General features: G+C 59.2%; 50 protein-coding genes and 1 pseudogene (1 of these 51 running past the window's edge). 20 read left to right on the forward strand and 31 right to left on the reverse strand.

The genetic code is table 11. The annotated features are described in order from the left end of the window. Positions 1–330 precede the first annotated feature (330 nt). From ABLV52_RS22295 to ABLV52_RS22305, 3 genes are read right to left on the reverse strand one after another with little or no spacing between them, the layout of a single operon-like run. On the reverse strand, positions 331–1296 hold the full coding sequence (locus ABLV52_RS22295) for a lysylphosphatidylglycerol synthase domain-containing protein (RefSeq protein ID WP_023288925.1): 966 nt from the start codon (positions 1294–1296) through the stop codon (positions 331–333). Beyond that, the gene (clsB, locus tag ABLV52_RS22300; RefSeq protein ID WP_023288926.1) at positions 1293–2537 is read right to left on the reverse strand and encodes a cardiolipin synthase ClsB; all 1245 of its coding nucleotides are present in this window, start codon (positions 2535–2537) and stop codon (positions 1293–1295) included. The genes ABLV52_RS22295 and clsB overlap by 4 nt, the downstream gene beginning before the upstream one ends. Next, complete coding sequence (locus ABLV52_RS22305; protein WP_023288927.1) at positions 2534–3295, reverse strand: endonuclease/exonuclease/phosphatase family protein; 762 nt, start codon at positions 3293–3295, stop codon at positions 2534–2536. Before ABLV52_RS22305 ends, clsB begins: the two co-directional genes overlap by 4 nt. A 131-nt stretch (positions 3296–3426) precedes the next feature. Here ABLV52_RS22305 and ABLV52_RS22310 point away from each other — a divergent pair, with 131 nt between their 5' ends. After that, positions 3427–3837, forward strand: a complete 411-nt coding sequence (locus ABLV52_RS22310) for a YbhQ family protein (RefSeq protein ID WP_012542390.1) — start codon at positions 3427–3429, stop codon at positions 3835–3837. Here the strand turns inward: ABLV52_RS22310 and ABLV52_RS22315 are convergent. The 6 genes from ABLV52_RS22315 to ABLV52_RS22340 form a co-directional block, all read right to left on the reverse strand. Then, positions 3799–4905, reverse strand: a complete 1107-nt coding sequence (locus ABLV52_RS22315) for an ABC transporter permease (RefSeq protein WP_023288928.1) — start codon at positions 4903–4905, stop codon at positions 3799–3801. The genes ABLV52_RS22310 and ABLV52_RS22315 overlap by 39 nt on opposite strands. A gap of 129 nt (positions 4906–5034) precedes the next feature. Beyond that, on the reverse strand, positions 5035–6168 hold the full coding sequence (locus ABLV52_RS22320; RefSeq protein WP_072421341.1) for an ABC transporter permease: 1134 nt from the start codon (positions 6166–6168) through the stop codon (positions 5035–5037). Continuing rightward, positions 6158–7897 (reverse strand): ATP-binding cassette domain-containing protein, encoded by a 1740-nt coding sequence (locus ABLV52_RS22325; protein ID WP_023288930.1) that lies wholly within the window; start codon positions 7895–7897, stop codon positions 6158–6160. The genes ABLV52_RS22320 and ABLV52_RS22325 overlap by 11 nt, the downstream gene beginning before the upstream one ends. Beyond that, a complete protein-coding gene (gene hlyD / locus ABLV52_RS22330) occupies positions 7890–8885 on the reverse strand; it encodes a secretion protein HlyD (protein ID WP_023288931.1) in 996 nt (331 codons plus the stop codon). The genes ABLV52_RS22325 and hlyD overlap by 8 nt, the downstream gene beginning before the upstream one ends. Next, positions 8885–9544, reverse strand: coding sequence for a transcriptional regulator CecR (gene cecR / locus ABLV52_RS22335; protein ID WP_023288932.1), 660 nt, complete (start codon positions 9542–9544; stop codon positions 8885–8887). The genes hlyD and cecR overlap by 1 nt, the downstream gene beginning before the upstream one ends. 73 nt (positions 9545–9617) lie before the next feature. After that, on the reverse strand, positions 9618–10541 hold the full coding sequence (locus tag ABLV52_RS22340) for a LysR substrate-binding domain-containing protein (protein ID WP_044521808.1): 924 nt from the start codon (positions 10539–10541) through the stop codon (positions 9618–9620). On the opposite strand from ABLV52_RS22340, the gene ABLV52_RS22345 reads away from it, so the two are divergent. The 8 genes from ABLV52_RS22345 (at position 10533) to ybiB (ending at position 19862) form a co-directional block, all read left to right on the forward strand. After that, positions 10533–10688, forward strand: a complete 156-nt coding sequence (locus ABLV52_RS22345) for a hypothetical protein (RefSeq protein WP_348890940.1) — start codon at positions 10533–10535, stop codon at positions 10686–10688. The genes ABLV52_RS22340 and ABLV52_RS22345 overlap by 9 nt on opposite strands. A gap of 270 nt (positions 10689–10958) precedes the next feature. Continuing rightward, positions 10959–12293, forward strand: a complete 1335-nt coding sequence (locus tag ABLV52_RS22350) for an MFS transporter (RefSeq protein ID WP_048297113.1) — start codon at positions 10959–10961, stop codon at positions 12291–12293. Between the two features lie 50 nt (positions 12294–12343). Continuing rightward, positions 12344–13093 (forward strand): glucose 1-dehydrogenase, encoded by a 750-nt coding sequence (locus ABLV52_RS22355; RefSeq protein ID WP_072421942.1) that lies wholly within the window; start codon positions 12344–12346, stop codon positions 13091–13093. A 13-nt stretch (positions 13094–13106) separates the two neighbouring features. Further along, positions 13107–13952 (forward strand): transketolase, encoded by an 846-nt coding sequence (locus ABLV52_RS22360; protein ID WP_085550619.1) that lies wholly within the window; start codon positions 13107–13109, stop codon positions 13950–13952. Further along, entirely contained in the window at positions 13952–14944 is a 993-nt protein-coding gene (locus ABLV52_RS22365) for a transketolase family protein (RefSeq protein WP_080901307.1), read from the forward strand. Before ABLV52_RS22360 ends, ABLV52_RS22365 begins: the two co-directional genes overlap by 1 nt. A gap of 215 nt (positions 14945–15159) precedes the next feature. Further along, a complete protein-coding gene (gene rhlE / locus ABLV52_RS22370) occupies positions 15160–16515 on the forward strand; it encodes an ATP-dependent RNA helicase RhlE (protein WP_044521817.1) in 1356 nt (451 codons plus the stop codon). Between the two features lie 192 nt (positions 16516–16707). After that, the gene (dinG, locus tag ABLV52_RS22375; RefSeq protein ID WP_048334490.1) at positions 16708–18864 is read left to right on the forward strand and encodes an ATP-dependent DNA helicase DinG; all 2157 of its coding nucleotides are present in this window, start codon (positions 16708–16710) and stop codon (positions 18862–18864) included. 29 nt (positions 18865–18893) lie between these two features. Next, positions 18894–19862, forward strand: a complete 969-nt coding sequence (gene ybiB / locus ABLV52_RS22380; protein ID WP_032455217.1) for a DNA-binding protein YbiB — start codon at positions 18894–18896, stop codon at positions 19860–19862. A gap of 109 nt (positions 19863–19971) precedes the next feature. On the opposite strand, the gene ybiJ is transcribed toward ybiB, so the two are convergent. From ybiJ to ABLV52_RS22400, 4 genes are all read right to left on the reverse strand, one after another. Next, positions 19972–20232, reverse strand: coding sequence for a DUF1471 family protein YbiJ (ybiJ, locus tag ABLV52_RS22385; RefSeq protein WP_004176772.1), 261 nt, complete (start codon positions 20230–20232; stop codon positions 19972–19974). A gap of 285 nt (positions 20233–20517) precedes the next feature. Continuing rightward, positions 20518–20784 (reverse strand): DksA/TraR family C4-type zinc finger protein, encoded by a 267-nt coding sequence (locus ABLV52_RS22390; protein WP_023288941.1) that lies wholly within the window; start codon positions 20782–20784, stop codon positions 20518–20520. A 21-nt stretch (positions 20785–20805) separates the two neighbouring features. Continuing rightward, a complete protein-coding gene (locus tag ABLV52_RS22395; protein ID WP_032455234.1) occupies positions 20806–21066 on the reverse strand; it encodes a DUF1471 domain-containing protein in 261 nt (86 codons plus the stop codon). Between the two features lie 141 nt (positions 21067–21207). After that, positions 21208–21822, reverse strand: coding sequence for a flavin reductase family protein (locus ABLV52_RS22400; RefSeq protein WP_348890941.1), 615 nt, complete (start codon positions 21820–21822; stop codon positions 21208–21210). 96 nt (positions 21823–21918) lie between these two features. Between ABLV52_RS22400 and rlmF the strand changes: the two genes are divergently transcribed. Further along, entirely contained in the window at positions 21919–22833 is a 915-nt protein-coding gene (rlmF, locus tag ABLV52_RS22405; RefSeq protein ID WP_348890942.1) for a 23S rRNA (adenine(1618)-N(6))-methyltransferase RlmF, read from the forward strand. Here rlmF and ybiO read toward each other — a convergent pair whose 3' ends face one another. From ybiO to rhtA, 6 genes are all read right to left on the reverse strand, one after another. Continuing rightward, positions 22834–25029 carry a mechanosensitive channel protein gene (gene ybiO, locus ABLV52_RS22410; protein ID WP_348890943.1) on the reverse strand — a complete coding sequence of 732 codons (2196 nt, stop codon included), beginning with the start codon at positions 25027–25029 and terminating at the stop codon, positions 22834–22836. A gap of 110 nt (positions 25030–25139) precedes the next feature. Then, positions 25140–25862, reverse strand: a complete 723-nt coding sequence (gene glnQ, locus ABLV52_RS22415; RefSeq protein ID WP_004212183.1) for a glutamine ABC transporter ATP-binding protein GlnQ — start codon at positions 25860–25862, stop codon at positions 25140–25142. After that, positions 25859–26518, reverse strand: coding sequence for a glutamine ABC transporter permease GlnP (gene glnP / locus ABLV52_RS22420; protein WP_002895837.1), 660 nt, complete (start codon positions 26516–26518; stop codon positions 25859–25861). Before glnP ends, glnQ begins: the two co-directional genes overlap by 4 nt. A 125-nt stretch (positions 26519–26643) precedes the next feature. Beyond that, entirely contained in the window at positions 26644–27390 is a 747-nt protein-coding gene (gene glnH, locus ABLV52_RS22425; RefSeq protein ID WP_004886198.1) for a glutamine ABC transporter substrate-binding protein GlnH, read from the reverse strand. A gap of 416 nt (positions 27391–27806) precedes the next feature. Further along, positions 27807–28310, reverse strand: coding sequence for a DNA starvation/stationary phase protection protein Dps (gene dps, locus ABLV52_RS22430; protein ID WP_004886200.1), 504 nt, complete (start codon positions 28308–28310; stop codon positions 27807–27809). Positions 28311–28547: 237 nt separating this feature from the next. After that, positions 28548–29435: a threonine/homoserine exporter RhtA gene (gene rhtA / locus ABLV52_RS22435; protein WP_023288946.1), complete on the reverse strand. Its 888-nt coding sequence runs from the start codon at positions 29433–29435 to the stop codon at positions 28548–28550. A gap of 351 nt (positions 29436–29786) precedes the next feature. Between rhtA and ompX the strand changes: the two genes are divergently transcribed. After that, positions 29787–30299, forward strand: a complete 513-nt coding sequence (ompX, locus tag ABLV52_RS22440; RefSeq protein ID WP_004886207.1) for an outer membrane protein OmpX — start codon at positions 29787–29789, stop codon at positions 30297–30299. Between the two features lie 96 nt (positions 30300–30395). Here the strand turns inward: ompX and ABLV52_RS22445 are convergent, their stop codons facing one another. Together ABLV52_RS22445 and mntS are read right to left on the reverse strand one after the other, a co-directional pair. After that, a complete protein-coding gene (locus ABLV52_RS22445; protein ID WP_309319689.1) occupies positions 30396–31976 on the reverse strand; it encodes a phosphoethanolamine transferase in 1581 nt (526 codons plus the stop codon). A 268-nt stretch (positions 31977–32244) separates the two neighbouring features. Further along, positions 32245–32370: a manganase accumulation protein MntS gene (gene mntS / locus ABLV52_RS22450; protein ID WP_023288948.1), complete on the reverse strand. Its 126-nt coding sequence runs from the start codon at positions 32368–32370 to the stop codon at positions 32245–32247. 185 nt (positions 32371–32555) lie between these two features. Between mntS and mntR the strand changes: the two genes are divergently transcribed. The 4 genes from mntR (at position 32556) to ABLV52_RS22470 (ending at position 36470) form a co-directional block, all read left to right on the forward strand. Beyond that, a complete protein-coding gene (gene mntR, locus ABLV52_RS22455) occupies positions 32556–33029 on the forward strand; it encodes a manganese-binding transcriptional regulator MntR (RefSeq protein ID WP_004886216.1) in 474 nt (157 codons plus the stop codon). Then, positions 33026–34138 (forward strand): anion transporter, encoded by a 1113-nt coding sequence (locus ABLV52_RS22460; protein ID WP_032455222.1) that lies wholly within the window; start codon positions 33026–33028, stop codon positions 34136–34138. Before mntR ends, ABLV52_RS22460 begins: the two co-directional genes overlap by 4 nt. 170 nt (positions 34139–34308) lie before the next feature. After that, positions 34309–35685 carry a glycoside hydrolase family 1 protein gene (locus tag ABLV52_RS22465; RefSeq protein ID WP_348890944.1) on the forward strand — a complete coding sequence of 459 codons (1377 nt, stop codon included), beginning with the start codon at positions 34309–34311 and terminating at the stop codon, positions 35683–35685. Positions 35686–35753: 68 nt separating this feature from the next. Further along, entirely contained in the window at positions 35754–36470 is a 717-nt protein-coding gene (locus tag ABLV52_RS22470; RefSeq protein WP_044521840.1) for a GntR family transcriptional regulator, read from the forward strand. A gap of 148 nt (positions 36471–36618) precedes the next feature. Here the strand turns inward: ABLV52_RS22470 and ldtB are convergent, their stop codons facing one another. Then, positions 36619–37533: a L,D-transpeptidase gene (ldtB, locus tag ABLV52_RS22475; RefSeq protein ID WP_032428696.1), complete on the reverse strand. Its 915-nt coding sequence runs from the start codon at positions 37531–37533 to the stop codon at positions 36619–36621. A 177-nt stretch (positions 37534–37710) separates the two neighbouring features. After that, positions 37711–38626, reverse strand: a pseudogene (locus ABLV52_RS22480) (tyrosine-protein phosphatase). A gap of 48 nt (positions 38627–38674) precedes the next feature. Between ABLV52_RS22480 and ABLV52_RS22485 the strand changes: the two are divergent. After that, on the forward strand, positions 38675–40267 hold the full coding sequence (locus ABLV52_RS22485; RefSeq protein ID WP_023288955.1) for an ABC-F family ATPase: 1593 nt from the start codon (positions 38675–38677) through the stop codon (positions 40265–40267). A gap of 375 nt (positions 40268–40642) precedes the next feature. Here ABLV52_RS22485 and ABLV52_RS22490 read toward each other — a convergent pair whose 3' ends face one another. After that, positions 40643–43006: a glycoside hydrolase family 31 protein gene (locus tag ABLV52_RS22490; protein ID WP_086075810.1), complete on the reverse strand. Its 2364-nt coding sequence runs from the start codon at positions 43004–43006 to the stop codon at positions 40643–40645. Between the two features lie 15 nt (positions 43007–43021). Beyond that, entirely contained in the window at positions 43022–44323 is a 1302-nt protein-coding gene (locus ABLV52_RS22495) for an MFS transporter (protein WP_004886240.1), read from the reverse strand. 300 nt (positions 44324–44623) lie between these two features. Here ABLV52_RS22495 and ABLV52_RS22500 point away from each other — a divergent pair, with 300 nt between their 5' ends. Continuing rightward, positions 44624–45697 (forward strand): LacI family DNA-binding transcriptional regulator, encoded by a 1074-nt coding sequence (locus ABLV52_RS22500; protein ID WP_032429114.1) that lies wholly within the window; start codon positions 44624–44626, stop codon positions 45695–45697. Here ABLV52_RS22500 and ABLV52_RS22505 read toward each other — a convergent pair. The 6 genes from ABLV52_RS22505 to moeA form a co-directional block, all read right to left on the reverse strand. Next, positions 45694–46959, reverse strand: a complete 1266-nt coding sequence (locus ABLV52_RS22505; protein WP_044521849.1) for a DUF1479 domain-containing protein — start codon at positions 46957–46959, stop codon at positions 45694–45696. The genes ABLV52_RS22500 and ABLV52_RS22505 overlap by 4 nt on opposite strands. A gap of 140 nt (positions 46960–47099) precedes the next feature. After that, complete coding sequence (locus ABLV52_RS22510; protein ID WP_023288961.1) at positions 47100–47915, reverse strand: Cof-type HAD-IIB family hydrolase; 816 nt, start codon at positions 47913–47915, stop codon at positions 47100–47102. Positions 47916–48094: 179 nt separating this feature from the next. Next, on the reverse strand, positions 48095–50527 hold the full coding sequence (locus tag ABLV52_RS22515; RefSeq protein ID WP_348890945.1) for a formate C-acetyltransferase/glycerol dehydratase family glycyl radical enzyme: 2433 nt from the start codon (positions 50525–50527) through the stop codon (positions 48095–48097). A gap of 5 nt (positions 50528–50532) precedes the next feature. Continuing rightward, complete coding sequence (locus tag ABLV52_RS22520) at positions 50533–51432, reverse strand: glycyl-radical enzyme activating protein (protein ID WP_032455231.1); 900 nt, start codon at positions 51430–51432, stop codon at positions 50533–50535. Positions 51433–51588: 156 nt separating this feature from the next. Continuing rightward, on the reverse strand, positions 51589–52344 hold the full coding sequence (gene moeB / locus ABLV52_RS22525; protein WP_348890946.1) for a molybdopterin-synthase adenylyltransferase MoeB: 756 nt from the start codon (positions 52342–52344) through the stop codon (positions 51589–51591). Next, positions 52344–53579: a molybdopterin molybdotransferase MoeA gene (gene moeA, locus ABLV52_RS22530; protein WP_050532939.1), complete on the reverse strand. Its 1236-nt coding sequence runs from the start codon at positions 53577–53579 to the stop codon at positions 52344–52346. The genes moeB and moeA overlap by 1 nt, the downstream gene beginning before the upstream one ends. A 235-nt stretch (positions 53580–53814) precedes the next feature. Between moeA and iaaA the strand changes: the two genes are divergently transcribed. The 3 genes in view from iaaA to gsiB are tightly spaced (at most 32 nt apart) and all read left to right on the forward strand, a layout consistent with a single transcriptional unit that may run on beyond the window. Then, the gene (iaaA, locus tag ABLV52_RS22535; RefSeq protein ID WP_023288966.1) at positions 53815–54756 is read left to right on the forward strand and encodes a beta-aspartyl-peptidase; all 942 of its coding nucleotides are present in this window, start codon (positions 53815–53817) and stop codon (positions 54754–54756) included. Between the two features lie 16 nt (positions 54757–54772). Then, entirely contained in the window at positions 54773–56632 is a 1860-nt protein-coding gene (gene gsiA, locus ABLV52_RS22540; protein ID WP_348890947.1) for a glutathione ABC transporter ATP-binding protein GsiA, read from the forward strand. A gap of 32 nt (positions 56633–56664) precedes the next feature. Further along, positions 56665–57404, forward strand: the beginning of a protein-coding gene (gene gsiB, locus ABLV52_RS22545; RefSeq protein WP_023288968.1) for a glutathione ABC transporter substrate-binding protein GsiB. Its footprint extends 802 nt past the window's final position; only the first 740 of its 1542 coding nucleotides appear in the window; the start codon lies at positions 56665–56667; the stop codon falls past the right edge of the window.

A 57404-nucleotide genomic window follows, 5' to 3' on the forward strand; every position in this document is an offset into this window, starting at 1 on the left:
CCGGAGCCCGGGGGTACAGGGGGCGGCGGCGACTGGCCGCCCCCTGTGCGCTCCCCGCGCCGTAAGATACATAACGCAGAAGACTAGCCGGGAGCGCAAACTACGCTGAAGCCACAGATAACATAAACAACCCCACGGCAGTGCTTCCACTCTCCCGGAAACAGTCCGGCTGGCGTTCAGGCCCATGCAAGCGCAGCGCCGCCGGGCGAGACGCCAGGCGCGGTACCCGTGATGTTTCCGGGTGACGGCTGCGCCTTACCCGGCCTGGAGGACCCCCCTCACAGGCTCACACCCCGTAGGCCCGTGCAAGCGCAGCGCCGCCGGGCGATTTCACTCGCGGGCCAGCTTGCGCTGGTTCTTTTGCCGCAGCTTTTTCGCCCGACTCTCCAGCAGCAGATAGGCCACCGTCGCCAGCAGCAGCGGCAGGAAATAATAGAGCGCGCGCCAGGCGAGGAGGGCGGCGATGATCGCCCCCTTCGAAATCTCTTCCCCGGAGAGCATGGCGATAAACACCGCCTCCAGCACGCCAATCCCGGCCGGGATGTGGATAATCACCCCGGCGATACTGCTCACCAGCAGTACTCCCAATACCAGGAAATAGTTAATCTCGCTGCCCAACAGCAGCCAGATGATCGCCCCCATCGCCATCCAGTTCGCCGCCGAGACCCCCATCTGCAGCAGCGCGAATCGCCAGGAGGGCAGCACCAGCCGCTGGCCTTTGATCGTCAGGTGACGGCGTTTGGCGAACGCGCAGCCGAAGAGATAGCACAGCGTGAGAAATAGCATCGCTCCGCCGATAATCCGCAGGGTGGTCTGGCTGATGTACCAGTGCGACGGCAGCTTCACCAGGTCCGCCGTAAAGATCACCCCACCGAGCAGGATATAGCCCAGCCAGTTGGTGGTGATGCTTAAGGAAAAAATACGGGTGATGGTGCTATTGTTCAGCCCCAGCCGGGAGTACAGCCGGTAGCGCATGCCGATGCCGCCGACCCAGGTGCTGAGGGTCAGGTTGAAGGCATAGCAGATAAACGACACCAGCATTACCTGGCGTTTCGCCAGCTTGTGTCCGCACCAGGCGCGGCCAAGCAGATCGTAGCAGCCGTAGATCAGATAGCTGACGATGACCAGCGCAATGGCGCTGAACAAGGCCAGCCGATCGTAGCCGCGGATCACCTTCCACACTTCCTGCCAGTCGACCTTCTGCGCGTAAATCACCAGCAGGACGATCACGGCGATAAAAAAGAGCACGGTCAGCACTCTTTTTGCCATCCGCCAGCGCGGGTGCGATTTGCTCATAGTGGATTATCCCTGGTAGGTGACTCGACGCGATCCTGCGTTTCAATCTCCGGCTGCACCGGCGGGCTAACCCTGGCCAGCCGCGGAGTATGGGCCGGCAGCCAGCCGACCCACGCCGGAAAGTGGCGCAGAAAGTGGAAGGCCATCACGCTCACCCCCAGCCGCCACCAGTTGCGTTTCGGCAGCATTGCTTTATCGATCCGCTGGCAATCCCGGGCGATAAGCCCGTTAAGGTTATCGCGCAGCGTCTGGTTAAACACCCGGTCGTGGATGATCAGATTGGCTTCCAGATTCAGCGACAGGCTGAGCGGGTCCAGGTTGCTCGACCCGACGGTGGCCCAGTGGTCGTCCGCCAGGGCGACTTTGCCATGCAGCGGACGGCGGCGATATTCGTAGATCTGCACGCCGCCTTTGACGAGGTAGTGATAGAGCAGGTGGGCGCCAAATTTCACAATTGGAATATCCGGTTCGCCCTGGACGATCAGCTTCACCCGCACCCCGCGCCGCGCGGCATTGCGCATCGCATGCAGCAGACGGTAGCCGGGGAAAAAATAGGCGTTCGCGATTATCACCTCCCGGCGGGCGCTGGTCAGCATCTTCAGGTAGTGGCGTTCGATATCGTCGCGGTGATCCTGATTATCGCGCCAGACGAACAGCGCCTGCGCCTCGCCGGGGGTCTGGTTGATCTCCGGCTGATGGCGACGACGGCGCCACCAGCGGCGGGCGGTTTCGCTGTTGGGCAGATTCTCCAGTTCGAACTGCAGAATATCCAGCACCACCGGCCCCTCGACCTGCACCGTGTAATCCTGCTTCGCCTCCGGGCCATAGTCGCTCATATGTTCAGCGGAGTAGTTGATACCGCCGACAAAGGCGGTGGTGTCGTCGATCACCACGATTTTACGGTGCATGCGACGGAACAGGTTAGTGCGCATTCCCATCAGCTTAGGGCGCGGGTCGTAATAGCGGAAAATCACCCCGGCGGCGGTCAGTTCGCCGACAAACTCATCGCTAAGATCCGGCGAGCCGTAGCCGTCAAGCAGCACTTCCACCTGGATGCCGCGGCGGGCGGCCTTCAGCAGAACCGCGTGCAGCTGCCGGCCGACCTCATCTTCAAACCAGATAAAGGATTCGAGGATCACCCGCCGGCTGGCGCGACCGATGGCCGCAAACAGCGCCGGATAGTACTGGTCGCCGTTCTCCAGTAGCGTAATGCGGTTGCCTTCCTGCCAACGACATTTCACAAATGAATCTCCACGCTAAGGGGTGCATGATCGGACAGATGCCGCCACTGTTTGAGGGCCAGCGCCTTCGGGCGGCTGGCGTGGGCGTTCTTGACGTAAATGCGATCGAGGCGCAGCAGCGGAAAACTGACCGGAAAGGTGCGCGCCGGGCGTCCGCGGGCGCGGGTAAAAATCTCTTCCAGCCCCGCCTGGGCTTTTAACGGCTGGTTAGCCTGCTGACGCCAGTCGTTAAAATCCCCGGCCACCACCACCGGCTCGCCGGCGGGCAGGGTGTTGACCCATTCCGTCAGCATCCCCAGCTGCGCCTGCCGCTGGTCGGCACGCAGTCCGAGATGGACGCAAATGACGTGAATCGTGACGCCGCTCTGAGGCGGCACGATGCGGCAGTACAGCAGGCCGCGTTTCTCCCCGTTGCCGACCGAGATATCGCGATTCTCATAGTATTCAATCGGGAAGCGCGACAGCACGGCATTGCCATGGTGACCTTCCGGATAGACCGCGTTGCGCCCATAGGCGTAGTCGCTCCACATGGTGTCGGCGAGAAATTCGTAATGGGTCGTATCTGGCCAGTTTTCGATATGCAGCGGGTGAACTTCGTGAGCGCCCATCACTTCCTGCAGGCAAACTATGTCAGCGCTGACGCTGCGAACGGCTTCGCGCAGCTCGGGCAAAATAAAACGCCGATTAAACGCCGTAAAGCCTTTATGGGTGTTAATTGTCAGCACGTTCAACGAAAATCCCGACGTTGGCTCAGCCATAATTCTCCAGTAAATGTCACTTTCCTGAATAAAATAGTGTAGTAGACGTCACAAAAAGATGCGGTGATACGGAATTTTCCGTAAAGTGCGGTACTCTGAGTAGCAGAGAAAAATCCTTCAGGAGAGAAGCCATGAAGTGGCAACAACGTGTACGCGTCGCAACAGGTCTTAGTTGCTGGCAGATTATGTTGCATCTACTGGTCGTGGCAGTGCTGGTGATGGGATGGATGAGCGGCGCGCTGGTGCGCGTCGGATTAGGGCTGTGCGTCCTCTACAGCGTCACGCTGCTGGCGATGCTGTTTCTGCAGCGTCATCATGAGGCGCGCTGGCGCGATGTGGGAGACTTCCTTGAGGAGCTCACCACCACCTGGTACTTCGGTGCCGCCATGATAGCGCTGTGGCTGCTGTCGCGCGTGCTGCACAACAACCTGCTGCTGGCCCTCGCCGGGCTGGTGATACTGGCAGGCCCGGCGGTGGTCTCGCTGCTGGCGAAAGATAAAAAATTACGCAATCTTTCTTCGGAACATCGCATACGCCGCTGAGCCGGTGGTGGCCGCTATGACCAGTAGCGGCCACAAACTTCCCCACACAATCTCCAGACTCGCATCCTTCAGATAAATTTGCTTGGTGATATCGGTAAAGTGGCGGATCGGGTTTATCCAGGTCAGATCCTGCAGCCACTGCGGCATGTTTTCCACCGGTGAAACGTAGCCGGAGAGAAGAATCGCCGGCATCATAAAGACGAACACGCCGATAAACGCCTGCTGCTGCGTGGCGCACAGCGATGAGATCAATAAGCCAAAGCCCACCAGCGATAGACCGTAAATCACCATGGTGAAATAGAACAGCAGCAGCGAGCCGGCAAACGGGATCTGATAGGCCCAGATACCAATCGCCAGCACGATAGTCGCCTGCAGGGTGGCGACGATCAGCGCCGGCACCGCTTTACCGACAAAGATTTGCCAGGTGGCGAGAGGCGAGACCAGCAGCTGATCGAGGGTGCCCTGCTCGCGCTCGCGGGCCACCGACAGCGAGGTGACGATCATCACCCCGATGGTGGTGATCATGGCGATGAGCGACGGCACCACGAACCACTTGTAGTCGAGATTCGGGTTATACCAGTTGCGCACCACCAGTTCGCTATTGTTCGGCTTCGCTTTGTCCTCCAGCAGTTCCTGCTGGTAATTTTTCACGACCTGCTGCAGATAGTTGGCGGCGATTTGCGCACTGTTGGAGTTGCGTCCGTCGAGCAGGAGCTGCAGCGGGGCGGTTTGATAGTTGTCGAGGTTGCGTGAGAAATCCGCCGGGAAGCGCACCACCAGCAGGGCTTTTTGTTCATCGATGGTCGGCTGGATCGCCTGCGGACTTTTCAGCAGCAGGACGTGGGTAAAGGCTTTGGCGCGGGCAAAGCGCTGAGTGAGTTCCACCGCGTGGCGACCGCTGTCCTCGTTATAGATGGCGATGGTGGCGTTGGTCACCTCCAGCGTCGCGGCAAAGGGAAACAGCAGCACCTGAATCAGCACCGGCATGATTAAAATCGCCCGCGTCTGCGGTTCGCGCAGCAGCGACTGCAGCTCTTTGCGGATCAATGTCCATAAACGGTGAAACATAATGGCTCCTTTGGCCCATTCAACAACGCCGGGCGGCACTGCGTTTGCCCGGCCCACGGGATCGGCGAACCGTATAATCGATGTTGGTTAAACCGTAGGCCCGGTCAGCGCAGCGCCACCGGGCAAAACCTAATCCAGACGCCGTTTGGTTTTCAGCCACGTCAGGCCGATAAACATCACCGCCGAAGCAATCAAAAACAGCACATTCACCAGCAGCACCACCGGAATATTACCCGCCAGAAACAGGCTTTGCAGGGTGTTGACGAAATAGCGCGCCGGGATCACATAGGTCACCGCGCGGATCACCGCCGGCATGCTGTCTATCTGGAAAATAAACCCGGACAGCATTATCGACGGTAAAAAGGCGGCGTTCAGCGCCACCTGCGCGGCGTTAAACTGGTTGCGGGTGATCGTCGAGATCAGCAATCCCATCCCCAGGGTGCTGAGCAAAAACAGACTGGTGATGACAAACAGGATCGGCAGCGAACCGCGATAGGGCACGCCGAGAATAAACACCGACACCAGCATACACAGTAGCATCGCCAGCATGCCGAGGAAGTAGTAGGGGATGAGCTTGCACAGCAGCAGTTCAGCGCGGGTGATCTCCGTCGACAGCAGCGCCTCCATGGTGCCGCGCTCCCATTCGCGGGCCACCACCAGTGAGGTCAGTATCGCGCCGACCACGGTCATGATAATGGTGATCGCCCCGGGGATAATAAAGTGCTGGCTGATGGCCGCCGGGTTAAACCAGTAGCGCATCTGCACGTCGATCAGCGGTTCAAAGGTCTCGCCGCGGTCTTCCGCCCGCTGCTGCTGCCAGATCTGCCAGATACCCTCCACGTAGCCCTGGGCGAAGTTAGCGGTATTGGGCTCGCTGCCGTCGGTGATGAGCTGGAGCGGCGCAGTGGCGCCGGGGCGGGCCATCTGGCGGTCGAAGTCCGCCGGAATAACCACCATCGCGCGGATGCGACCGGCCTGCATCAGCTCAATTAGCCGCTGGCGATTGTCACTGACGGTGGCGTCGATATAGGGCGAGCCGGTCATGGTATGCACGAAGTCCAGCGCCTCTTCGCTCTGCTGCTCCAGCAGAACCCCCACCCGCAGCTTACTGGAGTCGAGATTAATGCCGTAGCCGAAGATAAACAGCAGCAGCAGAGGGATCACCACCGCAATCAGCCAGCTGCTGGGATCGCGGACGATCTGCCGGGTCTCTTTGACGCACAGGGCGCGGACCCGCCGCCAGGAGAGGAGATTACTGCTCATGGCCATTCTCCTTATCCCAACGGTTAATCAGAGTAATAAACGCCTGTTCCATGGTCGGGTCCGTCTGGTTGTCATCCGCCGCCTGGGCCTTCAGCGCGTCCGGGGTGCCGCTGGCGATAAGCTTACCGTGATAGACCAGCCCAATGCGGTCGCAATACTCCGCCTCATCCATAAAGTGAGTGGTGACCATCACCGTCACCCCTTTATCCACCATGCTGTTGATATGCAGCCAAAACTCGCGACGCGTGAGGGGATCGACCCCGGAGGTGGGTTCGTCGAGAAAAAGAATGTCGGGCTCATGCATCAAGGAGCAGGCCAGCGCCAGCCGCTGCTTATAGCCGAGCGGCAGCTCGTCGGCGGCGTGGCGGGCGATGCTGTTCAGACCGAAGGCATCGCTCATGCGGGCAATTTTGTCATTTTGCGCCCGGCCGCGCAGGCCGTAGACCCCGGAGAAAAAGCGCAGGTTCTGCTCGACGCTGAGGTTGCCGTACAGCGAAAATTTTTGCGCCATATAGCCCAGATGCTGACGCGCCTTGCCGGAGCTGACCTTGAGATCCATCCCCAGCACCAGCGCTTTGCCGGAGGTGGGCACCAGCAGGCCGCACATCATTTTGAAGGTGGTGGATTTCCCTGCGCCGTTGGGGCCGAGCAGGCCGAAGATCTCGCCGCGCTTGACCTGGAAATCGACGTGGTCGGTGGCGGCGAAATCGCCAAATTTTTTAGTCAGCGACTGCGCCTCAATCACCGTTTCGTCTTTGCTGCCGTCAACGCGATGGATAATCGCCCCCAGCGGCGATTCGGCGGTCCCGGCGCCGCCGAGCAGGTCGATAAAGGCGTCTTCAAAGCGCGGCGCGGTGTCGGTCACCTGCAGCGACGGCATATCGTCATGTTGCTGAACCTCATCGATGCGCGCCTCCTTTTTCAGGATCAGACGCACCGATTTGCCCTGAATCACGCCGTCGCTAACCTGCGGCAGCTTCAGCGCCCGCTGCAGCAGGCGGCGGTTGTTCTCCTGCGGGCTGGAGACCAGAAAGCTGCGCCCGGCCATGGTTTGCGTCAGGGCCGTCGGCTCCCCTTGATAGAGCAGTTTACCTTCATTCATCAGCAGCACATCGCGACACTGCTCGGCTTCATCGAGATAAGAGGTGCTCCACAGGATCAGCATGCCGTCGCCGGCCAGCTCGTGCACCATCTGCCATAGCTCGCGGCGAGAGATCGGATCGACGCCGACGCCGGGCTCATCCAGCAGCAGCACCTTCGGGTCACCCACCAGGGTACAGGCGAGCCCCAGCTTTTGTTTCATGCCGCCGGAGAGCTTGCCCGCCAGCCGCCCGGTGAACGGGCCAAGGGCGGTGAATTCCAGCAGGCGGTCGAAAATTTTCTTCCGCGCCTCGCCGGTGACGCTGCGCAGATCGGCGTACAGGGTGAGGTTTTCCATCACCGTCAGATCTTCATACAGGCCGAACTTCTGCGGCATATAGCCGAGCACCGCGTGCAGAGCGCTGTCGTCTTTTAGCGGATCAAAGCCAATCACCCTGGCGCTGCCCTCATCAGGCTTAAGCAACCCGGCGAGCATCCGCATGAGGGTGGTTTTCCCTGCGCCGTCGGGGCCTACCAGCCCCGTGACGTAGCCGGCGCGGATCGTACAGGTCAGCGGGGCCACCGCTGGCCTGTCCATCCCGGGGAAACGGCGGCTCAGGCCGTTTAAGGCGATGACGGCCTCACTCATGTCCGTTCCCGTTGTCAAAGGAGACGGTCACCGGCATCCCCTGGCGCAGCGCGCCGTCGGCGTCGGTTACCACGATGCGCAGACGGTAGACCAGATCGGTGCGCAGGTCCGGCGTCTCGACAGTCTTCGGCGTGAACTCAGCGCTCGGCGAGACAAAGCCGATTTTGCCGTGATAGGGCTTATCCGGCCGGCTGTCGGTATAGAGCAGCACTGCTTGTCCCGGCTGCGCCTGGCCGAGGTTTTTCTCGTCAACGTAGGCGCGGACCCATACTGGATGGGTCAGGGAGAGGGTTAGCACGGTGCCGCCGGCGTTGAGCATAGTGCCGGGCTCGACGGCGCGGGTCATCAGCGTGCCGTCGGAAGGGGCGGTCAGCACGGTATCGTGCAGGTCCAGTTTAGCCTGGGCCAGCGCCGCCTGCGCCTGTTCGAGGCTGGCTTTGGCCTGGGCTATCTCCTGCGGACGATTGCCGGCGCGGTATTGACGCAGTTTATCCTGCGCTGACTTTAGCGTTGCCTGCGCCTGGTCGCGCGAGGAGCGGGCATTCTCCAGATCGTTGGCGGAAATGGCGCTGCTGGCGCGTAAACCCAGCTGGCGCTGATAAAAGTTTTGCGCGTAGTCGTAAGCGGCCTGCGCCTGATTCACTGCCGCCGCGGCCTGGGCAATCTCTTCCGAGCGGTAGCCGGCCATCATCAGGTCATACTGCGCCTGGGCGGTGGAGACGTTGGCCTGCGCCTGCAGCAGGGCGTTTTCATAGGGGGCACGGTCAAGCTCGCCGAGGGTTTGCCCGGCGCGGATGCTGTCGCCTTCGTCGACGGTCAGCGAGGCCAGTCTGCCGCCGACGCGGAAGCTCATATTGACGGTGCGGATATCGACATTGCCATACAGAGTCAGCGGCTGCTGCCGGCTGCTCTGGTACCACCACCAGCCGCCGCCCAGCGCGGCGAGAAGAATCACGATCAGCAGAATGACGACGACGGGTTTTTTCATCAGCCCAAACTCCTTTGCGATAACCCATGCAGAATGAAATCGATATGACAGGTAATGACCTCAAAAATCTGTTCGGTTTTTTGCGCGTCAAACTGCGTCCAGCCGGTGCGCAGCAGGATGGTTTCACGCCCGAGACGGAAAGCGAGCACCTCGCCTAGCAGGGCGTGGGTATGGAGGATCATTTGCGTATCACCGGCATCGCGACCCGTCCAGGCGGCGATCAGCCGGGTGAGATAGTGGTGCAGGGGGGCGATCACCTGCTGATGGATCAGATGGTACGCGGCGGTGGGCGCCAGCTGTTCCCGGGAAATAAATTTGCTCAAGTTGACCGTATCATCCTGGGTCAGCAGCAGGATCATGTTATGGCAGGCGCTGAGGATGAGGGCGCGGATCGCCTGGCGATCCGGCGACTCTCCGGCGAGCAGGGCCTCCGCCGCTTCGGCGTGCGGGCGAAAATTGTCACCGATAAAATCGGCGATCCACTGGCCGCAGGCGAGATACAGGTCGTCTTTCGAGCCAAAATAGTAGGTGATAGCGGCGATATTCTGCCCGGCCTGGGCGGCAATATCGCGGGTGGTGGCATGCTGTCCGTACTCGCCAAACTGGGCGATAGCGGCCGCGATAAGCTGGCTTTTTGCCTGTTCGCCTTTACTGGTCATCGTGCTCGGAAAAAATTAATCAATCGATTGATTAACTTTAGGCGCCGACTGGCGGTTTGTCCACCAGCCAGGACTAAATATGAAAGCCGTCTTCCTGTAGCTCCCCGGCGACCCAGGCGAAGAAGCGCTGGACCTTTTCCTTCTGTTCATTGGCGTGGGGAAGGACGAAGTGGTGCGCGCCGACCGGCATACTCCGCTCGTCGGCAAACACCGGCGTCAGCTGCCCCTGACGCACGTGGCCGCCGGCCAGCAGATTGCTTTCCAGGATCACCCCCATCCCCATCCGGGCCGCCTCGATGCTCATGTACGACCGGTCGAAATTAAAGATAAAGTTTTTGTGCCAGCCGCGGACCTTGTGCCACGACAGCCAGTTGCTCCAGTTAATTAAGGTGCTGTCGGAATGGATCAGATCGCAGGCCAGCAGATCTTCCGGGGCGCGAACCGCATGGCGGGCTAAATAAGAGGAGGCGCTGTAGGGCAGGACGCACTCATTTTTAATGGTCCTGACCAGCAGCGTCGGCCACTGCGACAGCCCGTGGCGAATATCGATATCAATATTATCCCGGGAGAACTGAATGCTTTCGTAAGAGCAGGTCAGGCTAATTTTTAGCTCCGGCCATGCCTGACGGAATTTATCCAGCCGCGGCATCAGCCACAGCAGGCCGAAGCTCGGCGCTGAGTGAATGCGTAAATAATCCTGATGAATATCGTTGATCACCTGGCTGGTGGCCTGGCCAATCATATTCAGCGCTCCGGAGACCTCTTTGAGATATTTTTCTCCCACTGCGGTTAACATCACGCCTTTGCTGCTGCGGGAGAACAGTTTTTTTCCCAGCAAGTGCTCCAGACTGGCTATCTGGTGGCTGACCGCCGAGGCGGTAATGTTGAGGTTCTCTGCGGCCAGGTTGAGGCTGCCGGTTGCGGCGACTTCAATAAAAGCCTGGATATTGCGTAAAGAGGGCATCGGCAGATTTTTATTGGGCAGCGGTTGACTCATGGCGGCATCCTGCGCGGGGCGCGAATAAAAGAAAATGGCGAACAGCGTGGCGCAGCCGTGATGAACAGCATAGGGAAAAGCGAAAATAACCTTTTAATTTGTGATGGGCTTAACAATTTATCTCGTTTAAATCGCGCCTCTCAGTAAACGCTAAAATTTGCGGGGAGTCACTAACTCAATTTTTCTCAATCATAATTGAGCTTTTTTGAATACCTTTTCATTTTGGGGTTGTTATATTCCCCTCACAGGCCTGATCACAAACTGCGATGCGCTTGGGTCGCAATAATAAAACACCTAACCACCAGTTTCGCTGTGCGAAAAGACATGTCTCTCTTGTTGCGCCAGGGCGCGTGAAACGCGGCGAACCCAGGCGGCAACCTACGGCGAAGTGGATGAGGTATAAGATGAGGAAACCCTATGTCACGTATAGATACGCTGGTCTGTACTGACGCCAGGAAAACAAAATATCGTTTTGTGGTTTTGACGATGATTTTCCTGGTGTATGCCATCAATTACGCCGACAGAACGAATATCGGCGCGGTACTGCCGTTTATCATTGATGAATTTCATATCAATAATTTTGAGGCCGGAGCGATTGCCAGTATGTTTTTCCTCGGCTATGCGGTCAGCCAGATCCCGGCAGGCTTTTTCATCGCCAGACGCGGCACTCGAGGGCTGGTTTCGCTATCTATTTTCGGTTTCTCCGCTTTTACCTGGCTGATGGGCACGGTGAGCTCCGTATTTGGCCTGAAGCTGGTGCGGCTGGGCTTGGGACTAAGCGAAGGTCCCTGCCCGGTGGGGCTGGCGTCGACGATAAACAACTGGTTTCCGCCGAAAGAGAAAGCCACGGCAACCGGCGTTTACATCGCGGCGACCATGTTTGCCCCGATTATCGTGCCGCCGCTGGCGGTGTGGATTGCGGTGACCTGGGGCTGGCGGTGGGTCTTTTTCTCCTTTGCTATTCCCGGGATCGTAGCAGCGATAGCGTGGTACCTGTTGGTGAAGTCAAAGCCCGCGGAAAGCGGATTCGTATCTCCAAGCGAACTGGCAGAGATTAATGCCGGGCGGGACAGCCATCATAATGACGGTGTACGTGAAAATATATTAATCGCCGATCGCTTCACCTGGCTGGATAAAATTATCCGGGTGAAAAAAATGCCGCCTGTGGATACGGCGAAGGGATTATTTACCTCAAAAAATATTCTCGGAGACTGCCTCGCATATTTTATGATGGTCAGCGTGTTATATGGATTATTAACCTGGATCCCGCTGTATTTAGTGAAAGAGCGCGGTTTCGATGTGATGAGTATGGGGTTCGTGGCCAGTATGCCGTGCATCGGCGGCTTTATTGGCGCGATTGGCGGCGGATGGATTTCGGATAAATTATTAGGCCGTCGGCGTAAACCAACCATGATATTCACAGCGGTATCAACCGTAGTCATGATGTTAATTATGCTGAATATACCGGCAAGCACCCTGGCGGTCTGTATTGGTTTATTCTTTGTCGGTTTCTGTTTGAATATCGGCTGGCCGGCTTTTACCGCCTACGGTATGGCCGTTTCGGACAGCAAAACCTATCCGATCGCCTCTTCCATTATTAATAGCGGCGGCAACCTCGGCGGATTTGTGGCGCCGATGGTGGCCGGTTTCTTACTGGATAAAACGGGGAGCTTTAATTCTGTCTTTACCTATTTTGGTATCTGCGCCGCAATCGGTTTGGTGGTAATTCTTTTCCTCGATGAGCCACAATAACGAAAATAGATCCTGTTAATTAATATGACGTAATGTCATGGAGTGAAACTATGTTATTAAAAGATAAAGTCGCCATTATTACTGGCGCGGCCTCCGCACGCGGTTTGGGTTTTGCGACCGCGAAATTATTCGCCGAAAACGGCGCGAAAGTGGTCATTATCGATCTCAATGGCGAAGCCAGTAAAACCGCGGCGGCGGCGCTGGGCGAAGGCCATCTTGGCCTGGCGGCGAACGTCGCCGACGAAGTGCAGGTGCAGGCGGCCATCGAACAGATTCTGGCGAAATACGGCCGGGTCGATGTGCTGGTCAATAACGCCGGCATCACCCAGCCGCTGAAGCTAATGGACATCAAGCGCGCCAACTATGACGCGGTGCTCGATGTCAGCCTGCGCGGCACGCTGCTGATGTCACAGGCGGTGATCCCCACGATGCGGTCGCAAAAATCCGGCAGCATCGTCTGCATCTCGTCCGTTTCCGCCCAGCGCGGCGGCGGTATCTTCGGCGGTCCGCACTACAGCGCGGCAAAAGCCGGCGTGCTCGGCCTGGCGCGGGCGATGGCGCGCGAGCTTGGCCCGGACAACGTCCGCGTTAACTGCATCACCCCGGGGCTCATTCAGACCGACATTACCGCCGGCAAGCTGACGGACGACATGACGGCCAATATTCTTGCCGGCATTCCGATGAACCGCCTCGGCGACGCGGTGGACATCGCCCGCGCCGCGCTGTTCCTCGGCAGCGACCTCTCTTCCTACTCCACCGGGATCACCCTGGACGTTAACGGCGGCATGTTAATTCACTAAGCGAGGCACAGAGATGAACATCACCGAATCACAAAAAGTCGCCGCGGCGGCGTGGCGTATCCGCCGCTATGCCCTGCAAATGGGGGAAGTTCAGGGGCAGGGCTATATTGGCCAGGCGCTGGGGTATGCCGATGTGCTGGCTACCGCCTTCAGTTACGCCATGACCTATCGCCCGGAAGATCCTGAGTGGGAGGGGCGCGATCGCTTCCTGCTTTCTCATGGCCATTACGCTATCGCTTATTATGCCGCGTTGCTGGAGGCGGGCATTATTCCGGAAGCGGAACTGGAAACCTACGGCTCCGACGACAGCCGCCTGCCGATGTCCGGCATGGCGACCTACACCCCGGGGATGGAGATGTCCGGCGGCTCGCTGGGGCAGGGGCTGTCTATCGCCGTCGGCATGGCGCTCGGCCTGCGGCAGAAACAGAGCAAGGCCTGGGTCTATAACTCGATGTCCGATGGGGAGCTGGATGAAGGTTCGACCTGGGAAGCGGCGATGTCGGCGGCTCACTATGGCCTGACCAACCTGATTAACCTTGTCGACGTCAACAAACAGCAGGCCGACGGCGATTCACGCAAAATCCTCGGCTTTGAGCCGCTGCAGGATAAATGGGCCGCCTTCGGCTGGTACGTGCAGCGCGTAGACGGTAACGATCTGCCGGCGGTGATGGCCGCCTTTGACAACGCGAAAAGTTATTCCGGCAACCAGCCGCGGGTCATTTTATGCGACACGCTGATGGGCAAAGGGGTGCCGTTCCTCGAAACCCGCGATAAGAACCATTTTATTCGCGTCGATGCCGACGAATGGCAAAAAGCGATTGCGGTGCTGGACGCTAACAAACCGGAAGGAGTGCTGTAATGAGCCAGAGTAAACCTCGTTTAAAAACGTCGGCGATGATCGCCTCGATTGCCGATGAAGGCCAGGTCACCGTCTCTGCGCCCTTCGGCGTCGCGCTGTCGAAACTCGCGGCGGAGCGCCCGGCGATCGTCGGTATGACAGCGGACCTGTCAAAATATACTGACCTGCATATTTTCGCCCAGGCCTTCCCGGATCGCTTTTTCCAGATGGGAATGGCGGAGCAACTGCTGATGGCGGCGGCGGGAGGCATGGCGAAGGAGGGATTTATTCCCTTCGCCACCACCTATGCCGCCTTTGCGACCCGTCGCGCCTATGATTTTATTCATCAGGTGATCGCTGAAGAGCATCTGAACGTCAAGATTTGCGCGGCGCTACCGGGCCTGACGACCGGCTATGGCCCCAGTCATCAGGCCACCGAAGATCTGGCGATCATGCGTGGTATCCCCGGAATGGTCATCGTCGATCCCTGCGATGCGCTGGAGATTGAGCAGGCGGTACCGGCCATTGCCGATCACCATGGCCCGGTTTATATGCGCCTGCTGCGCGGGAAGGTGCCGCTGGTGCTGGATAAATACGACTATCAGTTCGAACTGGGCAAAGCGAAGCTGCTGGAGGACGGCAACGACGTGTTGATTATCTCCTCCGGGCTAATGACCATGCGCGCGCTGGAGGCGGTTGAAAAGCTGCGGGACGATAATATCAGCGTGGCGGTCCTGCACGTGCCGACCATCAAACCGCTGGATGAACAAGCGATTATTGAACAGGCGTCGAAGCCGGGTCGCCTGGTGGTCACCGCCGAAAACCACACCGCGGTCGGCGGGTTAGGAGAGGCGGTGGCCGCCCTGCTGATGCGCAAAGGGGTTCGCTGCGAGCTGGATACCGTAGGGCTGCCTGACGCGTTCCTGTTAGCCGGCGCGCTGCCGACCCTCCACGATCGCTACGGCATCTCCACCGCGAAGATCGTTGAAAAAATTAAGTATCGTCTGCGTTAACCGCGCTGCGGCGACCCGCCTGGCCGCTGAGCGCCCTCAGCGGCCTTCTTCCCCCCGCCAGCCAGGGGCGGCATTCTTTTGCAGATTTTATGCGGCCTGTCACAAAATCTGCTAGACTGCGCCCCTTCATGGCATTGTGGTTTTTGCCATCTCTTATCGCAATAATCTCCCTGAAAACTACGCCCTTCACCGGGCCGGGGCGGTTCGGAGTTGTTATGTCTTTTGATTCCCTTGGCCTGAATCCCGATATCCTGCGCGCTGTCGCTGAGCAGGGCTACGTTGAGCCGACCCCTATCCAGCAGCAGGCGATCCCGGCGGTACTGCAGGGCCGCGACCTGATGGCCAGCGCCCAGACCGGCACCGGTAAAACGGCGGGCTTTACTCTGCCGCTGCTGCAGCGCCTGATCCAGAACGAGCCGCACGCGAAGGGTCGTCGTCCGGTGCGCGCGCTGATCCTGACCCCGACCCGCGAGCTGGCGGCGCAGGTGGGCGAGAACGTGCGGGATTACAGCAAATATCTGAATGTTCGCTCGCTGGTGGTGTTCGGCGGCGTGAGCATCAACCCGCAGATGATGAAGCTGCGCGGCGGCGTCGATATCCTCGTCGCCACCCCGGGCCGTCTGCTGGACCTGGAACACCAGAACGCCGTCAGCCTCGATAAAGTGGAAATCCTCGTACTGGATGAAGCGGACCGCATGCTGGATATGGGCTTTATCCATGACATCCGCCGCGTACTGGCTAAACTGCCGCCGCGTCGGCAGAACCTGCTGTTCTCGGCGACCTTCTCCGACGAGATCAAAGGCCTGGCTGAGAAACTGCTGCACAACCCGCTGGAAGTGGAAGTGGCGCGTCGCAACACGGCCTCCGAGCAGATCACCCAGCACGTGCATTTTGTTGACAAAAACCGTAAGCGCGAACTGCTGTCGCAGCTTATCGGCGAAGGCAACTGGCAGCAGGTGCTGGTCTTTACCCGCACCAAGCATGGCGCCAACCACCTCGCGGAGCAGCTCAACAAAGACGGCATCCGCAGCGCGGCGATCCATGGCAACAAGAGCCAGGGGGCGCGTACCCGCGCGCTGGCCGACTTTAAATCCGGCGGCATTCGCGTGCTGGTGGCGACCGATATCGCCGCCCGCGGTCTGGATATCGAAGAGCTGCCGCACGTGGTGAACTACGAGCTGCCGAACGTGCCAGAAGATTATGTCCACCGTATCGGCCGTACCGGTCGCGCCGCGGCCACCGGCGAAGCCTTATCGCTGGTGTGCGTGGATGAGCACAAGCTGCTGCGCGATATCGAGCGCCTGCTGAAGAAAGAGATCCCGCGCATCGCGATTGCCGGCTATGAGCCGGATCCGTCCATTAAAGCCGAACCTATCCAGAACGGTCGCCAGCAGCGCGGCGGCGGTCGTGGTCAGGGTCAGGGACGCGGCGGCCAGGGCCAGGGGCGCAGCGGACAGCCGCGCAGCCAGAGCAGCGCCCCGCGTCGTCAGGACGGCGAGGCGCCGAAAGCGCGCACTCAGGACGGCAAACCGCCGCGCCGCCGTCGCCCGCGTAAACCGGCTGGCGAATAACAGGCTGATGCCCGGACCGCGAGAATGCGGTTAAGCACGGCTCAGGCCCGTCTGTCCGCTACGCGGCGGCGGGCCTTTTTCTTTCCATTACACTATTTGTCGAGCACGCTTCCACACTGAGCAGAAAGCAATACCTCCGGGCGGGCAAAAATGGCACAATAGTGGCTGTTTATACAGTATTCAGGTTTTCTCATGGCTTTGACCGCTGCGCTGAAAGCGCAAATCGCCGCCTGGTATAAGGCGCTTCAGGAACAGATCCCGGACTTTATTCCCCGCCCCCCGCAGCGGCAGATGATCGCTGATGTGGCGAAAACCCTCGCCGGGGATGAGGGCCGGCATCTGGCTATCGAAGCGCCGACCGGCGTGGGTAAAACGCTGTCATATCTGATCCCCGGCATTGCCATCGCCCGTGAGGAACAAAAAACGCTGGTGGTCAGCACCGCCAACGTCGCCCTGCAGGATCAAATCTACAGTAAAGACCTGCCGCTGCTGCGCAAGATTATCCCCGACCTGCGCTTCACCGCCGCCTTCGGTCGCGGACGCTACGTCTGCCCGCGCAATCTGACGGCGCTGGCCAGCACCGAGCCGACGCAGCAGGATCTGCTGGCCTTCCTCGACGACGATCTCACCCCGAACAACCAGGCCGAGCAGAAGCTGTGCGCGACGCTGAAGCAGGATCTCGACAGCTACCGCTGGGACGGCCTGCGCGACCATACCGACAAAGCCATCGACGATGGGCTGTGGAGCCGGCTGAGCACCGATAAGGCCAGCTGCCTGAACCGCAACTGCCACTACTATCGGGAGTGTCCGTTCTTTGTGGCGCGGCGGGAAATTCAGGAGGCGGAAGTGGTGGTGGCCAACCATGCGCTGGTGATGGCGGCGATGGAGAGCGAGGCGGTGCTGCCGGAGCCGAAAAACCTGCTGCTGGTCCTCGATGAAGGCCATCATCTGCCGGACGTCGCCCGCGACGCGCTGGAGATGAGCGCTGAGATCACCGCCCCCTGGTTTCGCCTGCAGCTGGATCTGTTCTGCAAGCTGGTGGCTACCTGCATGGAGCAGTTCCGCCCGAAAACCACGCCGCCGCTGGCCAATGCGGAGCGGCTCGCCGGCCATTGCGAAGAGCTGTTCGAGCTGATTGCGTCGTTGAATAATATTCTCAATCTCTATATGCCCGCCGGTCAGGAAGCGGAGCATCGCTTCCCGATGGGCGAACTGCCGCAGGAGGTGATGGAGATCTGCCAGCGGCTGGCGAAGCTCACCGAGACGCTGCGCGGGCTGGCGGAGCTGTTTCTTAACGATCTCAGCGAAAAGACCGGCAGCCATGACGTGGTGCGCCTGCATCGGGTGCTGCTGCAGATGAACCGCGCTCTCGGCATGTTTGAAAGCCAAAGCAAGCTGTGGCGTCTGGCGTCGCTGGCGCAGTCCTCTGGCGCGCCGGTGACCAAATGGGCGACGCGGGTGGTGCGCGACGGCCAGATCCACGTCTGGTTCCACTGCGTCGGCATCCGCGTCAGCGATCAGCTTGAACGACTGCTGTGGCGCAGCGTGCCGCATATCGTGGTGACGTCAGCGACGCTGCGCTCTCTAAACAGCTTCTCGCGCCTGCAGGAGATGAGCGGCCTGAAGGAGAAAGCGGGCGACCGCTTCGTGGCGCTGGATTCGCCGTTCAACCACGTAGAGCAGGGGAAAATTATTATTCCTCAAATGCGCTATGAACCGCTGATGGATAACGAAGAGCAGCACATCGCCGAGATGGCGGCCTATTTTCGCCAGCAGGTGGAGAGCAAGAAACATCTCGGGATGCTGGTGCTGTTCGCCAGCGGGCGAGCGATGAATCGCTTCCTGGAGCATGTGACCGATCTGCGCCTGATGCTGCTGGTGCAGGGCGACCAGCCGCGCTACCGGCTGGTGGAGCTGCATCGCAAACGGGTGGAAAGCGGCGAGCGCAGCGTGCTGGTGGGCCTGCAGTCCTTTGCCGAAGGTCTCGATTTAAAAGGCGATCTGTTAAGCCAGGTGCATATCCATAAAATCGCCTTTCCGCCCATCGACAGCCCGGTAGTGATCACCGAAGGCGAATGGCTGAAAAGCCTCAATCGTTATCCCTTCGAGGTACAGAGTTTGCCCAGCGCCTCCTTTAATCTTATTCAGCAGGTGGGGCGTCTGATCCGTAGCCATCACTGCTGGGGAGAGGTGGTGATTTACGATAAGCGTCTGTTGACCAAAAACTACGGTGCGCGTCTACTGAACGCGTTACCTGTTTTTCCCATAGAGCAACCGGGCGTCCCGGAGGTTATAGTAAAACGTAAAGCAAAACAGACAGCAAAACAGACAGGCCGCAAACGTCGTTGACGCCGGCGCGTGACGCAACAGGGGGAGCCATGGAGTACAGCAAAATTATAAAAGAGGTGGGCCGCGGTAAGAATCATGCCCGCGACCTGGATGAAGAGACCGCCCGTGCGCTCTACGCGCGGATGCTGAACGGCGAGGTGCCGGAGCTGGAGCTGGGGGGAATATTAATCGCCCTGCGCATCAAAGGCGAAGGCGAAGCGGAGATGAAAGGCTTTTACGCCGCGATGCAGCAGCATACTCTGCGCCTGACCCCGCCGGCAGGCAAGCCGATGCCGATCGTTATCCCCAGCTACAACGGCGCGCGCAAGCAGGCGAACCTGACGCCGCTGCTGGCGATGCTCCTGCACAAGCTGGGGTTTCCGGTCGTGGTTCACGGCGTCAGTCACGATCCGACCCGGGTGCTGACCGAGACCATTTTTACCCTGCTGGACATTCCGGCTACCCGGCATGCCGGCCAGGCTCAGGCGCAGCTGGAGGGGCATGAACCGGTATATATTCCGGTGGGCGCCTTCTGCCCGCCGCTGGAGAAACAGCTGGCGATGCGCTGGCGGATGGGCGTGCGCAACAGCGCCCATACGTTGGCCAAACTGGCCACGCCGTTTGGCGAAGGGGAGGCGTTACGTCTCTCCAGCGTATCGCATCCGGAATATGTTCCCAGGGTGGCGAGCTTCTTTCGCGAGACCGGTGGCCGCGCGCTGCTGATGCACGGTACCGAAGGCGAAGTGTACGCCAACCCGCAGCGCTGCCCGCAGATCAGCCTGATCGATGACCAGGGCGTGCGGGCGCTGTGCGACCGTCAGACCGAGGCCGCGGCGGAGGAAGTCATTCTGCCGGCCTCGAAAGATCCCGAAGTGACCGCGCGCTGGATCGAGCGCTGCGTCGCCGGCGTCGAACCGGTACCCCACTCGCTGAAGATCCAGCTTGCCTGCTGTCTGCTGGCCTGCGGGGAGGTCTCAACCCTGGAGCAGGGGCTCAGCCGCGTCAACGACTGCTGGTGATTGGCTCGGCAGAATAAAAAAAAGCCCGTCCGGTGGCTCGGACGGGCAAGGCAAGGGTATTAAAGGTCTTTTCAGGGTTAATTCAGTGGCTTACAGGGTTGAGCTGCGATTATTTATAGATAACCGCGGTACCGCTCAGTTTGTTGTTGGTGTTAGCGGAAGTGATGCTATAGCCGGTTGCGCCAGCGGCTTCGGCTTTAGCAGCCAGTTTCGCTTCCAGACCATCTAACGTGGTTGCGCCTTGCGCAGACACCACGCCGATCTTATTCATGCTTTCAGCCTGAGCGGGGGTAACCGGCTCGGCGGCAAAGGCGCCGAAGGAAAGGGCGGTCAGAGCGATGGCAGCGGCAGCATATTTGATGTTTTTCATAGTTAATCTCTCGCAGGTTGTTCTGTTCAGGGGACGATGTTCCGTCGATGTGATAAGTATCACGCTTTTTTGCGGGAGATAAAATCGAAGGAAATTCACAGTCTTCATCTAATTTTTTGAATGATTAATAATTTACTGATTATTAATAAATTATTTCTCATTCTTTTCGTCTGATGGCGGAGCGAGGGAGACCGGCACGCTTAAGGGCACATATTGCGACATTTATCGCCAAAAAGTGTGCGCGAAAAGATAATGCGAAAGGCTGTCATGAACGGTAAAGGAAAGTCAGCGTAGCTGGCTATCCTTGGAACCACGACGATTATATCCTGAAAATGTATTGTTATGTAAATCTTTCTCCTGCTGGCACTTCACGCAGTATCTCACCCCGGGTATCGCCTGTCGGCGCGCCTCCGGAATCGGCTCTCCGCATTCATCACAAAATTTGTTGCTTTCGCCGTGCGGAAGCTCGCGGCGGGCGCGAGCTACCGCATCGTCAATGGTGCTGTCGATCTGATCCTGTACGGCGCCGTCGCCTGCCCAACCTGATGCCATTGTCTGCCTCCTGTAAAAAGGTTATTGATAAATTATAGCTGAACCGTACAGCCGGTTACCGCTGCTGGCGGCATTGACCCGCCAGGCTATCGCCCCACGACGGTGGGCCTTATCCGCGAGGGCGGCCACCAGGTCGTCAAGGGTGCGGGCGCCGGAGGCGGAGACGGTGCCGACAGGACGCAGCGGCCCGTCATAGGGCAGTACGGGGGGCGGCGGCAGGGAAGAGGCCGCGTCGGCCTGAGCGGCAAGCGCAGCGGCAAACAGCAGCGAGGTGATTTTCATCAGCATATCCTCATAAACAGCATGGGACATAGCTTAAGTGTAGGCCTTTCCAGCCCGCGCGGTAGGGAATTTTTTATGCAAAAACAAGGCGTTTCGCCCGCAACCGGCGCAGGGTAGCGGTCCCCGCGCCAGGGATATTATTTAGCGGGCATCCGGGCGGATCATGTCAAAACGCAGGCTGTCATCAATACTGTAATAGGCGCTCGGCCCCCCGGCACGCAGGATCGGCTGAGCGCGGGCGGTTTGATAGATGCCGTTCTCCAGCAGTGATTCATCGATATGCACGGCGACCACTTCGCCGAGCACCAGCCATGTATCGACAAGGTTGCCGTCGGCGGTGGTGAGCTGAATACATTGCGACAGGCGGCACTCAAAGTTCACCGGGCTCTCCGCCACCCGGGGGGCCTTGACCAGGCGGCTGGCGGCGGCGGTGAGTCCGGCGCGCACGAATTCATCCTCATGGTGCGGGATCGAGGCGGAGGTTTCGTTCATCGCGGCGGCCAGCGGGCGCGTCGCCAGGTTCCAGACGAACTCCTTCGTTTCGACGATATTTCGCACGCTGTCTTTCCAGCCGCTGCTGGCGAAACCAATGATCGGCGGGCGATAGTTAAAGCAGTTAAAAAAGCTGTATGGCGCCAGATTACGCTGGCCCTCGTCGTCCTGCGAGGCGATCCAGCCTATCGGGCGAGGCCCGATTATTGCGTTGAGCGGGTCATGCGGCAGGCCGTGGCCCTGCGAAGGTTGATAAAAGTACATGCTGCACCTGTCACGGATAAAGGAGATATCCAGACTCCCTTATTTACCGAGCGGCCGTCAACGGGTATCTTACGCGGCTGTTCAAAGGAGATTGTCATGAAAGCCCAGAAACCGGGGTTACACCCGCGTAACCGCCACCATCAACGCTACGACCTGCCCGCGCTCTGCCAGGCGCATCCTGACCTGCAGGGATACATTACGCTCAATCCGCTGGGTGAGCAGACTATTGATTTTGCCAATCCGCAGGCGGTAAAGGCGTTGAATAAAGCGCTGCTGGCGCATTTCTACGCGGTCAAACACTGGGATATTCCTGATGGTTTTCTCTGTCCGCCGGTGCCCGGGCGGGCCGATTATATTCATCATCTGGCGGATCTGCTGGCCGGGGACAGCGGCGAAGTGCCGAAGCAAGCCACGATCCTTGATATTGGCACCGGCGCCAACCTCATTTATCCCCTGATCGGCGTTCACGAGTACGGCTGGCGCTTTACCGGCAGCGAAATCAGTCCGGAAGCCTTCGCCAGCGCGCAGGCGATTGTCAATGGCAACCCGGGATTGACCCGGCAGATCCGTCTGCGTCGGCAAAAAGAGAGCCAGGCTATCTTCCTCGGCGTGATCCACAAAAACGAGACCTATGACGCCACGCTGTGTAATCCGCCGTTCCATGACTCCGCAGAGAGCGCCCGGGCGGGCGGTGAGCGCAAGCGCCGCAATCTCGGACTCGGCGCCGACAGCGGGCTTAACTTTGGCGGTCAGCAGCAGGAGCTGTGGTGCGAAGGGGGCGAAGTGGCCTTTATCTCGCAGATGATCCGCGAAAGTCAGGCCTTCGCCCGCCAGGTGAAATGGTTTACCTCGCTGGTGTCGCGCGGCGACAATCTGCCGCCGCTCTACCGCCTGCTGACCGAGGTCGGGGCAGTGAAAGTGGTGAAAAAAGAGATGGCCCAGGGGCAAAAGCAGAGCCGCTTTATCGCCTGGAGCTTTATGGACGACGCCAAACGCCGCCGTCCGTTCTAACTACTCCGCGGCCGGGCTGTCGGCGCCCGGCATCGGCAGTTGCTGCCAGGTTTGTACCGGGGCGCGAACCCCGGCGCGGTCGAAGTGCTTTTTCACCTGGGTGTCGAGGGCAAAACGCACCGTCCACTGCTTCAGCGGCAGGGTGGTGAAGCTGACGCGCAGCGTAAAGGCGGTATTGCTCAGCCCCACCAGCCCGGCGAACGACGGTTCGCCAATGATCAGGCCGCGGATCTCCTCCTGGTCCAGCAGATCGTCCACCGCCGCCTTCAGCGCCTGACTGGCTTTATCCAGATCCTCATGGCGGTCGACGTCATAGTTGGCCACCACCGAGCCAATGCCGCGCACGAAGTTGGCAAAGGTGGTGATCGAGGACCAGGGGATAATGTGATAAGCGCCGGTATCCTGGCGCACCCCCACTGAGCGAATCGACATCCGTTCCACCGTGCCGGTCAAAGGACCGATGGTGACCAGATCGCCGGTATTCATCCCGTTCTCAAACTGGATAAAAATGCCGGTGATAATGTCTTTGACCAGGGTTTGCGCGCCAAACGAGATGGCCAGCCCCAACGCCCCGGCGCCCGCCAGCAGCGGCGCGATATTGACCCCAATCTCCGAGAGCAAAATCATCACCGTGATGGTGCTGATCACCACCGCCAGCGCGTTGCGAAACAGCGTCAGCAGCGTCCTGGCCCGCGCGCTGGGCAGCGGGCGGCCATGGATATCCGAAGCCAGCCGGTTTTCGATCAGGCTGGCCAGCACCGTCCAGCCGATAGCGGAGAAGAAGAGGATAAGGGCGATACGGATCAGCACATCCACCGTTTTTTGCCCGGCATCGTTGTGCAGCCATTCGCGGAAGTCAAACAGCCCCCAGGCGCTCAGGAGCAGCATGATGGCGACGCAGACGGTGAGAATACGCGCTGCCTTCAGCGACGCGGAGATCCAGCCGTTCAGCCGCTTTTGCAGCTCAGGATAGTTGCGCTGAGTGGCAGGGGAGAGGGTGATGGTTTTGGCTATCCAGCGCGACAGAATGCCGGACACCAGTGCCGCGCCGCCGATAATCGCCAGGCTGCGCAGGGTGGCGCCCATCATAAATTTCAGGCTGTTGCCAGGGTCGAACAGGGAAAAGAAAAAGAGCACCACAAAGTAGGCGCAGGCCAGCCAGTGCCAGATCAGAGCGAAGGTGCGGATAAACAGGCTAAAGAAGGAGAGCGAGCGGTCAGCCAGATGGATTAGCCCCTGCGTAATCACCGCTTTGTTATGGAAAATCAGATACAGCGCCCACAGCGTAATGCACAGCATGATGACGACGTTAGCCAGCGCGCCGACCTGAACATTCACCTGGTTGGAGATAATCGGCACCGCGACGATCAGGCCGTAGCCGATCAGGCTGCTGAGGGCGCTCAGGCGCAGGCTCCAGTAGGAGGCGGCCTCGTCGCTGAGGTTAAAGGGCCTGAGCGCCGGGATGCGCGGGCAAAAAATGAGCCGCAGTATGGCTTTAAAGAATTCGATCAGCGCGAAGGCGTTGAGGAAAAGGCTCTGCTGGAAGGCGATAGTAGGGTTGTCGCCATTCAGGCGATCGCTCAACAGCTGACCGATAAACAGGGTCAGCGCCAGCAGCAGCAGATCGATGATAAACGCCCCGGCGATGGTCAACGGCAGCTGGAGCCAGTTTCCGCGATCGCGGTTTTTATGCCGTCCCCATTCGCCCATTTTACGATACAGCGGCAGCGCCGCGAGGCGTACCAGCCACCAGAAGGCAAACACCAGCCCGGCCAGCAGTAAAAAATGCCAGGCGGCGCTGGTAAAGGTTTGCGGATTAAAGGGCTTATGCGGCGAGCCGGTAATATTGCGCCACAGCTGGGAGAAGCGCGATGAGAACTCATCGCCATATTCCCGGCTGATCTGCGTGACGTTCTCCAGCACCGTGGTCTCTTCTTTCACCGCCGGCGGCGTCAGCGTCGGGGTGCTGTCGGGCGGCGGCGTGGCGGCCGCTTTACGCAGCTGGTCAATGAGCTCCTGGCGGGCGGAGTCGTTGGCCAGCACGTCGGCCAGCGCGGCATAGGCCGCTCTTTTCTGTTCTACATCGGGTTCGCTGGCGCTGGTTTTATCGGCATTAGCGGTCGGCACGCCGGGCAGGGCGGCGGCGGAAAGCGGGGGAATAAACAGCGCAGCGAGCAAAAGCAGGATCCACGGCATGGGCACCTCCGTTGCAACGTAAACGGGTAAGTATAGAAGCCGATGGCGGAAGGGGAGGGAAGAGGAATCTGGAAAGCGGCTCTCTCCGCGACGGAGAGAGCCGTTGTGGGTCAGGCGACGTGCTGCAGGAATTCCCGCAGACGCGGGCTTGGCGGGTTGTTTACCAGCTCCTGTGGGTTGCCGTCTTCGGCAATTCGTCCCTTGTCGATAAAGATCAGTCGCGAGGCCACTTTTTCGGCAAAGCCGATTTCGTGGGTCACAATCACCATCGTCATGCCCTCTTCCGCCAGATCCTGCATCACCTTGAGCACTTCATGACGCAGTTCCGGGTCGAGCGCGGAGGTGGGCTCATCAAATAGCATCATCTTCGGCTTCACCGCCAGCGCGCGGGCGATGGCCACACGCTGCTGCTGGCCGCCGGAGAGTTCAGACGGATAGTGATGCGCGCGCTCTGCCAGACCGACTTTCGCCAGCAGATCTTTCGCCAGCTTCTCCGCCGCCTGCTTGCTGGCGCCGCGTACCCGCAGCGGGCCAAACATCACGTTTTCCAGCGCCGTGAGGTGCGGGAACAGGTAAAACTGCTGGAACACCATCCCGGCTTCCTGACGAATCAGACGTTCGTCCACCTTCGGATCGTTGACCTTCAGGCCATCGACAATCAGATCGCCGCTGGTGATCTCTTCCAGTTTATTGATGCAGCGCAGCATCGTCGATTTACCGGAGCCGGACGGGCCGATAATGACCACCACTTCACCCTGATTGATTTTCAGAGAGATATCGTGCAGCACCTGGGTCGGGCCAAAGTGCTTGGAGACGTTTTTAAATTCAATCACAGGATTTTCATCCTTCTTTCAAGACGACGCAGAATAAAGCTCAGGACCAGGGTGATGATCAGGTAGATCACGGCAACGGCGCTCCAGATTTCCAGCGCGCGGAAGTTGCCGGCGATGATCTCCTGTCCCTGACGGGTCAGTTCGGCGACGCCGATGACGATGAACAGCGAGGTGTCCTTGATGCTGATGATCCACTGGTTGCCCAGCGGCGGCAGCATGCGGCGCAGCGCCAGCGGCAGGATCACGTGGCGAATGGTTTCGCGACGCGACAGGCCCAGCGCCAGGCCTGCTTCGCGGAAGCCTTTATGAATGGAGAGCACCGCGCCGCGGGTAATTTCCGCGATATAGGCGCCCGAGTTAATCATGATGGTCACTACCGCCGCGGAGAAGGGGTCAATGCGCAGATCGCTAAAAGCCATCGGCAGCGCAAAGTAGATGAACATAACCTGCACCACAATCGGGGTGCCGCGAATGATTTCAATAAACACCAGCGCGATGTGGTTGGCGATCCAGCCGCCGAAGCAGCGGGCGAAACCGGCCACCAGACCGATGATCAGGCCGCCGGCCAGGCCGAGGACGGAAATCCACAGCGTCATTTTGGCGCCTTCCAACAAAATCGGAATGGCAGGCCAGATGGCACTCCAGTCAAACTGCATAATACGTTCCTGTTACCGTGTCGAGAGCAGAGGAAAGCCTCCGCCAAAATACTGTCTCCCGCAACGTATGTGCCGGAAGACCGTTGTGATGTCGCCGGGCCTGCGCCCGGCGATGTACGTTTTTATTATTTTGGTTCAGTGCCGAACCATTTTTTATAAATTTCGTTGTAGGTGCCGTTCTCGCGCAGCGTTTTCAGCGCACCGTTCACTTTCTCACGCAGCTCGTCGCTGCCTTTCGGGAAGGCGATACCGTAGTTTTGCGCTTCCAGTGATTCACCTACCGCTTTGAATTTGCCGTTGCCCGCGGTTTTGATGAAGTAGAGAATGTTCGGCGTATCGTGCAGGACCGCATCCGCGCGGCCGGTACCCAGCTCCATGTAGGCGTTATCGATATTCGGGAACTGACGCAGATCTTTGGTTTTGATATTGGCTTTCGCGTAGTCAACGGAGCCGGTGCCGCTCTTCACCGCGACCACTTTGCCGTTCAGATCTTTCACATCTTTGATGTCGTTATTATTAGCGTTGACCATCACCAGCAGGCCGCTCTTGTAGTAGCCGTCAGAGAAGTCGATGGCTTTTTTACGCTCGTCGGTAATGGTGATCCCCGCCAGCGCCAGATCGATATTTTTGGTTTGCAGCGCCGGGATAATGCCGCTGAAGTCCATTGGCTTCAGGGTGTAATCGAGCTTCAGCTCTTTGGCGATGGCCGCCCACAGGTCAACGTCAAAACCCACATACTTATCGCCTTGCTTAAATTCGAACGGGACGAACGCCGTATCGGTGGCGACAACCAGGGTCTTATTGGCGGCATGGGAAGAAACCGCAAAAGCCAGGGTCAGTGCAGCCAGTGAAACTTTAAATACAGACTTCATAGCATTTCCTTTTATATCCACGGGACGATCCCCTGCGAGAACGACTAGCCTAATGAAAAAATCGTGCCACTTTTACAAGCTGTTGTTTTTCAACAAACGAAGCGGTAGCCGTTGCACAATATCGATCGTTTCAGGCAAAGAGCGCACCATAACGGGGCGTTATTTTGGTGCATCCTCAGGTCGCTGAATAACGAGCCCATTTTTAGCGCAAACCCTGATGGGAAAACAATCTCGCCGTAACGATTGTGTGAGGTGATTATTACAATTGTTTTACTTTTGTGCGCATTTTCATCAATTTGACGCCCTGAAATGGTGCAAGGCCAGCGGGTGAGGGAAAACGGAGGAGGGAAAAACAACAAGGGCTGGGTGGGGAAAGCAAAGGCGCCGTCGACCGCGCTGCGGCCGACGGCAAAGCCTTACTCGATATTCGCTTCAATAAACCACAGGAATTTATCCAGGTCGCGGGAAGCGGCGGTGAAGATATCTGCGGTATCTTCGTCTTTAGCTTCGCCGATCGCTTTGCGCACATCGTTAGCCACTACTGCGTAGCGGTCAGCCAGCGCTTTCAGGTGATCCTGAACATGATGGATATCCAGTGGGTAGCTCTGCAGCGGGGTTTTGCTGTTGATCACCTGAGTGGTGCCCAGGGCGACGCCGCCCAGCTGCACGGCGCGCTCCGCCATGGTATCCAGATGCTCAGTGAGCGCAGTACGGAAACCGTCCAGCATTTCGTGCACGGCGATAAAGTTCGCACCGCGCATATTCCAGTGTGCCTGCTTGGTGATAAGGGACAGGTCAATGAACTGGATCACCTGGCGATTCAACAGCTCAATGGTCGCTTTCTTTTCGCTGTCAGCGACATCGTTGCGGGTATAGACCAGATTAGATGCTTTTGATTTAACCAGTTTAGCGGTACTCATCGTTTCATATCCTCTTGATATTGATGCTCGTCACACTTCAAAACTGAATGATGTGGAGCGTTGTCCCAGGTAACTTCGGGACTAAGTATAGCAAGGGTTTTAAAGTATGAGGCATCGGCAGGCCATATCACTCCGATAGCGCAAAGTGGTTGGCTATTTGAAAAAACAAGTCCAATCAGAAGGTTAGCGAACGCTGGCAGGCCCGCAACTGGCGCGTGCCGCCGCCGTAACAGAATGTTAATTGATATCGACTTGCTTGATTTTGCTCTGCCGCTGCATGGTCAGCGTGGCGCCCATTGAGGCGATGATAATCGCGCCCAGCGCCAGGGTCTGGGAGAGGTTCAGGGTTTCGCCAAGGAAGATCATACCGGACAGGGCGGCTAGCGCCGGCTCGAGGCTCATCAGCGTACCGAAGGTGCGCGTCGGCAGGCGCGTCAGGGCCATCATCTCCAGGGAGTAGGGGAGTGCGGTGGAGAGAATGGCAATCCCCAGCCCCAGGGGCAGCAGCGACCATTGCCACAGCGTATCGGTGGCTTGCGCCATACCTAACGGGACAAAGACCAGTGAGGCGATAAGCGACCCCATCGCCACCGTGGCTGGACCATGCTCCTCGCCCGCGCGCTGGCCGGTCAGAATATAGACCGCCCAACAGGCCCCGGCGCCGAGAGCGAACAGCGCGCCGGTTAAATCCACCTGCGCCACATTCTGCCCCAGCGGCAGGAGATACCACAGCCCGAGGATCGCCAGCGCCACCCAGACAAAATCCAGCGGGCGGCGCGAGCCGAAAAGCGCCACCGCCAGCGGGCCGGTAAACTCGAGGGCCACCGCCACGCCGAGCGGAATACGCTGCAGGGATAAATAAAACAGATAGTTCATCGCCCCGAGCGCCAGGCCGTACAGCAGCAGCGGCACGCGCTGCGCCGGAGAGAAACGTAGCCGCCAGGGCTTGAACACCACCACCAGGATCAGCGTCCCGAGCGCCAGGCGCAGGGCGGTAACTCCCGGGGCGCCGACCACCGGGAACAGCGATTTGGCGAGCGATGCGCCGCTCTGAATCGAGGTCATAGCGATTAAAATCACCACTATCGGCAACCATGCCGCCGCTTTTCGGGATGGACCGGGCATCCTTTCTCCTGTCAATTTTTGTCAAAAGGGGTAAAAGTTCCAGTGTACTGGAATTAGCTGCTGGCGGTTGAGCTAATGTTGAAAAAAACAGGGGCAAAAACAGTACAATGGCGAAAGTTGCTGAGAAATTCACCAGGTGATTAGGATTAATCTGGATGCTTGCGAATTTCTTAATGAGCGTTAAACTGTAAGTTAACGCCAAAAACTGTTGTTTTCCATATTGTTATAGAAATATGGAAACTTTTGGTTACATGAAAAAGTATGTTAGACAATGTAAACTCCAAAGAGTTTCCCAAAAGTTTTTGATATATTTAAAGCTTAGGACTTATTAGAAACACATTTGAGGTGGTTATGAATAAAATTGCACGTCTTTCAGCACTGGCCGTTGTTCTGGCTGCATCCGTAGGTACTACTGCATTTGCTGCAACTTCTACCGTAACCGGCGGTTACGCGCAGAGCGACATGCAGGGTAAAGCGAACAAAGCTGGCGGTTTCAACCTGAAATACCGTTACGAGCAAGATAACAACCCGCTGGGCGTTATCGGTTCCTTCACCTACACCGAAAAGGATAATAACAGCAACGGTACTTACAACAAAGGTCAGTACTACGGCATCACCGCTGGTCCGGCTTACCGTCTGAACGACTGGGCAAGCATCTACGGCGTAGTGGGTGTTGGTTACGGTAAATTCCAGAACAACAACTTCCCTAATAAATCCGATATGAGCGACTACGGTTTCTCCTACGGTGCTGGTCTGCAGTTCAACCCGATCGAAAACGTTGCCCTGGACTTCTCCTACGAGCAGTCTCGTATTCGTAACGTTGACGTCGGCACCTGGATCGCTGGCGTGGGTTACCGCTTCTAATCACTCCGGTGATATAAAAAATCCGCCTCCTGGGGCGGATTTTTTTTGCCTGCTGACCGCCAGCCCGGCCGGTTGGCCGGCGCTGACCGCGTCGTTTTAGTTGATGGTGAACTCATCGCTGCCGAGGTGTGAATAGTCCACCTTCTGCAGCTGGAAGTTGGTGATATACACCGGGCCGGCCTTCTGCTCAGAGATAAACCGATAGCGCGGGGCGATTTCCGCCGCCTTGATGCCGGTCCATTGCGAGAAGAAGCTGAGGAAATCATTCGCCGAGCGCTGCGCCTTAATGACTTTATGCGCTTTGTCATCGCTGGAGAGCACCATAAACGGCACCTGGAAGTTCTGCTGGAACTTATCGTCGTGCGCCAGATACTGCACCTCTTTGCCTCGCTCCTTGAACGCCAGACCATGATCGGAAAAGTAGGTCAGGGAAAAGGTGTCGCCGGAATTTTGCAACTGGCTGTAGAGCTTAGCCAGCAGGGTATCGGTTTGCGTCATGCTGTAGAGATAGCAGGAGGTCTCTTTCGACTGGACGAAAACCGTATATTTGCCTTTGGTCCGGTCGCAGGCCTGCGGGTGCGAGCCCATCAGATGCAGAACAATCAGCTGCGGCTGGGTACGCTGGGTGGAGAGCACCTGCTCGGTCAGCTTCAGTAACTGCTCGTCCTGGGTGTTTTTATTGGCTTCGAAATCGCCGTTTTTCAGGAACTGCACTTCATCCGCCCGTTTGGCGATACTGGCGATAGCGGTGTCGTACTCGCCGATCTGCCCCTGGTTGGAGAACCACCAGGTCTGGAAACCGGCGCGGTTGGCGAGGGTGACAAAGTTATCCTGAAACTGCGGTTTGCCATCGACCACCCGGTTAAGGGTCAGGCCGAGGGATTTTTGCGTCGAGCCGCTGGCGGCGACGTAGTTGTTAAACAGATACCCGTTCACCGAGCTGGCAAACGGCGTGTTGTCCCAGTGGCCGCCGAAGGCGCCGAGGGCGTCGCGGCGGGCGCTTTCACCGATCACCACCACATAGAGATGGTACTTCGGCTTCACCGCCAGCACGTGCCAGCTATCTTTCATGCCGGCCAGCTGTGCCATCCGCGCCTGCTCGTCCAGCACCTCGTTATTATTCACCACCACGTCTTTGACAAAACGGAAGGCCGGGTAACCAGTATCGATTACCTTGAATACACCGCCCCAGGCGAGATTTTGCACCGGCTGGAGAAAAAAGATCCCGATGCTGAACAGCAGGCCCAGGGTCTCCATTTTTCCCCAGCGGGTCTGCTCGACGATCTTGCGGCGGACCGCGATGATCCCCAGCGCGAAGATAAATACCGCCAGCAGATAGTTGTACCACGGGAAAATGGTGAGGATTTCCGTGGACTCTTCCACGTTGGTGGCGTGCAGCGCCAGCAAGGTATTGAAGTTGGGCGCGCCGTAAGCCTGGCCAAACGGGTAGTAGAGGGCCGCCAGCAGAGAATAAGCGCCGACCACTGCTTTCTGCACGCGCGGAAAGGCACGCCACAGAAGATGTAACACGCAGGTAAATGCCACGGTATAGAGCAGGCTAAATTCATAGCCCAGCGCCAGGTTAATCAACAGCGATTGTAAAAAGTAGAATCCTGTCCATGGGTTCAGTGCCAGTCGGCGGGCGACCAGCGTATCTTTCAGGGTGGTGACATTCATAGTAAACAATCAAAAAGAGGCCATGCGCATCCCCTGGCTTCAAGGGGTAAAACCTGCTGGACAGTGCGTGAAGAGGGTCTCTGCGAGCCGCGAATGTGGCAGGGCTGTGCAAAGATAGGGCTTGTAAATGGTAAGGTCAACCAGACATAACAGATTGTTTTGCGAGGACGCTTACAAAACTTGAAAAAAGGTGGGGAAAACGGGATAAACCGGTCAGTTTAGCGGCAGATGATGACGGAAAAATGAAGCGGCGTACCGCGACGCCGCCTTAGCGATGGGGTTTGTCCTGCTGCGGTTTACCGTTGATCATCTCGCACAGCATACCGAGCAGCATTAAGCGTACTTTAAAGGGTGAATGGCTGAACACGTTTAAGCACCTCTTGAATTCGTTCATCTGCTCTCCTCCTGCCTGTTCGCTCCATCACTCCCTGATGGATGTTTGCATTATATACAGATATAGCACAGGCTATATTTTATAGCTATGGCTAAAACGTTAAATTTTTGTGCTCTTGGCGCAATCCATTACAATGTGGATCTTTTTATATGATGCTTGACGCGTCACACGAATGAGGAAGCACAATGAACCGTCGCGCAGGTAAGCCAATAACAAAAAAAGTGACGCAGTTAGTAAATGTTGAAGAGCACGTTGAAGGGTTCCGCCAGGTGCGGGAAGCGCATCGGCGCGAGCTGATTGACGACTATGTTGAACTGATTTCCGACCTCATCCGCGAGGTGGGCGAGGCGCGTCAGGTGGATATGGCCGCCCGGCTGGGGGTCTCGCAGCCCACCGTCGCCAAGATGCTCAAACGGCTGGCCAGCGTCGGCCTTATCGAACAGATCCCGTGGCGTGGCATATTCTTGACCGCGGAGGGTGAGAAGCTGGCCCAGGAGAGCCGCGAGCGCCATCAAATCGTGGAGAACTTCCTGCTGGCGATCGGCGTCAGTCCGGAGATCGCCCGTCGTGATGCCGAAGGGATGGAGCATCACGTGAGCGAAGAGACGCTGGCGATGTTCCTGAAATTTACCCAAACACAGGGATCTCAGGAAGCATGACTCTTCCCTTCGTCCAGTCGCTGCTGCGCGATCGTTTTCTCCATCTGCTGCTGATTATCGCCTGCGTGCTCAGCGTGATGGTGCCGTTTGTCCCGGCAAGCTGGCCGGCGGCCATTGACTGGCATACCATCATCACCCTCAGCGGCCTGATGCTGTTGACTAAGGGAATTGAACTGAGCGGCTATTTTGACGTGCTGGGGCGTAAAATGGCCCGCCGCTTTGTCACCGAGCGTCAGCTGGCTATGTTTATGGTGCTGGCGGCGGCGCTGCTGTCCACCTTCCTCACCAACGACGTCGCGCTGTTTATTGTGGTGCCCCTGACCCTGACCCTGAAGAAGTGGTGCGCCATCCCGGTAAACCGGCTGATTATTTTCGAAGCGCTGGCGGTGAACGCCGGGTCGCTGCTGACGCCGATCGGCAACCCGCAGAACATCTTGCTGTGGGGACGCTCCGGTCTCTCTTTCCCTGGGTTTATCGGCCAGATGCTGCCCCTGGCGGCGGCAATGATGCTGACCCTGCTGGCGCTGTGCTGGTTCTGTTTCCCGGCAAAGCGGCTTACCTACCAGAGCAGCGATATGGCGCCATCGTGGCAGCCTAAGCTCGTCTGGAGCTGTCTGGGGCTCTATCTGGTGTTCCTGACGGCGCTGGAGATGGATCAGGCGCTGTGGGGACTGGCGCTGGTGCTGCTGGGCTTTCTGGCGCTGGCCCGGGCGGTGATCGTCCATGTTGACTGGTCGCTGCTGCTGGTGTTTATGGTGATGTTTATCGACGTCCATCTGCTGACCCAGCTTCCGGCGCTGCACCAGGTGCTGAGCGGGGTCGGGACGCTCTCCGGCGGTGGGCTGTGGCTGACCGCCATCGGCCTGTCGCAGGTGATCAGCAATGTGCCCTCGACTATTCTGCTGCTCAACTATGTTCCACCTTCGATCCTGCTCGCCTGGGCGGTTAACGTGGGGGGCTTTGGTCTGCTGCCGGGCTCGCTGGCCAATATCATCGCCCTGCGCATGGCTGGCGATCGGCGGATCTGGTGGCGTTTCCACCTCTACTCCATTCCCATGCTGCTGTGGGCGGCCCTCACCGGCTATTGGCTCTTCAAACTCTGCGCCTGATTTCCGCAGCAGTCCGCCGCCCTCCACGTCGTTCGACAGGATCGCCCCCCGGGGCGATCTTTTTTTTGCCCGGCTCACAGAAAACGATCCCTGGCTTTGCGCATCCGTTCGCTTTTCGATATATGACTAGTCATGAAATTTAAATGACTAGTCATATATCGAGGCGCAGGATGAACAACAGACTACCGGCAGATTTCTTATGGGGTAATTCCGTCTCCAGCATGCAGACGGAGGGGGCGTGGAACGAGGGCGGCAAGGGGATGTCGGTGTACGATATCCGGCAACCGGCAGAATTCGCTTCCGACTGGAAGGTGGCGACCGACTCCTATCATCGCTTTAGGGAAGATTTCGATCTGATGCAGGATCTGGGCATGAACTGCTACCGTTTTCAGATCGCCTGGAGCCGGGTGTGCCCTGAGGGAGACGGCGAGTTCAATGAAGCGGGCATCGCCTTCTACCATCAGTTTATTGATGAACTGATCGCCCGCGGCATCGAGCCGATGATCTGTCTGTACCACTTCGATATGCCGCTCTCGCTGGCGGAGCGCTACAACGGATTTACCGACCGCCGGGTGATGGACGCCTTTATTCGCTATGGCCAGAAGATGATCGCCTGCTATGGCGACAAGGTGAAATACTGGCTCACCTTTAATGAACAGAATCTGTACCATTCGCCGGAAGCGTTTCTGATTTCCGGCTACCTGCAGGGGGAGAAGACCCTGCGCGAGCTGTACCTGATCCAGCATCATGTGATGATGGCGCACGTCCATCTGACCGATCACCTGCATCAGACGAAGCCGCAGTGTCTGATGGGCGGGATGCTGGCCCACGCCCTGGTTTATCCGGCGACCTGCAAACCACGCGATATCCTGTGCGCCCAGCAGCTGGACGAGTTTTTAAACCAGAACCTGCTGCGGGCTTACGCCGGGGAGGGCTACAGCCCGGAGGTGATGCATTTTGTCGCCACAGAAGGGTTCGATGATATCTATCGTCCGGAGGATCTCGCGCTGATGGCGACGGTGAAGGTCGATTATCTGGCGTTCAGCTATTACGCCAGCCGGACGCTGAACAGCGACGCGATCCCGCCGGGAACGGCGGTCAACAACTATATGCTGTTTGGCAATCAGGATAACCCGTTCCTGAACGCGACAGAATGGAACTGGCAGATCGATCCGCTGGGCTTCCGGACCATCATCACCCGCTATTATAACGACTGGCGCCTGCCGGTTTTCCCGATTGAAAACGGCATCGGGGTGATTGAGTCGTGGGACGGTGAACATCCGGTTGCCGACGATTACCGCATCGCCTACCATCGCGACCATATCAACGCCATGAAAGCGGCCATGTTTGAGGATGGGGCGCAGGTGATCGGCTATCTCGGCTGGGGATTAATCGACATCCTCAGCTCGCAGGGCGATATGCGTAAGCGATACGGCGTGGTCTACGTCAATCGCGAGAACCATGACCTCAAGGATCTGCGGCGGGTGCCGAAGAAGAGCTATGCGTGGCTGAAGCAGGTGATCCACAGCAATGGCGACGTGATGTAATGGTGTTCTGGCGGTCAGGCCGTGGATCCTGCCCGCCAGCCACTCACTGAATGTATAAGGACCGGGGAATGACGGCGAAGTATCTGCAAATCGCGCGGGAAATAAAAAAACGGATCATCAGCCAGCAGTATCCTGCCAGCGCGCCGTTACCTGACCAGTTTGCGCTGGCGGCAGAGTTCAGCACCAGCCGGATGACCATCCAGCAGGCGATGCGCCAGTTAATCGTCGAAGGGCTGATCTATACCCGCAAAGGGCAGGGCACCTTTGTGCGGAAAAATTTCCTTCAGCTGTCGCAGTGGGAGCTGCCCGGCAGCGACTATTTCGGCGCCACCAAAACCTGGGAGCATCTTGGCGAGGTACAAAGCGAAGTGGTGCGCTTTGAGGTGCGTTTTCCCACTGACAAGGAGCAGAGTTCGCTGCTGATCGACGCCGATGCCCCGGTGTATGACTTTGTTCGCCTGCGGTTGCTCAACGGGGAACCGGTGTCGCTGGATCTGACGGTCATGCCGGTGGGGCTGGTGCCGGGGCTCAATAAAAGCCATCTGGAAAGCTCGGTGTTTCGCTATATCCAGGAGACGCTGGGGCTGAAGCTGATGGGATCTTACCGCGTGGTGCGGGCGATGAAGCCGGATGAACTGGATAAACAGCATCTTCACTGCGAGCCCACCGATCCGGTGCTGGAGGTGGAGCAGGTTATCTATCTGGAAGACGGCACGCCGCTGGAGTACGCCCACTGCCACTATCGCTACGACCACGGCGGGATTATTCTGGTGAATAACGGCTAGACCGGTGGCCCCGGTTGGCGCAGCGCTTAGCAGGGCCAGGGTGTTGTCAGGTATGGTAACCCGGGCAAGGCGTCAGCCGCAGCCCGGCACAACACCGATAAAAAAAACGGCGGGCATCAGGCCCGCCGTTTTTATTGTCATGCAGAACTTAGTTCAGACGCACCGGCATACCGGAGCGGTTCTGGATAGCCTGCTCGACCACGTTCTGATCGACATCAGACTGGCTGGTGATCGCCTGTACCGGCTGAGTCAGGGTGATCGGCACGATCTCGCCGCCCTGGAACTGCGCTTCGGTGGTCGACAGCGGGTTGTGAACCTCGATGTAACGGCTGCCGTCCGGCTCGGTGGTGGCTTTTACCGGCTCATCGATAAACTGCACGCGGGTGCCGACCGGCACGTTCTCAAACAGGAATTTGATGTCATCGTTGCGCAGACGTACGCAGCCATGGCTTACGCGCAGGCCGATACCGAAGTTAGCGTTGGTACCGTGGATGGCGTACAGACGGCCGATATACAGCGCGTACAGGCCCATCGGGTTATCCGGACCGGCCGGTACGACGGCTGGCAGCGGGTTGCCGGCGGCAGCGTATTCCGCATGCATCTTGGCGGTCGGCGTCCAGGTCGGGCCAGCCTTCTTACGTTCGACTTTGGTGGTCCAGTTGATTGGCGTGTCTTTGCCTAACTGGCCGATACCGATCGGCAGAACAATCACGGTGTTGGTGCCTTTCGGGTAGTAGTACAGACGCATTTCGGCGCTGTTGATGATGATCCCTTCATGGACGGTATCCGGCAGGATCAGCTGCTGAGGGATGTTCAGGACGCTACCGCCCTTCGGCAGATAGGTATCCACCCCCGGGTTGGCTTCCAGCATGTTGGAAAGCCCCATCTGATATTTCGCCGCGAAGTATTCCAGCGGCTGCTTGTTATCATCCGGAATGGTGATGACCTGGTTCTGACCAACCAAACGGCTGCCATCGGTTGGCAAAGGATAGGTGACAGCAGACGCTGTATTGCAAAAGCCTACGATGGCGAAGGCTGCCGCTAAGAGTGTAGATAATTTCATAGTTTTTAATGTCGTGTGCGAAATCAACGCCACACAGGCCTTTGTTAATGATTGAGACAGTAGATGGGAGCGCATTATATGTGCATTCCGCTGAACAGGTAAATCAGATGTGTACGAAATCACATTTTTTTCCCTGTCTCCTCGGCTGCCGCGCCCTGGCGTTCGGGGCGACGAGGGTTAGTCTTCCAGCAGCCGGGCCTGCAGCGCCGCGCGGACCGGGGCGGTAAGCTGGTACTCTTCCGCCAGCCAGGCGTCGACATTGCCATAGCGCTGCTGAATAGCCGACAGCGCGGCGGCGAGATAGGACTCTTTCACCGTGAGGATGTCCGCCAGGCTCTGGCGCCCCTGGGGCGTCAGGTCGTTGCCGAGCATCTCCAGCATCCAGGCCTCCACCTGCGTCAGCATGCCATGGGTAAGGAGATACTCCTCCATCACCGTCTCGCTGTCGCATCCGACGGCGAACAGGGTTAACGCGCAGCCGACGCCGGTGCGATCTTTACCGACCGCGCAGTGTTGCAGCAAGGCGCCGTCGAAAGGGGTCGTCAGCCATGCGGCGAGCTGGCGATAGGCCGGATTGTTAAACGGCAGCTGGCGATAGAGTTGCAGCATAAACTGCTCGCCGTTCAGCGCATTAAGGGTGGCGGCATTCAGCTCGGTGACCTTCGCGTTGACCTCGCCGATCGGCGGATTGGCCGGCGCGTTGAGATAGTGGGTGAGCGGGCTCAGTTTGTCCGGCGTGCGCTGTACTTCACCGGGGTCGCGGTAGTCGAGCACCCGGCTGAGCGGCAGGGTATCCAGGTGGTCGAGATCCTCTGCCGTTAGCCGGTTTAGCGCACCGGAGCGTAGCAGCTTGCCGCTGCGTACCCGGCGTCCGTCGGCGGCGCGCTGGCCGCCCAGGTCGCGAAAATTAATGCCGCCCTGCAGGGATAAAAAGGCCGGATGTCGCGGTTGGCTGGTGGTCATGGGACTCCTCATCATCACGTACAGAATAACGGTTTGCGCGCAGGTCTCTGGCGCATCTGACAAAGACCTTAGCACAAGCGCCGCGGCGGAATTTACCGCAGACCGTGAAAAGTGCGTCATTTACTGGCATAATGTCTGCTGTATCACACCCCTCATACTCTTTTTTCAGGATATCCCCGTGCTAGTATCCAGCAACGTTACCATGCAGTTTGGCAGTAAGCCGCTGTTCGAAAATATCTCCGTTAAATTTGGCGGCGGCAACCGTTATGGTCTGATCGGCGCCAACGGCAGCGGTAAATCGACCTTTATGAAGATCCTCGGCGGCGATCTCGAACCGACGCTGGGCAACGTTTCTCTCGACCCGAACGAGCGCATCGGTAAGCTGCGTCAGGATCAGTTCGCCTTTGAAGCGTTCACCGTGCTGGATACGGTCATCATGGGCCACGGCGAGCTGTGGGAAGTGAAGCAGGAGCGCGATCGCATCTACTCCCTCGCCGAGATGAGCGAAGAAGATGGCTATAAAGTGGCCGACCTGGAAGTGAAATATGGCGAAATGGATGGCTACTCTGCTGAAGCGCGCGCGGGCGAACTGCTGCTGGGCGTGGGCATTCCGGTTGAACAGCATTACGGCCCGATGAGCGAAGTCGCCCCAGGCTGGAAGCTGCGTGTCCTGCTGGCGCAGGCGCTGTTCTCTAACCCGGACATTCTGCTGCTCGATGAACCGACCAACAACCTGGACATCGACACCATTCGCTGGCTGGAGCAGACGCTGAACGACCGCGACAGCACCATGATTATCATCTCGCACGACCGTCACTTCCTGAACATGGTTTGCACCCACATGGCGGATCTGGACTACGGCGAGCTGCGCGTCTATCCGGGCAACTACGATGAATACATGACGGCGGCCACCCAGGCGCGTGAACGTCTGCTGGCGGACAACGCCAAGAAAAAAGCGCAGATTGCCGACCTGCAGTCCTTCGTTAGCCGCTTCAGCGCCAACGCCTCTAAATCGCGTCAGGCCACCTCGCGCGCGCGTCAGATTGACAAAATCAAGCTGGAAGAGGTTAAAGCCTCCAGCCGTCAGAACCCGTTTATCCGCTTCGAGCAGGACAAGAAACTGTTCCGTAACGCGCTGGAAGTGGAAGCCCTCACCAAAGGCTTTGAAGACGGTCCGCTGTTCAAAAACGTCAACCTGCTGCTGGAAGTGGGCGAGAAGATTGCCATTCTGGGCGCCAACGGCGTGGGTAAATCCACGATGCTGAAAACCCTGGTGGGTGAACTGCAGCCGGACAACGGCACCGTGAAATGGTCTGAAAACGCGCAACTCGGCTACTACGCGCAGGATCATGAGTACGAGTTCGAAAACGACCTGACGGTCTTCGAGTGGATGAGCCAGTGGAAACAGGAAGGCGACGACGAGCAGGCGGTGCGCAGTATCCTTGGTCGACTGCTGTTTAGCCAGGATGACATCAAGAAGCCGGCGAAAGTATTGTCCGGTGGTGAGAAGGGCCGCATGCTGTTTGGTAAGCTGATGATGCAGAAGCCAAACATCCTGATAATGGATGAACCGACCAACCACCTGGATATGGAATCCATCGAATCGCTGAACATGGCGCTGGAGATGTATCAGGGCACCCTGATCTTCGTCTCCCACGACCGTGAGTTCGTCAGCTCGCTGGCCACCCGCGTGCTGGAGATTACCCCGGAACGGGTGATCGACTTCAGCGGCAACTACGAAGATTACCTGCGCAGCAAAGGTATCGAGTAATCCCGCTTCGTTACCCGGGTTGCGGCTACGCCTTACCCGGGCTACGCCTGGCATGTGATCTGTAGGCCCGCGCAAGCGTAGCGCCGCCGGGCAATAACCGCGAGTAAAGAGCCACTTTCGCGCCGGATGGCGGCTGCGCCTTATCCGGCCTACGGTCCGTGCCATTGTGAGCTTAAGAGCTCTATCTTGTACCCATGGTTACTGAAACTGTCCGTTACCCGGGCTACCAAACCGCACAGTGCTGTAGCCCCGGTAAGCGGTAGCGCCACCGGGGATTTTGAGGCCACCAGTTTGTAGCCCGGATTAGCGTAGCGCCATCCGGGAACATTATTAAATCCAGGCCGGGCGAGGCGTAAGCCGCCGCCAGGCATATGCTCAGAGCCTCCACTCCGTTCCTTCGACGCCATTCACCAGCAGTTTGCGTTTTTCTCCCGCCGGTAATGACAGCTTCAGCGCTTTCCACGCCGGGCGATAATTGCCGCGGGCGTTGACCTTCAGGTTGATAGTGCTGCTGTCGCACGCCATTTCCCACTCCAGCCACAGCGCATCGCCCTGTTTATAGCCCCAGCTTTCGCCGTCATCCTCAAACAGCAGACCCGAAGTGGTCCCGACGCCTTTCAGCGGGAACAGCTGCAGTTCGCGGCGATCGTCCTGTGGCGCAGCAACATGACGGATGCGCTCGCTGAGCGGCAGTCCGGCCCCGGCGCGCACCAGCAGCGGCAGCGTTTCCAGCGGCGCGTCGAGGGTGACCCACTGGCCGCCGGCGAACCACTGGTGGCTGTAGAAATCGTACCATCCGGCCTGATTATCCGGCAGCCACACCTCACGCTGGCGGGCGCCAGGCTCGACCACGCTGGCCACCAGCAGATCGCGGCCCAGCAGGAAGTCATCGCATTCGGCGAAGGTCTGCGCGTCGTGCTGATGATCGAGGAAGGTCGGGCGCAGCATCGGCTCGTCGTCAGCATGCGCCTGCCACAGCAGGGTGTACAGATAGGGCAGCAGGCGGTAGCGCAGCTCAATAGCGGAACGAATGGCCGGGGTGACGGCCGGATACATCCAGGCTTCGTTGACCGTCTGGTCGTCATTCCACGAATGAATAGTAAAGCGCGGGTGCATCACGCCGTTTTGTACCCAGCGTACGAACAGCTCCGGCTCAGGTTTATCGCCGGAGAAACCGCCGACGTCGTGGCCGACGTTAAACAGCCCGGAAAGGCTCATGCCCAGCCCCATGCGGATGTTATAGCGCAGCGTATCCCAGTTGGTGCGGTTATCGCCGCTCCAGGTCTGGACGTAGCGCTGCATCCCGGCGCAGCCGGAGCGGGAGATGAGATACGGGCGCTTTTGCGGCGCAAAGCGCTGCTGGGCCTCCATCGAGGCGCGCATCATCAGCAGCGGCATCACCGGGCGAATATGCTTGATGGCGATTTCACGGCCAAAGCCGTAGCAGCGCGCTTCGCCGTCCCACACCTCATACTCGTTATTATCGTTCCAGGTCGAATCAATGCCCATCTCCAGCAGCTGGCTGGTGACCCCTTCCTGCCACCAGGCCACGGTTTGCGGATTGGTAAAGTCGAGATGCGATCCTTCATCGTCCCAGAAGCTGGAGCGCTCCGGAGCGTCGGTTTGCGAATCGCGCACGAAGAGACCGCGCTCCGCCACCTCGCCATAGCGCGGATGGTCCTGCAGCAGGCAGGGTTTGATATTGGCGGCCAGCTTCAGCCCGGCGTCGTGGAACGACTGACTCATCACTTTCGGCTGCGGCACCTTGTCGTGGTTCCAGTTAAAGACGTAGCGCTTGCCGTTAATCGAGGTATAGCCGGAAGAGAGCTGGAACGAATCGCACGGAATAGCGTGCTCATCGCACAGGCGGATGAAGTTCATCAGCTGATTTTGCGCATCCGGCGCGTCGGTATAGTGCATGGTCGAGCCGCTGTAGCCGAGGCTCCATTTTGGCCCGAACAGGGTTTTACCGGTCAGACGGACGAAGGCCTTGGTCACATCCAGCACCTGTTTACCGGTGAACAGGTAGTAATCGATATCGCCAGCTTCCGCCTGCCAGCGGCGATAGGCGGTATGATAGTTGTCGATTTCGTTACCCAAATCCAGCCAGCAGCTGCTCAGGTTGTCGTAAAACAGGCCATAGCTAACGTCGCTGCGTTGCGTGATGGTGAACGGAATATGTTTATACAGCGGGTCGGTGCTGGCGGCGTTGTAGCCCATGGCATCAAGGTTGCGCATTTCATAACGCTTACCGGTGCGCTGCAGGTCGCCGGCCTTTTCGCCCAGGCCATAGAAACGCTCGTCTTTGCGGCGGCTCAGATAGTGGGCGACGCCGTCGCCGTGGGCATTGGCCAGATAGGCGCTGGTGGGGCGGTCGTTGGCAAGCTGCTGCCATTCCCCGGCGTCGTCGCGATAGCTCCACTCCAGCCACAGCGGCTGATGGACGGTGACGCGCAGCTGGCGGGTGGCGATGGTCAGCGTATCGCCCTCCTGGGTCAGCTGCCAGGCCGGGAGACTAAAACCGCTGAGGTCATCCCGGGCGCGGCCTTCCCACGGCACATCCTGCTGCGGAGCGATGCTCCAGGTGCGATCCAGCGCCAGCTGGCCCTGGCGTTTCAGCAGCACGCGGAATAGATTCTCTTCCAGTACGTACAGGCACAGGGTGTGCTGGCCATCGACCGTCAGTTCAACGTGATGCTCCAGCTGTTGATGCAAACTCCAGTGTTTCAACGTCTTCATATCTTACATCCACTCTCAGGCGCGCTTGGCGCGACGTTCAGCAATAAATGCCACCAGGAAAACGGCGCCAATCAGGTCAAAGAAACCCATGGCGATGAACAGCGGGTTGAAGCCAATTTTGTCGGCGGTCACCCCGATTAATAACGAGAACAGGAAGCTGGCGATCCACGCCGCGGATCCGCGCATACCGTTCACCGTCGCCATTTGTCCCTTGTCGAACGACTCCACCACCAGCGCGCTGAGCATGCAGGAGATGATCTGATGCCCGAAGCCGCCAATGGAGATCAGGACGATGGTGATATAGGGATCGCGGGTGATAGCGACGAGGGCCAGGGAGATCATCAGAAACGCGCCGGTCACCGAGCTGGCGATCACCGAGTTGACTCGCGTACAGCCGAACCAGCGAACGTACAGGCGGGTGAGGTAGCCGCTGACCACGCTGCCGAGGTCGGCGGCAAGGAACGGCAGCCAGGCGAACATGGCAATCTGCTTGAGATCCATGCCGTGCTCTTTAGCCAGGTACAGCGGTACCCAGAAGCTCAGCACCGCCCAGGCGGGCTCGGCCATAAACGCGGGAATGGCGATCCCGTAGAAACGTTTATTCTTCGAGACGGTTTTGAGTGCGGTAAAGAAGGGCTGTTTCACCGGCGGCGCTTCGTTATCCTGCTTGATGTACTCGAGCTCGCTTTTGCTGAGATTGGGGTGCTTTTCCGGGTTCTGATAGAAGGCCCACCACAGCACCACCCACAGCAGGGCCAGCGCGCCGGTAAACATAAACGCCCCCTGCCAGCCGAAGGAGGCATGGGCGAAGTAGATGATCGGCGGGGCGAGCATGGCGCCGATGGAGAACCCGACGCCAGCCCAGCCGGCGGCGATTGGCCGTTCAGACTTCGGGAACCACTCGCCGATGGTCTTGGCGTTGGCCGGGGTGGCGGCCGCCTCGGCACCGCCCATAAAGAAGCGCAATATAGCCAGGTGCAGCCAGCTGCCGGCCCCGGCGTGGGCGATGCAGGCCAGCGCCCACAGGGTGGCGCAGATCATAAACCCGAGCTTCAGGCCGATGACGTCGATAAGCCAGCCACAGAGCGGTTGGAAAATCGTGTAAGCCAACTGAAACGCGCCGACGATCCAGGAATATTGTTCGGTGGTGATACCGAGCGTCGCTTTCAGTTCCGGGGCGATAATCCCCAGCGAGTTGCGTGTGATGTAGTTGACGGTGACGCCAAGTAAAAACAGGACCAGCACCCACCAGCGCAGGTTTTTTACCACCCGGCGCGTTTTGCTGACCGCGATATCATTGTTGAGGCCTTGACTCATAGCACACTCCACATGACGTTAGTAGGGGGAAAGTGACGTTCTCAATCCGTGAGCGGTCACGTAGTGTTGTTAACTATTTGAATAGTCTATTTTTTTATCTCAACACCATTGGTATAACTAGTATGGGAGATGTTGGACCAATTCAGGCTAAGGGAGAAAAAACGTCGGGCAAAGCGCTATTTATGCAAGTTTTTTCATGAAATGACCGGGATCTCAAATTTTGCGCTGTCATTTGCTTACAGGTAGCGCTTTGGCGATTATGAAAATTCTTTCATTTTCCAATCGGAGCTGGATCACAAAATGGATAAAAAGCTGCGCGTCGCCGAAATCGCCGCCCGCACCGGGCTGTCGGCCAGTACCGTTTCGCGCGTCCTGGCCGGGAAGGCGAATACCAGCGACAAGGCGCGCCGGGCGGTGCTGGAGTGCGCCCGCGAGCTGGGGGTCATGCAGGGACTGGCCGCCGGACGTCTGTTGCTCAATAATCTGCTGGTGTTTGCCCCACAGCGCGCCTTCGATGAGCGGTCGGATATCTTCTACTACCGGGTGATCCAGAGCATCAATAACGCGCTGGCGGCGCATGAAGTGCGCCTGCGCTATTGCGCGCTGGACGAGAACGACAGCGACGCCAATCTGTTTCTTGCCCGCATGAACGAAGCGGAGACCCAGGCCGCGGTGCTGCTGGGGATCGACGATCCGCATATTCATGGCCTGGCGGCGGACCTGGGCAAACCCTGCGTATTGATCAACTGTCGGGATGAAGGGATGCGGCTGCCGTCCATTGCCCCCGATCATCGTCTGATTGGCCTGTGCGCCGCCCGCTATCTGTTTGATATGGGGCATCGCGTGGTGATGAACGTCATGTGCCTGCGCCGCTATACCATGGAGCTGCGGCTGGGGGGGATCCAGGAGGCGTGGCGCGCGCGCAATTTGCGCTTTACCGCCAGCCGGGATCTCATCAGCGTCGCCAACTTTAGCGCCAGAGAGACCGAAGAGCAGGTGGGAGCCTGGCTTGATGGCTTACAGGGCAGGCCGTTGCCCACCGCTTTCCTGGTGGGCGGCGATTTTATGGCCGCCGGCACGGTCAGCGCATTGCAAAAGCGCGGCCTGCGGGTGCCGCAGGATGTCTCGGTGATGAGCATCGACGGGTTTAATCTGGCGGCGATCCAGGAGGTGCCGCTGACCGCGGTGCATGTGCCGCGGGATGAGCTGGGCAGCGAGGCGGTGCACCTCCTGCAGCAGCGCCTGCTGCGTCCGGAGGCGCCGCACGGTTCGCTGCTGCTGCACGGCACGCTGGTGGTGCGCGATTCGGTACGGCGGATCCGGCCGGGCAAAGGCCATACCGCCGTGGAGCCGCAGGGGCTGTATGACGATTAAACCGCGATACCCAGCGCCCGTTTGCCGTGGATGTTCAGATCCTCCAGGGTGAAGCGCCCCTGCCAGCTGGCCTCATAGTCCTCGCGCGGGAAATCACCCGGCGAGGCCCCTTTTTCCAGAGCGATTTTCACTTTCTGCGCGTAGGCGAGGTTCTTCTCGCACATCGGCGCCGCCGGAATGTACATCACATTGCCCCAGCCCTGCTGATTTTCCACCGGCGCCACCGAGTGAATGACGTCGCAGTGCCACCAGACGGAATCGCCAGCGTTCAGCGCCGGGATCGAACTGAGGGCTTTGATCAGCAGCGGGTGCCACTGCTCAGAGATCGGCAGCACTCTGCCCGGCGCGACGCCGCACAGCTCATCCTCTGGCACATCGTCAAGCAGCGGGCGCAGCAGCACATAGGCCATCGCCTCGGGGATCGGCACCACGTGCAGCAGTCCCTGACCCGGGATCATATCCGACAGCGCGGTCCAGCCCTGGAAAGTGCGGAACACCGAGCACTTGGTGGTGTTGTCGACCGTGTACTCTTCCACTTCAGTACGGTGCGCGGCGTCCCACGGATCGTAAGCGTCGACATGACCGTTAAAGACGTTGGCGAAGACCTGCTGGTAGGCGGGGAGCAGCCAGCGCTCCAGCGCACCGGAATCGGTATGCGCGCCCAGCCCTTTCGAGGTGGTTCCCGGCGGACGGCGGCGAATGCGGTCGGGGTAAATGACGCTGACGTCCGGATCGAACCAGCGCTTGCCGTCCTGCTCAAAGCGCCACAGGCGGTTAAGGAAGGACTGCGCCGCCGCCATTTCATCGCTCTGGCGGGCCTGCATTTGCGAGGGCGACCAGTAGATGGGATAGATTTCCGGCCGCGAAGCCTCAAGCGTACCGAAGAAGCTGTCGCCTGGCCCTTTGTAGACCTCGTCAAAATGGTTCAGATCCAGATATTCCAGCATCGCGGTATCCCAGGCCAGCGCCTGTTCGCGCGGAAAGTGGCCTTTGATCACCGCGCAGCCCCGGCGCTTAATGGCCGCGCGCTGGGCATCGCTCACGGTTCCCTCGGCGATATCGCGGAACGGAATGGTTGGCCAGACCTCCTGGCCTGCGGCTTTCAGCGTCTCAATCTCCTGCAGGCGCTCGCTGATGCGCGCTGAGAGCTTATCGAACACCGCCTGGACGTCGCCGATTTGCGCCCGCAGCGCCTGCTTCATCTGGCGAATCGCCGCTTTGTGGTCGGCGGGGAGTGTTTCGTGGGTCGGGAGAGCTGCCATAATAACCTCGCTGTATCTTTCATTCGAAAGTATTAAATCTTACAAACGTTAATTTAAGTTAAAATGGAGTTAATGCAAGTTTAAAATCTTGCTGCGGCGCACAAAATGGACAAGCCGGGGCGCGCAGCCCCGGAGAGTGGTCAGGCGTTGAAGGGAGCGCGGTTATCGAGGACGGCCTGAATGACGTTCAGCGCGCCGTCATGATTATTATCGTCGGTCGCGTATCCGGCGATAGCTTTGATGCTGTCGGCGGCGTTACCCATGGCGAAAGCGTATTTCACCAGCTTCAGCATTTCGGCGTCGTTGCCGCTGTCGCCGATGGCCACGCACTGCTGCGGCGACAGGTTCCAGCGCTTGAGCAGGCGGCTGATGCCGTTGGCTTTATGCAGACCGGGAATAATCAAATCGACAAAGCCAAAGCCGCTGGTGACCGGCTTCATAATGCCGTCGAGCGAGACGTGCAGTTTATCGATCAGCTGCGGGATCTCGCTGTCCGGCAGGTTCAGAGAAAATTTGAACAGCGTATCGTCGATGGCGTGATAGTCGCTTACCCGCTGCAGACGGTGGTAGTGCTTTGACATCAGGTCGACGAAGGCGTCCGGGGCGTTATCGCTCACGTAGGCGCTGTGCAGGCCGCAGGCGACGAAGTTCAGCTGCGGATCTTTGAGTAATTCGCCAATCACCACCTGCGATTCGTGGCGGGTCAGTTCGCCGTGGAACAGCTGCTTACCATGCTCAAAGACCAGCGCGCCGTTTTCGGCGACGAACGAGATCTGCTCGCGGATCTCCGGGAAGAAGGAGATCAGCTGATAGTACTGGTTGCCGCTGGCGACAACGAATTCAATGCCGCGCTGCTGCAGCTGGGCGAATTGCGCCAGAAACCGTGAGCGGTCGTAGGTTTTGGCGTCATTGAGAAAAGTTCCGTCCATATCGGTGACGATAACTTTAACGGTCATAAGGGGATGCTCCTGGCTTAACTTCGACCAGTAACATTCTAATTACAATGTGATGGGGAGCACAAATTTATTTCGAATGAAAGTTCACGCATTCAGAAAATGCCGGGAGGCGGCATTGCCTTTCCCGGCCAGCAGAACAGGGGAGGCCCGCTAAGCGTCGCGCCAGCGGGCCTGAAGGGCTACAGCGTATGCTCGGTACGGGCGATAATATCGTCCTGGGTATCCGGCGACAGAGCGGTAAAGAACGCCGAGTACCCGGCGACGCGCACCACCAAATCACGGTACTGATCAGGATGTTTCTTCGCCTCCAGCAGCGTGTCGCGCGAGACAATGTTGTACTGGATATGCCAGCCTTTATGCACCTCGAAGAAGGTGCGCAGCAGCACCATCAGCTTCTGCTTGTCGGACGCGTTTTCCAGGGTGGACGGATTCAGCTTCTGGTTTAGCAGAACGCCGCCGAGGATCGCCCCGGTGGGCAGTTTACCTACCGAACTGATGACCGCCGTCGGCCCCAGATGGTCGGTTCCGGAGGCCGGGCTGGCCCCTTCCGCCAGCGGAGTGTGCGCTTTACGGCCATCCGGCGTCGCCATGGTCTGCGCGCCGAACGGAACGTTGGCGGAGATAGAGGACGTGCCGGCGTAATAGTTGCCGCCGATCGGGCCGCGGCCATAGCGCGGGTTGTGATACTGCTTCAGCTCGTCGATATAGGTCTGGTAGGCCCGCGCCAGCAACGCGTCCACGCTGTCATCATCGTTACCGTACTTCGGCGCGCCGTTGATCAACCGCTGGCGCAGCTGCTCGTGGGTCAGGCCGTCAAAATCTTCCGCCAGCGCCTTCGCCAGTTCCTGCTGGCCAATAACGCCCTGATCGAAGACCAGCTTTTTCACCGCCGCCAGGCTGTTGCCGAGGTTGGCGATGCCCACCTGCAGGCCGGACACCCAGTCATACTTAGCGCCGCCCTGCTTAATGCTCTTCGCCCGTTCGATGCAGTCGTCCACCAGCGCCGAACAGAGAATATCGTGGACGTTCTCTTCCAGCATAGTATCGACCACATACTCAATCTCAATCGACTTACGGGTGTAGTAGCGGATCTGGCGGTCCCAGTCGGCCAGCACCTCGTCGAAGTTAGCGAAGTTGCCTTTCGACAGGGCGTGCTCCTGCGGCAGGAACACCTGGCCGCTGGTGGCATCGCGGCCGCCTTCCAGCGTCGCCAGCATCACCCGCGCGAAGTTGATAAAGCTCATGCCGGTGCAGCGATAACCCCACTTACCGCCGACCGCGGTTTCGATGCAGCCGATGGCCGCATAATCGTAGGCATCCTGCGGCTCGATTCCCAGCTTGATAAATTCCGGGATCACGATCTCGTCGTTATTAAACGCCGGCATGCCGAAGCCGCAGCGGATCACCTGGACGCAGGCGTCGAGGAAGTCGTTGCTCATTCCGGCGTGGTAGCGCACGCTGAGGTTCGGCTGGGTCGAGCGCAGACGACCGCAGGATTCCAGAATGGCGTACGACAGCGGGTTGACCGCGTCCTGCGGCTGGCCGTCCACCAGGTTCTGGCCGCCGATGGTGACGTTCTGGTACAGCGGGCTGCCGGCCGAGGCCTTGGAGTGCGAGCCAGAGCGGATCTTGTTGACCTCCAGCAGCTTCAGCCAGCAGCTGTGCAGCAGCTCAATGGCCTGTTCGCGATCCAACGATTGCTGCAGCTCAACGTCGCGGCGGTAGTACGGATAGAGGTACTGGTCCATGCGGCCAAAGGAGACCGAGTGGCCATTGGATTCAATCTGCAGGATCAGCTGAATGAAGTAGCACAGCTGCAGCGCCTGCCAGAAGGTCTTCGGCGGCTCATGGGCGATGATGTCGCAGTTTTCGGCAATCGCCAGCAGCTCATCGCGGCGTGCGTCACGGGATTCTGCCGTCGCCATCTCGCGCGCCAGCGCGGCAAAGCGTTTGCTGTGGTCGCTGACCGCCGCCAGCACAATATCAATCGCTTTCAGGAACTGTTCGCCGTGCAGGTCTTCCAGCACCGTCAGGTTGATGCGCGACCGGCGTTCGGCGACTTTCGCGCGCATGCCGTCCAGTCCTTTCTCCAGCAGCAGCGGGTAGTTGACCGCCAGGTGAGCGTCGCCGGAGGTCATGTTGCCCTCGGCCTTAATAATGCCGGTGGCGAGGAGCGCTTTCTGCTTATCGGTAAACATGCCGTAGCAGCGGTCCTGCACGGTCTGGCCGCGCCACCACGGGCACACTTCGTGCAGTACGCGCTTGTTCTCTTCGCTGACCGCGAAGCCGGCGCCGGGGCGGTCGGCGAGATCGTCGATCTCTTTCTCGATCCAGCTGACGGTGTATTCCGGGAAGATCGGCGCGGCGCGCACTTCGCTGGCCTGGTTGCCGACGATCAGCTCATCGTGCTTGATCCAGATGGTGCGCTCGGCCAGGTGGTGAGCCAGGGCCAGAGCGCGGCGCACCGGGATCGGCTTATCAAGATGCTGCTGATACATCTCGGTATAGTGTCGGGCGCGTTCGGTACAGACCGGCGGCTTGACGATATGCACCAGCGCCATTTTATGGGCCTGGATACGGGCGCTGAGGGTGTTGAGTTTCAGGGTAGTCATAGGGGTTATCCTCGTAAGATCGCCGTTAGCCCCTTGCTCCGCGCATAATCCTGCGCAAAGGCGAGCAGCTCGGGAGCATCCAGCGGTTTGTCCGGTGCGGTGTAGGGCTGACTGAGTAACTGGTATTTATTCATTCCCAGCGTGTGGTAGGGCAGGAAATGGATTTCGCTGACCCGCAGGCGGTCGGCGGCAAAATCAGTGATGGCGGTAATGTCGGCTTCGCTGGCGTTGAATCCCTGGATTAACGGCACGCGAATAATGATGTTTTTCCCCGCCTGCGCCAGGCGCTGCAGGTTGTCCAGCACCCGGCGGGCGCTGCCGTCGGTCCACTGCCGGAAAACGGCCTCGTCGACGTGCTTCAGGTCGGCGAGAAACAGATCGATGAAGGGTAAAGCCGGCTCAATGTATTTCCACGGTACGTGCAGGCAGGTTTCCACAGCGGTATGGATACCCGCCTGATGGCTGGCCTCCAACAGCGCCTGCGCCAGGGCCGGGTTCATAAAGGGTTCGCCGCCGGAAAGGGTGATGCCGCCGCCGCTGCGATCGTAAAAGGGTTTATCGCGCAGCACCGTCGCCATGATCTCCTCGACGCTCTTCTCCTCGCCGCACACCGTGAGCGCTGTGGTGGGGCAGCAGTCGCGCAGCGCGGCGATATGGCTGTCGTTAACGTGTTGCCGGTGAATGATCAGACCCTCGAGGGTGCGGGTGATAACCGCCGGCGCCGCCTGCTGGCACAGCTCGCAGCCGGCCAGGCACAGGCGCGGGTCATACAGCAGGTCTTCGCTGCGGGCGCGGCTCTCCGGGTTCTGGCACCAGCGGCAGCCCAGCGAGCAGCCTTTCAGGAAGACGACGGTGCGGATCCCTGGGCCGTCATGGGTGGAATAGCGCTGGATATTGAAGATCATGGCTTACCCTCTTGTTTGCGTATGAATATAAAAACACTTTCGAATGAAAGTTATATTGACGCAAATCAACAAGCGGGATGGCGATAATCGCCAGGGGATAGAATAACGGCAGAGGTCACAACTTCACCGGCGACGACCCTCGCCGGCGGCTGAACGTTAGCGCGTACCGCATACCTCGCACTGCGGGTGGCGCATCAGCTTCATTTCACGAAACTGGCAGGTCATGGCGTCGTACATTACGATTTTCCCGCTGGCGGGCGTGCCGTAGCCGGTCAACAGCTTAATGGCCTCCATCGCCTGCAGGGAACCGATAGTGCCCACCAGCGGGGCCATCACGCCGGCTTCGACGCAGGTGAGGGCGTTTTCGCCAAACAGGCGGCTCAGGCAGCGGTAGCAGGGTTCGCCCTCCTGATACGTGAAGACGCTGATCTGCCCCTCCATACGGATCGCCGCCCCGGAAACCAGCGGGGTTTGGTGGCGGAAGCAGCCGGCGTTGAGCTGGTTACGAATGGCGACGTTGTCGGTGCAGTCGAGCACCAGATCGTGCCTGGCAATCTGCCCCGCCAGCGCCGCTTCGTCCAGTAAGGCATTGAGCGGCGCCAGATGAACGTGCGGATTAATGCGCGCCAGCGCCTCGCGGGCGGAGTCCACCTTCGGCTGGCCGATGGCGGCGTCGCTGTGCAGCGTCTGGCGCTGCAGATTAGAGAGCGAGACGGTGTCGAAATCGAGCAGGGTGAGCTGTCCCACCCCGGCGGCGGCCAGATACTGCGCGGCGGCGCAGCCAAGTCCGCCGAGGCCGACCACCAGCACGCGAGCGGCCTTGAGCCGCTCCTGGCCGTCAAAATCAAAACCGCGCAAAACAATCTGCCGGTTATAGCGCAGCATCTCTTCATCGCTCAGCTCCACGGCCATTACAGCCCCCCAAACAGATGGCTGAACGGTTCGACGTCGACCCATTCGCCCGCTTCAACGTGACCGCGCTCGCGCTCCAGCACGATAAAGCAGTTGCCGAGGCTGAAAGAGCTGAAAATGTGCGAGCCCTGATGACCGGTGGTGGTCACCACCAGCTCGCCGTCCGGGTTGCGCTGCAGAATACCGCGCTGAAAATCGAGGCGGCCCGGGGACTTTTTCAGCCGCGCGGCGGCCCGCACCCGCAGGCGGGTCGCCTGAAGCGGACCGTGCTTACCGGAGAGCTTCGCCAGCAGCGGCTGTACCAGCTGACAGAAGGTGACGGTGGCGGAAACCGGGTTGCCCGGCAGGCCGCAGAACCAGCTGCTGCTGAGCTTGCCGAAGGCGAAGGGTTTGCCCGGCTTGATCGCCAGCTTCCAGAAGCCGATCTCCCCCAGCTCTTCTAGAATGGTTTTGGTGTAGTCGGCTTCGCCCACCGAGACGCCACCGGAGCTGATGACCACGTCGGCCTGCTGGTCGGCGGCGATAAAGGCCTCACGCAGTTGCGTCGGATCGTCAGGAATAATGCCGAGGTTAATGACCTCGCAGCCCAGCTGTTCGAGCATCAGATGCACCGCCAGGCGGTTGGTATCGTAAATCTGGCCGTCGCCGAGCGGTTGACCCGGCAGCTGCAGCTCATCGCCGGTCGAGAAGACCGCGACGCGAACCTTGCGCACCACCTCGACGTCGGCAATGCCCAGCGAGGCCAGCACCGGCAGCTCGGCTACCGTCAGCGGCGTTCCCGCCGGGAAGACCACCGCGCCGTGGGCGATATCTTCCCCGCGGCGGCGAATATGCTGCCCGGCTTTCACCGGCGCGGTAAAGCGCACGCCGACGTCGGTCTGTTCGGTCTCTTCCTGCATGACCACCGCGTCGCAGCCCGCAGGCACCGGCGCGCCGGTCATGATGCGGATACAGGTGCCGGTGGGCCAGGCGTCGTGAAACGGCTGGCCGGCAAAGGCCTTCCCGGCGACCGGCAGGGCCGCGCCGTCGTTGAGGTCGCTCAACCGGACGGCATAGCCATCCATCGCCGCGTTATCAAAGCCGGGGACATCCAGCGGGGAGATAATGTCATGGGCGGTGACGCGCGCGAAGGCCTGCAACAGCGGTACTGTTTCCGTCGCGCTCAGCGGCGTAATACGATCGAGCATCTGGGTGAGGGCTGTGTCGAGCGGCATCAGTCCGGCGGTAAAATCCATGGGTCACTCCTGCGGGCAAAACGGCGAAAACGCCTATTATGGCAGAAAAGCGGCGCGGGCTGTATGCCACCTGGGTACGAGGCTTTACATCGCCCGCCGCTCTTTCTATATTCAAAAATTGTATAAGACATTCAGCAATATAATGATATCAATACCCTAATTCCTGACGTGACCGGCGCCGCGACGCGGTACGACAGGGCGGGGGCTATCCACTTCATCGTTAAGGACTGGCGAAATGGGCAAGGCGGTTATAGCAATTCACGGCGGCGCAGGGGCGATTTCTCGCGCGCAGATGACGCCGGAGCGGGAGCGGGAGTACGTGGCGGCGCTGTCGGCTATCGTCGAAAGCGGGCAGAAAATGTTGGCTGCAGGCGCCAGTGCGCTGGATGCCGTGACCGAGGCCGTCCGTCTGCTGGAGGAGTGTCCGCTGTTTAACGCCGGGATGGGCTCGGTATTTACCCACGATCAAACCCACGAGCTGGACGCCTGCGTGATGGACGGCTACAGCCTGCAGGCGGGGGCGGTGGCCGGGGTCAAACATCTACGTAATCCGGTGCTGGCGGCGCGTCTGGTGCTGGAGGAGAGCCCGCACGTGCTGCTGATCGGCGAGGGGGCGGAAAATTTCGCCTTCTCCCACGGAATGGCGCGCGTCGATAACGATCTCTTTTCCACCCCCGAGCGTCTGCTGCAGCTGCAGGAGGCGAAAGCGGGCGGCGAGATCATCCTTGACCATCACGCCGCTCCGCTCGATGAACGGCAGAAAATGGGCACCGTCGGGGCGGTGGCGCTCGATCTGGCCGGCAATCTGGCGGCGGCGACCTCCACCGGCGGCATGACCAACAAACTGCCCGGACGCGTCGGCGACAGCCCGCTGCCGGGCGCGGGGTGCTACGCCAACAACGCCAGCGTGGCGGTCTCCTGCACCGGCACCGGCGAAGTCTTTATGCGTACCCTGGCGGCCTACGATATCGCCGCCCTGATGGAGTACGGTCAGCTCAGTCTCTATTCCGCCTGCGAGCGGGTGGTGATGGAGAAGCTGCCGGCCCTCGGCGGCAGCGGCGGGCTGATTGCCGTCGATCGCGAAGGCAACGTCGTTTTACCGTTTAACAGCGAAGGCATGTACCGCGCCTGGTGCTATGCCGGCGATACGCCGACCATTGGCATTTATCGCGAATAGAACAAGGGAGAGGAGAGTGCCGCAAACTCACGAAACGGATACCTGCGAAGTACTGGTGGTGCGCAACCTGAACGTGGCGTTCCGCCAGCAGGATGCGCCAGAGGTGCAGGCCGTGCGTCAGCTTTCCTTCAGCCTGCGCCGCGGCGAGACGCTGGCGATTGTCGGGGAGTCCGGTTCGGGAAAATCGGTCACCGCGCTGGCGCTGATGCGTCTGCTTGACGCCGCCAGCAGCGAGGTGAGCAGCGAGGGGCTGTGGCTGCGACGGCGCAACCGGCAGGTGATCGCGCTCAATGAGCAATCGGAGGCCGAAATGCGCCGGGTACGCGGCGCGGATCTGGCGATGATTTTTCAGGAGCCGATGACCTCGCTGAACCCGGTATTCACCATCGGCGAGCAGATCGCCGAATCCCTGCGCCTGCACCAGGGGCTGGGGCGCGAAGAGGCGCTGCGCGCGGCGAAAAAGATGCTCGACCAGGTGCGTATTCCCCAGGCGGAAGAGATGCTCTCACGCTATCCGCACCAGCTCTCCGGAGGTATGCGCCAGCGGGTGATGATCGCCATGGCGCTCTCCTGTCGGCCGGCGGTGCTGATTGCCGACGAGCCGACCACGGCGCTGGATGTCACCATTCAGGCGCAAATTTTGCAACTTATCGCCGTCCTGCAAAAGGAGATGGCGATGGGGGTGATCTTTATCACCCACGACATGGGGGTGGTGGCCGATATCGCCGATCGGGTGCTGGTCATGTATCGCGGCGAGGCGGTGGAGACCGGCAGCGTCGAGGAGATTTTCCGTTCACCGCAGCACCCTTATACGCAGTCGCTGTTGGCGGCGGTACCCCGGCTGGGGGAGATGCGCGGTCAGGATCTGCCTCGCCGCTTTCCGCTACCGGGGCAGCCGCTGGCGGAGACAGACACGCCAGACACGGTGGTGGCGGGGGAGCCTATTCTGCAGGTGCGCGATCTGGTGGCCCGTTTCCCGGTGCGCGGCGGAGTGCTCAATCGCGTGACGCGCGAAGTGCATGCGGTGGAGAAGGTGAGTTTTGATCTCTGGCCGGGAGAGACCCTGTCGCTGGTGGGGGAGTCCGGCTGCGGCAAGTCGACTACCGGCCGGGCGCTGCTGAGGCTGGTTGAGACCCAGGGGGGCACCATTACCTTCGATGGTCAGCGGATCGATACCCTCTCCGGCAGCAAGCTGCAGTCCCTGCGGCGCAATATTCAGTTTATTTTTCAGGACCCTTACGCCTCGCTCGATCCGCGCCAGACGGTCGGCGATTCGATTATGGAGCCGCTGCGGGTACATGGCCTGCTGGACAGGGAGGCGGCGCGCGAGCGGGTCGCCTGGCTGCTAAAGCGCGTGGGGCTGCAGCCGGAGCATGCCTGGCGCTACCCCCACGCCTTTTCCGGCGGCCAGCGGCAGCGGATCTGCATTGCCCGCGCGCTGGCGCTTAATCCGAAGGTGGTGATTGCCGATGAGTCGGTGTCGGCCCTGGATGTCTCCATTCGGGCGCAGATTATCAATCTGATGCTCGACCTGCAGCGCGAAATGGGCATCGCGTTTCTGTTTATTTCCCATGATATGGCGGTAGTGGAGCGCATCAGCCACCGCGTGGCGGTGATGTATCGCGGCCGGATTGTCGAAATCGGCCCGCGCCGCGCGGTGTTTGAAAACCCGCAGCACCCCTATACCCGTAAGCTCATGGCCGCCGTACCGGTGGCCGACCCGGCCTACCGTCATCCGCAACGGGTCCTGCTGTCAGATGACGTTCCGGGCAATATTTATAAGCGGGGCGAGGAGATCGCCAGCCCGCCATTGCAGCAGGTTGGGCCGGGCCACTTCGTCGCCCGCGACGCCGCCGATGTGCTGGGCAGAGCATAACAACACATAACGCACCTTTTCAGGAGAACACGATGACACAACCTGTTTCACGCAAATGGTGGCTGGCGCTGAGTATCGCGGCGGCCCTGGCGAGCGCCCCCGCTTTTGCCGCCAAAGATGTGGTGGTGGCGGTCGGGTCTAACTTCACGACGCTCGACCCCTATGATGCCAACGATACCCTGTCGCAGGCGGTGGCGAAGTCCTTTTATCAAGGCCTGTTCGGCCTTGATAAAGAGATGAAGTTGCAAAATGTCCTTGCCGAGAGCTACACCGTGTCGCCGGATGGCCTGGTGTACACCATCAAGCTGCACAGTGGGGTGAAATTCCAGGATGGCACCGACTTTAACGCCGAGGCGGTCAAAGCTAACCTCGACCGCGCCAGCAACCCGGAAAACCATCTTAAGCGCTATAACCTGTATAAAAATATCGCCAGCACCGAGGCGGTCGATCCGACCACGGTGAAAATTACCCTCAAGCAGCCGTTCTCGGCGTTTATTAATATTCTCGCCCATCCCGCGACGGCGATGATTTCGCCGGCGGCGCTGAAAAAATATGGCAAAGATATCGGCTTCCACCCGGTGGGCACCGGGCCGTATAAGCTCGATACCTGGAACCAGACCGACTTCGTGAAGGTCAGCAAATTCGATGGCTACTGGCAGCCGGGGCTGCCGAAGCTGGATTCCATTACCTGGCGACCGGTGGTCGATAACAATACCCGGGCGGCGATGCTGCAGACCGGCGAGGCGCAGTTCGCCTTCCCGATCCCCTATGA

The sequence above is a fragment of the Klebsiella sp. GB_Kp056 genome (genome assembly GCF_040064755.1).
GTDB lineage: Bacteria > Pseudomonadota > Gammaproteobacteria > Enterobacterales > Enterobacteriaceae > Klebsiella > Klebsiella quasipneumoniae.

Coding starts and splice junctions, on each gene's coding strand:
- ABLV52_RS22295 (WP_023288925.1), bottom strand. CDS start 1,296: ATGAGCAAATCGCACCCGCGCTGGCGGATGGCAAAAAGAGTGCTGACC.
- ABLV52_RS22305 (WP_023288927.1), bottom strand. CDS start 3,295: ATGGCTGAGCCAACGTCGGGATTTTCGTTGAACGTGCTGACAATTAAC.
- ABLV52_RS22310 (WP_012542390.1), top strand. CDS start 3,427: ATGAAGTGGCAACAACGTGTACGCGTCGCAACAGGTCTTAGTTGCTGG.
- ABLV52_RS22315 (WP_023288928.1), bottom strand. CDS start 4,905: ATGTTTCACCGTTTATGGACATTGATCCGCAAAGAGCTGCAGTCGCTG.
- ABLV52_RS22320 (WP_072421341.1), bottom strand. CDS start 6,168: ATGAGCAGTAATCTCCTCTCCTGGCGGCGGGTCCGCGCCCTGTGCGTC.
- ABLV52_RS22325 (WP_023288930.1), bottom strand. CDS start 7,897: ATGAGTGAGGCCGTCATCGCCTTAAACGGCCTGAGCCGCCGTTTCCCC.
- hlyD (WP_023288931.1), bottom strand. CDS start 8,885: ATGAAAAAACCCGTCGTCGTCATTCTGCTGATCGTGATTCTTCTCGCC.
- cecR (WP_023288932.1), bottom strand. CDS start 9,544: ATGACCAGTAAAGGCGAACAGGCAAAAAGCCAGCTTATCGCGGCCGCT.
- ABLV52_RS22340 (WP_044521808.1), bottom strand. CDS start 10,541: ATGAGTCAACCGCTGCCCAATAAAAATCTGCCGATGCCCTCTTTACGC.
- ABLV52_RS22350 (WP_048297113.1), top strand. CDS start 10,959: ATGTCACGTATAGATACGCTGGTCTGTACTGACGCCAGGAAAACAAAA.
- ABLV52_RS22355 (WP_072421942.1), top strand. CDS start 12,344: ATGTTATTAAAAGATAAAGTCGCCATTATTACTGGCGCGGCCTCCGCA.
- ABLV52_RS22360 (WP_085550619.1), top strand. CDS start 13,107: ATGAACATCACCGAATCACAAAAAGTCGCCGCGGCGGCGTGGCGTATC.
- ABLV52_RS22365 (WP_080901307.1), top strand. CDS start 13,952: ATGAGCCAGAGTAAACCTCGTTTAAAAACGTCGGCGATGATCGCCTCG.
- rhlE (WP_044521817.1), top strand. CDS start 15,160: ATGTCTTTTGATTCCCTTGGCCTGAATCCCGATATCCTGCGCGCTGTC.
- dinG (WP_048334490.1), top strand. CDS start 16,708: ATGGCTTTGACCGCTGCGCTGAAAGCGCAAATCGCCGCCTGGTATAAG.
- ybiB (WP_032455217.1), top strand. CDS start 18,894: ATGGAGTACAGCAAAATTATAAAAGAGGTGGGCCGCGGTAAGAATCAT.
- ybiJ (WP_004176772.1), bottom strand. CDS start 20,232: ATGAAAAACATCAAATATGCTGCCGCTGCCATCGCTCTGACCGCCCTT.
- ABLV52_RS22390 (WP_023288941.1), bottom strand. CDS start 20,784: ATGGCATCAGGTTGGGCAGGCGACGGCGCCGTACAGGATCAGATCGAC.
- ABLV52_RS22395 (WP_032455234.1), bottom strand. CDS start 21,066: ATGAAAATCACCTCGCTGCTGTTTGCCGCTGCGCTTGCCGCTCAGGCC.
- ABLV52_RS22400 (WP_348890941.1), bottom strand. CDS start 21,822: ATGTACTTTTATCAACCTTCGCAGGGCCACGGCCTGCCGCATGACCCG.
- rlmF (WP_348890942.1), top strand. CDS start 21,919: ATGAAAGCCCAGAAACCGGGGTTACACCCGCGTAACCGCCACCATCAA.
- ybiO (WP_348890943.1), bottom strand. CDS start 25,029: ATGCCGTGGATCCTGCTTTTGCTCGCTGCGCTGTTTATTCCCCCGCTT.
- glnP (WP_002895837.1), bottom strand. CDS start 26,518: ATGCAGTTTGACTGGAGTGCCATCTGGCCTGCCATTCCGATTTTGTTG.
- glnH (WP_004886198.1), bottom strand. CDS start 27,390: ATGAAGTCTGTATTTAAAGTTTCACTGGCTGCACTGACCCTGGCTTTT.
- dps (WP_004886200.1), bottom strand. CDS start 28,310: ATGAGTACCGCTAAACTGGTTAAATCAAAAGCATCTAATCTGGTCTAT.
- rhtA (WP_023288946.1), bottom strand. CDS start 29,435: ATGCCCGGTCCATCCCGAAAAGCGGCGGCATGGTTGCCGATAGTGGTG.
- ompX (WP_004886207.1), top strand. CDS start 29,787: ATGAATAAAATTGCACGTCTTTCAGCACTGGCCGTTGTTCTGGCTGCA.
- ABLV52_RS22445 (WP_309319689.1), bottom strand. CDS start 31,976: ATGAATGTCACCACCCTGAAAGATACGCTGGTCGCCCGCCGACTGGCA.
- mntS (WP_023288948.1), bottom strand. CDS start 32,370: ATGAACGAATTCAAGAGGTGCTTAAACGTGTTCAGCCATTCACCCTTT.
- mntR (WP_004886216.1), top strand. CDS start 32,556: ATGAACCGTCGCGCAGGTAAGCCAATAACAAAAAAAGTGACGCAGTTA.
- ABLV52_RS22460 (WP_032455222.1), top strand. CDS start 33,026: ATGACTCTTCCCTTCGTCCAGTCGCTGCTGCGCGATCGTTTTCTCCAT.
- ABLV52_RS22465 (WP_348890944.1), top strand. CDS start 34,309: ATGAACAACAGACTACCGGCAGATTTCTTATGGGGTAATTCCGTCTCC.
- ABLV52_RS22470 (WP_044521840.1), top strand. CDS start 35,754: ATGACGGCGAAGTATCTGCAAATCGCGCGGGAAATAAAAAAACGGATC.
- ldtB (WP_032428696.1), bottom strand. CDS start 37,533: ATGAAATTATCTACACTCTTAGCGGCAGCCTTCGCCATCGTAGGCTTT.
- ABLV52_RS22490 (WP_086075810.1), bottom strand. CDS start 43,006: ATGAAGACGTTGAAACACTGGAGTTTGCATCAACAGCTGGAGCATCAC.
- ABLV52_RS22495 (WP_004886240.1), bottom strand. CDS start 44,323: ATGAGTCAAGGCCTCAACAATGATATCGCGGTCAGCAAAACGCGCCGG.
- ABLV52_RS22500 (WP_032429114.1), top strand. CDS start 44,624: ATGGATAAAAAGCTGCGCGTCGCCGAAATCGCCGCCCGCACCGGGCTG.
- ABLV52_RS22505 (WP_044521849.1), bottom strand. CDS start 46,959: ATGGCAGCTCTCCCGACCCACGAAACACTCCCCGCCGACCACAAAGCG.
- ABLV52_RS22510 (WP_023288961.1), bottom strand. CDS start 47,915: ATGACCGTTAAAGTTATCGTCACCGATATGGACGGAACTTTTCTCAAT.
- ABLV52_RS22515 (WP_348890945.1), bottom strand. CDS start 50,527: ATGACTACCCTGAAACTCAACACCCTCAGCGCCCGTATCCAGGCCCAT.
- ABLV52_RS22520 (WP_032455231.1), bottom strand. CDS start 51,432: ATGATCTTCAATATCCAGCGCTATTCCACCCATGACGGCCCAGGGATC.
- moeB (WP_348890946.1), bottom strand. CDS start 52,344: ATGGCCGTGGAGCTGAGCGATGAAGAGATGCTGCGCTATAACCGGCAG.
- moeA (WP_050532939.1), bottom strand. CDS start 53,579: ATGGATTTTACCGCCGGACTGATGCCGCTCGACACAGCCCTCACCCAG.
- iaaA (WP_023288966.1), top strand. CDS start 53,815: ATGGGCAAGGCGGTTATAGCAATTCACGGCGGCGCAGGGGCGATTTCT.